General features: G+C 70.4%; 61 protein-coding genes and 1 pseudogene (1 of these 62 cut by a window edge). 49 read left to right on the top strand and 13 right to left on the bottom strand.

Features of this window, described 5'->3' with window-relative positions:
* The 3 genes in view from pstC to pstB are tightly spaced (at most 14 nt apart) and all read left to right on the top strand, a layout consistent with a single transcriptional unit that may run on beyond the window.
* Window positions 1-1,044, top strand: partial view of a phosphate ABC transporter permease subunit PstC gene (gene pstC, locus AB0E94_RS28140; protein WP_360331783.1) — the 3' portion only. Its footprint begins 27 nt before the window's first position; only the last 1,044 of its 1,071 coding nucleotides appear in the window; its start codon lies off the left edge, out of view; it ends in the stop codon at window positions 1,042-1,044.
* Window positions 1,041-2,126, top strand: coding sequence for a phosphate ABC transporter permease PstA (gene pstA, locus AB0E94_RS28135; RefSeq protein ID WP_360331780.1), 1,086 nt, complete (start codon window positions 1,041-1,043; stop codon window positions 2,124-2,126). The genes pstC and pstA overlap by 4 nt, the downstream gene beginning before the upstream one ends.
* A gap of 14 nt (window positions 2,127-2,140) precedes the next feature.
* Window positions 2,141-2,917: a phosphate ABC transporter ATP-binding protein PstB gene (gene pstB, locus AB0E94_RS28130; RefSeq protein ID WP_360331777.1), complete on the top strand. Its 777-nt coding sequence runs from the start codon at window positions 2,141-2,143 to the stop codon at window positions 2,915-2,917.
* Window positions 2,918-3,441: 524 nt separating this feature from the next.
* Here pstB and AB0E94_RS28125 read toward each other — a convergent pair.
* Window positions 3,442-4,212, bottom strand: a complete 771-nt coding sequence (locus AB0E94_RS28125; RefSeq protein ID WP_360331956.1) for an NUDIX domain-containing protein — start codon at window positions 4,210-4,212, stop codon at window positions 3,442-3,444.
* Between the two features lie 93 nt (window positions 4,213-4,305).
* Here AB0E94_RS28125 and AB0E94_RS28120 point away from each other — a divergent pair, with 93 nt between their 5' ends.
* The 19 genes from AB0E94_RS28120 to AB0E94_RS28030 all read left to right on the top strand — a co-directional run bounded on the left by AB0E94_RS28120 (window position 4,306) and on the right by AB0E94_RS28030 (window position 22,993).
* The gene (locus AB0E94_RS28120; protein ID WP_360331774.1) at window positions 4,306-5,283 is read left to right on the top strand and encodes a Gfo/Idh/MocA family oxidoreductase; all 978 of its coding nucleotides are present in this window, start codon (window positions 4,306-4,308) and stop codon (window positions 5,281-5,283) included.
* 384 nt (window positions 5,284-5,667) lie between these two features.
* Complete coding sequence (lxmK, locus tag AB0E94_RS28115) at window positions 5,668-6,774, top strand: class V lanthionine synthetase subunit LxmK (RefSeq protein WP_360331771.1); 1,107 nt, start codon at window positions 5,668-5,670, stop codon at window positions 6,772-6,774.
* Window positions 6,771-7,730, top strand: coding sequence for a T3SS effector HopA1 family protein (locus AB0E94_RS28110; protein WP_360331768.1), 960 nt, complete (start codon window positions 6,771-6,773; stop codon window positions 7,728-7,730). The genes lxmK and AB0E94_RS28110 overlap by 4 nt, the downstream gene beginning before the upstream one ends.
* A gap of 108 nt (window positions 7,731-7,838) precedes the next feature.
* Entirely contained in the window at window positions 7,839-8,021 is a 183-nt protein-coding gene (locus AB0E94_RS28105; RefSeq protein WP_360331765.1) for a hypothetical protein, read from the top strand.
* Between the two features lie 63 nt (window positions 8,022-8,084).
* Entirely contained in the window at window positions 8,085-8,270 is a 186-nt protein-coding gene (locus AB0E94_RS28100; RefSeq protein ID WP_360331762.1) for an LxmA leader domain family RiPP, read from the top strand.
* Window positions 8,271-8,353: 83 nt separating this feature from the next.
* Window positions 8,354-9,376 carry a methyltransferase gene (locus AB0E94_RS28095; protein WP_360331759.1) on the top strand — a complete coding sequence of 341 codons (1,023 nt, stop codon included), beginning with the start codon at window positions 8,354-8,356 and terminating at the stop codon, window positions 9,374-9,376.
* 1 nt (window position 9,377) lies between these two features.
* Entirely contained in the window at window positions 9,378-11,117 is a 1,740-nt protein-coding gene (locus tag AB0E94_RS28090; RefSeq protein ID WP_360331756.1) for an ABC transporter ATP-binding protein, read from the top strand.
* Complete coding sequence (locus AB0E94_RS28085) at window positions 11,114-12,079, top strand: LLM class flavin-dependent oxidoreductase (RefSeq protein WP_360331753.1); 966 nt, start codon at window positions 11,114-11,116, stop codon at window positions 12,077-12,079. Before AB0E94_RS28090 ends, AB0E94_RS28085 begins: the two co-directional genes overlap by 4 nt.
* Window positions 12,076-12,690 (top strand): flavoprotein, encoded by a 615-nt coding sequence (locus AB0E94_RS28080; RefSeq protein ID WP_360331750.1) that lies wholly within the window; start codon window positions 12,076-12,078, stop codon window positions 12,688-12,690. Before AB0E94_RS28085 ends, AB0E94_RS28080 begins: the two co-directional genes overlap by 4 nt.
* Window positions 12,687-13,544: a hypothetical protein gene (locus AB0E94_RS28075; protein ID WP_360331747.1), complete on the top strand. Its 858-nt coding sequence runs from the start codon at window positions 12,687-12,689 to the stop codon at window positions 13,542-13,544. Before AB0E94_RS28080 ends, AB0E94_RS28075 begins: the two co-directional genes overlap by 4 nt.
* Window positions 13,545-13,551: 7 nt before the next feature.
* Window positions 13,552-16,113, top strand: a complete 2,562-nt coding sequence (locus AB0E94_RS28070; protein ID WP_360331744.1) for an insulinase family protein — start codon at window positions 13,552-13,554, stop codon at window positions 16,111-16,113.
* Window positions 16,110-16,571: a hypothetical protein gene (locus AB0E94_RS28065; protein ID WP_360331741.1), complete on the top strand. Its 462-nt coding sequence runs from the start codon at window positions 16,110-16,112 to the stop codon at window positions 16,569-16,571. Before AB0E94_RS28070 ends, AB0E94_RS28065 begins: the two co-directional genes overlap by 4 nt.
* Before the next feature lie 89 nt (window positions 16,572-16,660).
* Window positions 16,661-16,852: a transcriptional regulator gene (locus AB0E94_RS28060; RefSeq protein ID WP_360331953.1), complete on the top strand. Its 192-nt coding sequence runs from the start codon at window positions 16,661-16,663 to the stop codon at window positions 16,850-16,852.
* 24 nt (window positions 16,853-16,876) lie between these two features.
* Complete coding sequence (locus AB0E94_RS28055) at window positions 16,877-17,983, top strand: nucleotide disphospho-sugar-binding domain-containing protein (protein ID WP_360331738.1); 1,107 nt, start codon at window positions 16,877-16,879, stop codon at window positions 17,981-17,983.
* Between the two features lie 80 nt (window positions 17,984-18,063).
* Entirely contained in the window at window positions 18,064-18,891 is an 828-nt protein-coding gene (locus AB0E94_RS28050) for an ABC transporter ATP-binding protein (protein ID WP_360331950.1), read from the top strand.
* Window positions 18,888-19,742 (top strand): ABC transporter permease, encoded by an 855-nt coding sequence (locus tag AB0E94_RS28045; RefSeq protein WP_360331735.1) that lies wholly within the window; start codon window positions 18,888-18,890, stop codon window positions 19,740-19,742. Before AB0E94_RS28050 ends, AB0E94_RS28045 begins: the two co-directional genes overlap by 4 nt.
* A 38-nt stretch (window positions 19,743-19,780) precedes the next feature.
* Window positions 19,781-20,410: a GPP34 family phosphoprotein gene (locus AB0E94_RS28040; protein ID WP_360331732.1), complete on the top strand. Its 630-nt coding sequence runs from the start codon at window positions 19,781-19,783 to the stop codon at window positions 20,408-20,410.
* Between the two features lie 5 nt (window positions 20,411-20,415).
* Window positions 20,416-21,579, top strand: a complete 1,164-nt coding sequence (locus tag AB0E94_RS28035) for a glycosyltransferase (RefSeq protein ID WP_360331729.1) — start codon at window positions 20,416-20,418, stop codon at window positions 21,577-21,579.
* A 151-nt stretch (window positions 21,580-21,730) separates the two neighbouring features.
* Window positions 21,731-22,993, top strand: a complete 1,263-nt coding sequence (locus AB0E94_RS28030) for a helix-turn-helix transcriptional regulator (RefSeq protein ID WP_360331726.1) — start codon at window positions 21,731-21,733, stop codon at window positions 22,991-22,993.
* A gap of 123 nt (window positions 22,994-23,116) precedes the next feature.
* Here the strand turns inward: AB0E94_RS28030 and AB0E94_RS28025 are convergent, their stop codons facing one another.
* Window positions 23,117-23,299 carry a hypothetical protein gene (locus AB0E94_RS28025; protein ID WP_360331723.1) on the bottom strand — a complete coding sequence of 61 codons (183 nt, stop codon included), beginning with the start codon at window positions 23,297-23,299 and terminating at the stop codon, window positions 23,117-23,119.
* 247 nt (window positions 23,300-23,546) lie between these two features.
* Here AB0E94_RS28025 and AB0E94_RS28020 point away from each other — a divergent pair, with 247 nt between their 5' ends.
* Both AB0E94_RS28020 and AB0E94_RS28015 read left to right on the top strand, forming a co-directional pair.
* Window positions 23,547-23,960, top strand: coding sequence for a hypothetical protein (locus AB0E94_RS28020; RefSeq protein WP_360331721.1), 414 nt, complete (start codon window positions 23,547-23,549; stop codon window positions 23,958-23,960).
* A gap of 246 nt (window positions 23,961-24,206) precedes the next feature.
* Window positions 24,207-24,476, top strand: a complete 270-nt coding sequence (locus AB0E94_RS28015; protein ID WP_360331718.1) for a LysR family transcriptional regulator — start codon at window positions 24,207-24,209, stop codon at window positions 24,474-24,476.
* Between the two features lie 48 nt (window positions 24,477-24,524).
* Here AB0E94_RS28015 and AB0E94_RS28010 read toward each other — a convergent pair whose 3' ends face one another.
* The 4 genes from AB0E94_RS28010 to AB0E94_RS27995 form a co-directional block, all read right to left on the bottom strand.
* On the bottom strand, window positions 24,525-25,658 hold the full coding sequence (locus AB0E94_RS28010) for a hypothetical protein (RefSeq protein WP_360331715.1): 1,134 nt from the start codon (window positions 25,656-25,658) through the stop codon (window positions 24,525-24,527).
* A gap of 35 nt (window positions 25,659-25,693) precedes the next feature.
* Window positions 25,694-26,704: an inorganic phosphate transporter gene (locus tag AB0E94_RS28005; protein ID WP_360331712.1), complete on the bottom strand. Its 1,011-nt coding sequence runs from the start codon at window positions 26,702-26,704 to the stop codon at window positions 25,694-25,696.
* Between the two features lie 3 nt (window positions 26,705-26,707).
* Window positions 26,708-27,334, bottom strand: a complete 627-nt coding sequence (locus AB0E94_RS28000) for a DUF47 family protein (RefSeq protein WP_093619689.1) — start codon at window positions 27,332-27,334, stop codon at window positions 26,708-26,710.
* Between the two features lie 86 nt (window positions 27,335-27,420).
* Window positions 27,421-28,365: a hypothetical protein gene (locus AB0E94_RS27995; protein WP_360331709.1), complete on the bottom strand. Its 945-nt coding sequence runs from the start codon at window positions 28,363-28,365 to the stop codon at window positions 27,421-27,423.
* Window positions 28,366-28,464: 99 nt separating this feature from the next.
* On the opposite strand from AB0E94_RS27995, the gene sigJ reads away from it, so the two are divergent.
* Complete coding sequence (gene sigJ, locus AB0E94_RS27990; protein ID WP_360331706.1) at window positions 28,465-29,352, top strand: RNA polymerase sigma factor SigJ; 888 nt, start codon at window positions 28,465-28,467, stop codon at window positions 29,350-29,352.
* On the opposite strand, the gene AB0E94_RS27985 is transcribed toward sigJ, so the two are convergent.
* On the bottom strand, window positions 29,329-29,838 hold the full coding sequence (locus tag AB0E94_RS27985) for a DUF402 domain-containing protein (protein ID WP_360331704.1): 510 nt from the start codon (window positions 29,836-29,838) through the stop codon (window positions 29,329-29,331). The genes sigJ and AB0E94_RS27985 overlap by 24 nt on opposite strands.
* 155 nt (window positions 29,839-29,993) lie before the next feature.
* Here AB0E94_RS27985 and AB0E94_RS27980 point away from each other — a divergent pair, with 155 nt between their 5' ends.
* The 5 genes from AB0E94_RS27980 (at window position 29,994) to AB0E94_RS27960 (ending at window position 34,938) form a co-directional block, all read left to right on the top strand.
* On the top strand, window positions 29,994-31,925 hold the full coding sequence (locus AB0E94_RS27980) for an ATP-dependent DNA helicase (RefSeq protein WP_360331947.1): 1,932 nt from the start codon (window positions 29,994-29,996) through the stop codon (window positions 31,923-31,925).
* Window positions 31,926-32,841: 916 nt separating this feature from the next.
* A complete protein-coding gene (locus tag AB0E94_RS27975) occupies window positions 32,842-33,306 on the top strand; it encodes an NUDIX domain-containing protein (RefSeq protein WP_360331701.1) in 465 nt (154 codons plus the stop codon).
* 97 nt (window positions 33,307-33,403) lie between these two features.
* Window positions 33,404-33,673, top strand: a complete 270-nt coding sequence (locus tag AB0E94_RS27970; RefSeq protein ID WP_360331698.1) for a hypothetical protein — start codon at window positions 33,404-33,406, stop codon at window positions 33,671-33,673.
* Window positions 33,670-33,972, top strand: a complete 303-nt coding sequence (locus tag AB0E94_RS27965) for a type II toxin-antitoxin system PemK/MazF family toxin (protein WP_360331695.1) — start codon at window positions 33,670-33,672, stop codon at window positions 33,970-33,972. The genes AB0E94_RS27970 and AB0E94_RS27965 overlap by 4 nt, the downstream gene beginning before the upstream one ends.
* 15 nt (window positions 33,973-33,987) lie before the next feature.
* Window positions 33,988-34,938, top strand: coding sequence for a hypothetical protein (locus tag AB0E94_RS27960; RefSeq protein WP_360331692.1), 951 nt, complete (start codon window positions 33,988-33,990; stop codon window positions 34,936-34,938).
* Window positions 34,939-34,945: 7 nt separating this feature from the next.
* Here the strand turns inward: AB0E94_RS27960 and AB0E94_RS27955 are convergent, their stop codons facing one another.
* Complete coding sequence (locus AB0E94_RS27955; protein WP_360331689.1) at window positions 34,946-35,320, bottom strand: DsrE family protein; 375 nt, start codon at window positions 35,318-35,320, stop codon at window positions 34,946-34,948.
* A 14-nt stretch (window positions 35,321-35,334) separates the two neighbouring features.
* Between AB0E94_RS27955 and mtfM the strand changes: the two genes are divergently transcribed.
* Both mtfM and AB0E94_RS27945 read left to right on the top strand, forming a co-directional pair.
* Window positions 35,335-35,439: a small membrane protein MtfM gene (mtfM, locus tag AB0E94_RS27950; RefSeq protein ID WP_043533180.1), complete on the top strand. Its 105-nt coding sequence runs from the start codon at window positions 35,335-35,337 to the stop codon at window positions 35,437-35,439.
* On the top strand, window positions 35,436-36,035 hold the full coding sequence (locus AB0E94_RS27945; protein ID WP_360331686.1) for an FABP family protein: 600 nt from the start codon (window positions 35,436-35,438) through the stop codon (window positions 36,033-36,035). The genes mtfM and AB0E94_RS27945 overlap by 4 nt, the downstream gene beginning before the upstream one ends.
* Window positions 36,036-36,113: 78 nt before the next feature.
* On the opposite strand, the gene AB0E94_RS27940 is transcribed toward AB0E94_RS27945, so the two are convergent.
* Window positions 36,114-36,884: an aminotransferase class IV gene (locus tag AB0E94_RS27940; protein WP_360331684.1), complete on the bottom strand. Its 771-nt coding sequence runs from the start codon at window positions 36,882-36,884 to the stop codon at window positions 36,114-36,116.
* 18 nt (window positions 36,885-36,902) lie between these two features.
* Between AB0E94_RS27940 and AB0E94_RS27935 the strand changes: the two genes are divergently transcribed.
* The 11 genes and pseudogenes from AB0E94_RS27935 to AB0E94_RS27885 all read left to right on the top strand — a co-directional run bounded on the left by AB0E94_RS27935 (window position 36,903) and on the right by AB0E94_RS27885 (window position 44,534).
* Window positions 36,903-37,325, top strand: coding sequence for a Fur family transcriptional regulator (locus AB0E94_RS27935; protein ID WP_360331681.1), 423 nt, complete (start codon window positions 36,903-36,905; stop codon window positions 37,323-37,325).
* 8 nt (window positions 37,326-37,333) lie between these two features.
* Window positions 37,334-38,362: a folate-binding protein gene (locus AB0E94_RS27930; RefSeq protein WP_360331945.1), complete on the top strand. Its 1,029-nt coding sequence runs from the start codon at window positions 37,334-37,336 to the stop codon at window positions 38,360-38,362.
* A gap of 19 nt (window positions 38,363-38,381) precedes the next feature.
* On the top strand, window positions 38,382-39,215 hold the full coding sequence (locus AB0E94_RS27925; protein ID WP_360331678.1) for a 3-keto-5-aminohexanoate cleavage protein: 834 nt from the start codon (window positions 38,382-38,384) through the stop codon (window positions 39,213-39,215).
* Window positions 39,212-40,120 (top strand): asparaginase, encoded by a 909-nt coding sequence (locus AB0E94_RS27920; RefSeq protein WP_360331675.1) that lies wholly within the window; start codon window positions 39,212-39,214, stop codon window positions 40,118-40,120. Before AB0E94_RS27925 ends, AB0E94_RS27920 begins: the two co-directional genes overlap by 4 nt.
* A 96-nt stretch (window positions 40,121-40,216) precedes the next feature.
* Window positions 40,217-40,561, top strand: a pseudogene (locus AB0E94_RS27915) (helix-turn-helix transcriptional regulator); the annotation flags it as partial.
* A 50-nt stretch (window positions 40,562-40,611) separates the two neighbouring features.
* Entirely contained in the window at window positions 40,612-41,121 is a 510-nt protein-coding gene (locus AB0E94_RS27910) for a hypothetical protein (protein ID WP_360331672.1), read from the top strand.
* A 69-nt stretch (window positions 41,122-41,190) separates the two neighbouring features.
* Window positions 41,191-41,499 carry a DUF2516 family protein gene (locus AB0E94_RS27905; RefSeq protein ID WP_360331669.1) on the top strand — a complete coding sequence of 103 codons (309 nt, stop codon included), beginning with the start codon at window positions 41,191-41,193 and terminating at the stop codon, window positions 41,497-41,499.
* Window positions 41,499-42,398, top strand: a complete 900-nt coding sequence (locus AB0E94_RS27900; protein WP_360331942.1) for an alpha/beta hydrolase — start codon at window positions 41,499-41,501, stop codon at window positions 42,396-42,398. Before AB0E94_RS27905 ends, AB0E94_RS27900 begins: the two co-directional genes overlap by 1 nt.
* 31 nt (window positions 42,399-42,429) lie before the next feature.
* Window positions 42,430-42,930 carry a hypothetical protein gene (locus AB0E94_RS27895; RefSeq protein WP_360331666.1) on the top strand — a complete coding sequence of 167 codons (501 nt, stop codon included), beginning with the start codon at window positions 42,430-42,432 and terminating at the stop codon, window positions 42,928-42,930.
* Between the two features lie 121 nt (window positions 42,931-43,051).
* The gene (locus AB0E94_RS27890; protein ID WP_360331663.1) at window positions 43,052-43,873 is read left to right on the top strand and encodes an EI24 domain-containing protein; all 822 of its coding nucleotides are present in this window, start codon (window positions 43,052-43,054) and stop codon (window positions 43,871-43,873) included.
* 148 nt (window positions 43,874-44,021) lie between these two features.
* Window positions 44,022-44,534 (top strand): O-acetyl-ADP-ribose deacetylase, encoded by a 513-nt coding sequence (locus AB0E94_RS27885; RefSeq protein ID WP_360331660.1) that lies wholly within the window; start codon window positions 44,022-44,024, stop codon window positions 44,532-44,534.
* A gap of 144 nt (window positions 44,535-44,678) precedes the next feature.
* On the opposite strand, the gene AB0E94_RS27880 is transcribed toward AB0E94_RS27885, so the two are convergent.
* The 3 genes from AB0E94_RS27880 to AB0E94_RS27870 form a co-directional block, all read right to left on the bottom strand.
* Window positions 44,679-45,692: a LacI family DNA-binding transcriptional regulator gene (locus AB0E94_RS27880; protein WP_360331657.1), complete on the bottom strand. Its 1,014-nt coding sequence runs from the start codon at window positions 45,690-45,692 to the stop codon at window positions 44,679-44,681.
* A 10-nt stretch (window positions 45,693-45,702) separates the two neighbouring features.
* Window positions 45,703-47,088, bottom strand: a complete 1,386-nt coding sequence (locus AB0E94_RS27875; RefSeq protein WP_360331655.1) for a GH1 family beta-glucosidase — start codon at window positions 47,086-47,088, stop codon at window positions 45,703-45,705.
* An 85-nt stretch (window positions 47,089-47,173) separates the two neighbouring features.
* Window positions 47,174-47,932, bottom strand: coding sequence for a maleylpyruvate isomerase family mycothiol-dependent enzyme (locus AB0E94_RS27870; protein WP_360331652.1), 759 nt, complete (start codon window positions 47,930-47,932; stop codon window positions 47,174-47,176).
* Window positions 47,933-48,000: 68 nt separating this feature from the next.
* Between AB0E94_RS27870 and AB0E94_RS27865 the strand changes: the two genes are divergently transcribed.
* Window positions 48,001-49,041, top strand: a complete 1,041-nt coding sequence (locus tag AB0E94_RS27865; RefSeq protein ID WP_360331649.1) for a UDP-N-acetylmuramate dehydrogenase — start codon at window positions 48,001-48,003, stop codon at window positions 49,039-49,041.
* 6 nt (window positions 49,042-49,047) lie between these two features.
* Here AB0E94_RS27865 and AB0E94_RS27860 read toward each other — a convergent pair whose 3' ends face one another.
* Window positions 49,048-49,593 carry a CAP domain-containing protein gene (locus AB0E94_RS27860; RefSeq protein ID WP_360331646.1) on the bottom strand — a complete coding sequence of 182 codons (546 nt, stop codon included), beginning with the start codon at window positions 49,591-49,593 and terminating at the stop codon, window positions 49,048-49,050.
* Between the two features lie 308 nt (window positions 49,594-49,901).
* Between AB0E94_RS27860 and AB0E94_RS27855 the strand changes: the two genes are divergently transcribed.
* From AB0E94_RS27855 to AB0E94_RS27835, 5 genes are all read left to right on the top strand, one after another.
* Complete coding sequence (locus AB0E94_RS27855; RefSeq protein WP_093619553.1) at window positions 49,902-50,600, top strand: response regulator transcription factor; 699 nt, start codon at window positions 49,902-49,904, stop codon at window positions 50,598-50,600.
* A gap of 114 nt (window positions 50,601-50,714) precedes the next feature.
* Complete coding sequence (locus AB0E94_RS27850; protein ID WP_360331643.1) at window positions 50,715-53,078, top strand: chemotaxis protein CheA; 2,364 nt, start codon at window positions 50,715-50,717, stop codon at window positions 53,076-53,078.
* Between the two features lies 1 nt (window position 53,079).
* Window positions 53,080-53,517 carry a chemotaxis protein CheW gene (locus AB0E94_RS27845; RefSeq protein WP_093619555.1) on the top strand — a complete coding sequence of 146 codons (438 nt, stop codon included), beginning with the start codon at window positions 53,080-53,082 and terminating at the stop codon, window positions 53,515-53,517.
* Window positions 53,517-54,389, top strand: a complete 873-nt coding sequence (locus AB0E94_RS27840) for a hypothetical protein (RefSeq protein ID WP_360331640.1) — start codon at window positions 53,517-53,519, stop codon at window positions 54,387-54,389. The genes AB0E94_RS27845 and AB0E94_RS27840 overlap by 1 nt, the downstream gene beginning before the upstream one ends.
* A 13-nt stretch (window positions 54,390-54,402) precedes the next feature.
* Window positions 54,403-54,826: response regulator (locus tag AB0E94_RS27835; RefSeq protein WP_360331637.1), on the top strand; the 424-nt coding region annotated here is incomplete at its 3' end.

The raw sequence follows: 54,826 nt of genomic DNA, 5'->3' as shown, positions 1-54,826 counted from the left end.
AACGCCACCGCCGGCGACCTGGGTGTGACTCCGCGTCACGCCCGGGGCGCCGGCTACGGTGCTTCTCCGAGCAACTTCAACGAGCCCCCGCTCGGTGGCGGTGGCTCACTGCCCAAGAAGGCCAGGTTCTCGATCGAGGCAGGCTTCCGCGGCCTGTCCACGGCCTCCGGTGCGATGGTGCTCGTCATCATCGTCGCCATCGCCGGCTTCCTGATCTCCGAGGCGATTCCCGCCCTCCAGGCCAACACCGGGAACTTCCTCACCCAGTTCGAGTGGGCGCCCAACGAGGCCCAGCCGTCCTTCGGTATCGCGGCCCTCGCCTTCGGCACCGTTCTCAGCTCGGTCATCGCGTTGATCGTCGCGGTGCCGATCGCGCTGAGCATCGCGCTGTTCCTGTCGCACTACGCGCCCAAGCGGCTGGCCACGCCGCTGGGCTTCGTGATCGACCTGCTCGCGGCCGTGCCGAGTGTCGTCTTCGGTCTCTGGGGCCGGGACGTCTTCCAGGAGCCGGTCCGCGACTTCTCGATCTGGCTCAACAAGTACTTCAGCTGGATCCCGCTCTTCGGTGGCGACGGCCCGTTCGGCCAGTCGGTGATGCTCGGTGGCCTGGTGCTGGCGATCATGGTGCTGCCGATCGTCACGTCGCTCTCCCGCGAGGTCTTCCAGCAGACCCCGGGGATGAACGAGGAGGCGGCTCTGGCACTCGGCGCCACCCGCTGGGAGATGATCCGGACCGCGGTGCTGCCGTACGGCAAGCCCGGCGTGATCGCCGCCGTGATGCTCGGCCTCGGCCGTGCCCTCGGTGAGACGATCGCTCTGGCGCTGACCCTCAGCGTCGCCTTCAACATCTCGTTCAACCTGATCGAGAACGGCGGCAACTCGGTCGCCGCCAACATCGCGAACTCCTTCGCGGAGGCCAACGACACCGGCCGCGGCGCCCTGATCGCCTCCGGTCTGGTCCTGTTCGCGATCACACTGGTGGTCAACATGACGGCGCGGGCGATCATCTACCGCCGTCGCGAGTTCCGGGACAGTGCAGCATGAGCCTTTTGGATCGTGAGGTTCCGGGCGTCGTGATGACGCCGGACAACATCCGGAGCAAGACCCTTCCGGTCGCCGTCAACCTCGGCATCGCCGTCGTCGCGTTCGTGGTTGCCGCCGCGATCGTGCTCGGCGCCGGCATCGGCAACTGGGTGCTGGTCGTGGTGGTCGGCGCGGCCTTCTACCTGGTCGGCCTGAACGTGGTGGCCGGCCGGATCGAGGGTAAGCGGGCCGCCCGCAACCGGGCCATGCAGTCGCTCATCTACGCCGCGTGCGTCCTGGCGATCCTGCCGCTCGCCTCGGTGGTGTGGACGCTGGTCTCCAAGGGTGTCGCCCGGCTGGACGCCAACTTCTTCAACACCTCGATGAACAACATCGGCGCCCGGGACCCGGAGGGTGGCGCGTACCACGCCATCATCGGCACCCTGGAGCAGGTCGGCATCGCCACGCTGATGGCCGTCCCGCTGGGTGTGCTCGGTGCGATCTACCTGGTCGAGTACGGCCGCGGCAAGTTCGCCGGCACGGTCCGCTTCTTCGTCGACGTGATGACCGGTATCCCGTCGATCGTCGCCGGCCTGTTCATCCTGTCGTTCTGGGTGCTGATCGTCAGCCCGTGGTTCAACGACGGGCAGCCCCGCTTCTCCGGCTTCGCCGCGGCGCTGGCCCTGGCGGTGCTGATGCTGCCGACGATCGTCCGATCCACCGAGGAGATGCTGCGCCTGGTGCCGGGCCCGCTGCGCGAGGGTTCGTACGCGCTCGGCGTCCCGCAGTGGAAGACGATCCTCAGCGTGGTCCTGCCGACCGCCCTGCCCGGCATCGTCACCGGCATCATGCTCGCCGTCGCCCGCGCGGCCGGCGAGACCGCGCCGGTCCTGCTGGTCGCCGGTGGCGCCGCGGCGATCAACTTCGACCCGTTCGGTGGCAACCAGCAGTCTCTCTCGCTGTTCGTCTACCAGCAGGCCGGAGATGCCTCCCGCTACGCCCCGGACCGGGCCTGGACCGCCGCGCTGACCCTGGTCGCGCTGGTTCTGATCCTGACCGTCGCCGCCAAGCTGCTCGCCCGCCGCAACAAACTGTCCCGGTAAAGAAGGTGTCATCAATGGCCAAGCGCATCGAGGCGAGCAACGTCTCCTCCTACTACGGCTCCTTCAAAGCCATCGACAGCGTCTCGATGACGGTCGAGCCGAAGACGATCACCGCTCTGATCGGCCCGTCCGGTTGCGGCAAGTCGACCTTCCTGCGGTCCATCAACCGCATGCACGAGGTTCTGCCGAACGCCCGCATCGAGGGCAGCCTCACCATCGACGACCAGAACATCTACGACCCGGACGTGGACGTCACCGCGGTCCGCCGGATGATCGGCATGGTCTTCCAGCGGCCCAACCCGTTCCCGACCATGTCGATCTACGAGAACGCGGTCGCCGGCCTGAAGCTGAACGGCGTCAAGAAGAAGGCGATCCTGGACGAGGCGGCCGAGAAGTCGCTGCGTTCGGCGAACCTGTGGGACGAGGTCAAGGACCGCCTGGACCGTCCGGGCGCCGGCCTGTCCGGTGGTCAGCAGCAGCGTCTGTGCATCGCCCGGACCATCGCGGTCGAGCCGCAGGTCGTGCTGATGGACGAGCCGTGTTCGGCGCTCGACCCGATCTCGACGCTGGCGATCGAGGACCTGATGTTCAAGCTGAAGGACCGCTTCACGATCATCATCGTCACGCACAACATGCAGCAGGCCGCGCGGGTCAGCGACAAGACCGGCTTCTTCTCGATCGACAAGACCGGCGACCCGGGCCGCCTGATCGAGTACGACGACACCCAGAAGATCTTCAGCAACCCCACGCAGAAGAAGACCGAGGACTACATCACCGGTCGTTTCGGCTGATCAAAACCCTGCGTCGCGAACGCCGGTCCCGCTTTCCGGGGGCCGGCGTTCCTCTTTGGTACGGCCACCCCGCCCGCCGAACCACGCCGTCCCGCCCTCGCACCGCGACGCAGGCGGCCCGTCCCGGCCGCAACGCGCCCGCCGGGCTGAGGCCGTCCGTCCCGCAAACCGCGAGCCGTCGCTGAGCGCGGTAATGCGCCTGCCGTTCCCGTCGTGAGCGACGGCTGGCGGCCGTCGAGACCGCGAGCCGTCGCTGAGCGCGGTAATGCACCTGCCATTCCCGTCGTGAGCGACGGCTGACGGTCTCTTTCGGTGTGGCGGCCTCCCGCGAACCGTCAGCCGTCGCTCAGCGCGCTTCTGCGCGCGTTAAAAGCGCGTTCAGCGACGGCTGACGGTTTTGGTGACCGGCGGATTCAGCCCGTGAGGCGCGCTGGGGCGTGCGTGGCCAGGGGCGTCGCGGCGTAGTCCGGGACGGGGTGGCGACGGGAGCCATGTGCGGCGGCGGGGCTGGGTGGCCGTACCGGCTAAGGGAGGTGGACCGTCACCTGACCGTCTGCGGCGACCGAAATGCGGGGGTTGAGCGGCTTCGCTGCGTCTCGGTGTGCCGAGGCGGCCACCACGTCCGGGATGGTCGGGCAGGCGGCGATCTCGTCGAGGGTTCGCCGGGTGGGCGGCAGCATCGGCAGGTCGGCGGCGGTCGGCGCGATCCACGCGGTGCCCTCGGCCTCGCCGGAGACGTCGCGGGCGGTCTGTGCGTCCGGCAGCAGTGCCACGAAGAACCACGTGTCGTAGCGGCGGGGTTCGAAGTCGGGGGTGACCCAGCGGGCCCAGGGGAGCAGCAGATCGTCGCGGAGGCGCAGGCCCCGGCGGGCCAGCAGGTCGGTCATGGTGAGTTCGCGGCGGGCGACGGCGGCCCGGTCGGCCTCCCAGTCGTCGGTGCCGGTGGCGGTGACGGTGCGGTCGGGTTCGGCGAGTGGCCCGGCCAGCAGGATGCCGGCTTCTTCGAAGAGCTCGCGGGCGGCGGCGCCGACGACGGCGCGGGCCTGCTCGTCGGGCACGCCGAGGCGTTCGGACCAGTCGGAACGGATCGTCGACGGGCTGTCGGAGGGGTCGACGACACCGCCGGGGAACGCGTAGACACCGCCGAAGACCATCGTGGAGGCGCGGCGCAGGACGTACACCTGGAAGCCGTCGCCATGCGGGTGCAGCAGCACCACGGTCGCGGCCGGGCGGGCCTCGGCCGGTGGGCCGGTGAACTCGCGGGCGCGCTGTGACATGGCGGGCGGAAGCTGCATCGAGTCGGTCACCGTTCGATCCTGGCACCGCGGAGCGGTCAGGTCACGGACGATCGTGCCTCCGGGCGCGGTCCGGGCGATACGGTATCGATCATGACGGGAGAGAAGGTGCGCTGGGGGATACTCGGCCCCGGCGGGATCGCCAGCACATTCGCCGCAGATCTACCGCTCGTGGCGGGCGCGGAGCTCGCCGCGGTCGGCTCACGGAACCTGGCGAGCGCGCAGGCGTTCGCGGAGCGGCACGGGTTCGCGCGGGCGTACGGCTCCTACGCGGAGCTGGCCGCCGATGAGGGCGTCGACGTGATCTACGTGGCCACGCCGCACGCGTTCCACCTGGAGGCGGCGATGCTCTGCGTCGAAGCCGGCAAGGCCGTCCTGGTGGAGAAGCCGGTCACGCTGGACCTGCCGTCGGCGGCGCTGCTGATCGAGGCGGCCCGTACCCGCGGCGTGTTCCTGATGGAGGCCATGTGGATGCGCTGCAACCCGGCCATCCGCCGGATCGCCCAGTTGGTCGCCGAGGGCGCGATCGGGGAGGTCAGCGCGATTCACGCCGACTTCGGGTTGCAGGGCCCGTTCGAGGCGTCACATCGGCTGCGTGACCCGGCCCTGGGTGGTGGCGCGCTGCTCGACCTGGGCGTCTATCCGATCCACCTGGTCCACACGATGCTGGGTGTGCCGGCGTCGGCGCAGGGCTGGGCGCACCTGACCCCGGAGCGGGTGGACGAGAACACGGGTGTGCTGCTCGGTTACGAGTCGGGGGCGGTGGCCGCGCTGACATGCAGCATCAACGGCCCCAGCCGGAACGCGGCATCGATCACCGGCACCACCGGGCGGATCGACCTGCCAGAGGGCTTCTTCGTGCCGCGTTCGTTCACGCTGAGCCGTACCGGTCAGGAGCCGGAGACGTTCGAGTTCCCGTTCGAGGGCAGCGGCTACCAGTTCGAGGCGGCCGAGGTGCAGCGTGCCCTGCTGGCCGGCGAGCTGGAGAGCCCGCTGGTCTCGCACAACACCACTCTCGAGGTGATGGCCCTGCTGGACGCCCTGCGCGAGCAGATCGGCGTGTCCTACTAGCCAACTTTTCCGCAACGCCCCTCCGGACCTTTCGGAGGGGCGTTTTCGCATGTCAGGGGCCTTTTCTGGCGCGCTGACGGTGACCTCGGTCCACTTGCGAATGTTCGAACGCACCCGGGAACCACGAACGCCGAGGTCAGCCGCCCGAAGGTGAGCGCACCGGCCGGAAGAACCGGACAAATAGGGGCCCGCTGACGGAAACGAATTCGATCTGGCGCTCCGGCGGCGCCTTGTGACTGATGCCCGCCCATGATTATCTCTAATCACACCGCACGGCGAACGGAACGAAAGAAGAACCGGGAAGCCAAGCGGAGGTAATCAATTTTCGGTAAGTGTGGCACGGGTTTTCTGTGCCCGCTAACGGTTGTCGAAAGGTGGGCGGCGGTGGTCACGAAAAAGGTGATACCGATCGACCTGGACTCGGTCCCCGAGATCGACCAGCTGCTGGTCAATCTTGGTGTGGGGACCATGGTCCGGGAGACCGTCTCGTCGCCGATCGGTCGTAACGACGCCTGGACCGGCGTTACCACCGCCGGCCGGAAGGTCTTTGTGAAACGACTGAAGGGGCAGCACGAGGAAACCGGACGGAGAATGCGCCGGATGCTCGATTTCGAGCGCTACGCGGCGGATTCAAAATTCGACGAGACCTGGTTGCCGCAATTGGTCGGCAGCGATGAGAGCAATCGCATCGTGGTGTTCGAGAGGATCGACGACGCGGTCAACGGCGCGACGCTGATGGTGGACGAGACGTTCAGCCTGGAGCACGCCCGCCAGGTCGGCGCCGCGATCGGCCGGCTGCACGCCACGAAGCCGTCGGCGGAACTCGAACTGGACGCCACGACGCCGGCGTTCCCGCCGGTGCACTTCCTGGAGGGGCTGCCGCTCTCGATTTTCCATGGCAGTAGTGCCGGCGAGATCGAGGCCTGGCGACTGCTTCAGAACGACCCCGAGTTGATCGCCGCGGTCAAGCGCCTGCGCGAGGCCGAGGAGACCGCGCCGCGGGTGCCGTCGCACTGCGACCTGCGGGTCGACCAGTTCCTGATCGGCGAGGACGGGCTCTTCATCACCGACTGGGAGGAGTTCCGGCTGGCCGACCCGGCCCGGGACGTCGGCGCCTTCGCCGGCGAGTGGATCTTCCGGTCGGTGCTCGACCTGGTGACCAACCGGGGTGACGAGGCCTTCGTGGACACCGAGTTCACCCACGAGCTGGTGCTGCAGCGCGGTGTCGAGAAGATGCGCCGGCTGCTGCCCCTGGTCGGAGCGTTCTGGGAGGCGTACCGCGAGGTGCGGCCGGACCTGGACGACGACCCCGGGCTCGCGGTACGGGCCACCGCCTTCGCCGGCTGGCACCTGCTGGACCGCCTGATCGCCGGGGCCCTGTCCTCGGCGCGGCTGTCCGCGATCCAGCGCGCCGCGGCCGGCGTCGGCCGGGCCGCCCTGGTCAACCCGGAGAAGTTCGCCATCACCCTCGGTTTCGGAGGTACCCGATGACACTGCAGGCAGAGCCTCGGGCGGAGGAGCTCGCCCCGGCTGTACGCGAGGCCATCAGTCAGATCCGGATCTCGGCGGACCGTTGCACAGCGGTGGTCGGCGGCCGTGAGGTCGCCGCGGACTTCCCGCGGGAGCTGCGCCGGTTGCTGGCCGAGTCGCTCTACAACGTCCTGCACTCCGGTCAGCCGGACGGGCAGGTGCCCACCCGACTGCGCGACGACGCCCTGGAGCAGCAGTTCATCGCCCAGGTACCGCACCAGCGGATCGAGGTTCCGGCCATCGCCCGCTCGGCGGTGCAGCAGGATCCGTCCGGCCGCAAGCGCCTCCTGGTCGAGCGCGAAGGACTGCGGGTCTGGGTGCCGCTCGACGTGGTCACCACGTCCGGGTTCGCACCGGGCGAGCAGGTACGACTGTCGCTGCCACCGTGGCGGGCCGGCCTCTCGCCGGGCTTCTTCCTGGTGGACGGCACCCGACGGCGGGACGCCTCGCGCGGGGTGCGGCGGATCTACCTGCACTTCGACAGCACCGACACCGCCGTTCCGGCCTGGGGACGAGTGCTCACCTTCCTGGAGGAGCAGCAGGCGGCGTACCGGGCGAAGGTCCTGTCGTCCCGTGAGCTCTACCCGAGGCGCGACGCGATCGTCGTCTACCTCACCGGCGGCCGTGACGACCTCGTCCACGATCTCGCCGAACTGGTCCAGGGCCTGCCCGGCCTGGGCGACGACACCTCGGTGCTCGTCGACCGCATCGCATCCGGTGTCGGCGCCGCCGCCGAGCCCGCCGACCCGAAGCCGGGCCGGCAGGGACTCAGCTTCGGTCAGCACCGCGCCACCGTCCTGGCCGCCGCGCTCGTCGAGGCCGGCGAGGACCTGGACCGGCGGATCCCGCTGGTGGTGAGCCGATTCCGGGAGGCCGGCATCGACCCACTCAACCCGGCCCGCAACCTGCCCGCCTGACCGCACCATCCCGAAGACCTGAGCTCACTCGCTGGGGAGGTCGAACCGGCGTCTCCAGTCTGGAGCTCAGTGCTTCACACCACATCAAACCCTAGAAGGAGAACCGCAATGAGCAACGACGTCACCCAGAACGACAACATCGTCGAACTCGTCTCGGCCTACGAGACCTACCTCGACGACTCCGAGTCGCTGGACGTGTCGGCCGTCGCGGACGCCCCCGCCACCACCTGGTACTGCGTCGGCGCCAGCATCAGCTTCATCACCGCGGCCACCTACGAGGCCACCTGCTGATCAGCCCCCTGAGTTCCCGGACCGACCGGGTTTTCCGCACCAAACGATCATCGAAGGAGCGAAATGTCTGACAAGAACAACATCGAGGAACTGCTCGCCGGCTACGAGACCTACAGCACCGCTGAGGACATCGACGTCTCGGCCGTCGCGGACGCTCCGGCCACCACGCCGGGCTGCGTCATCGTCTCCGCCAGCGTCAGCTGGATGAGCGGCCAGGTCGTCTCGAAGACCATCGACGACGGCTGCTGAGCCGGTAACACCCACGCCATTCAGCGGTGGGCCGGTGCCCCCTCCGGCCCACCGCTGGCCTGATTTGCAGAGGTAGCCCCGATATGACAGATCTTGCGCCGTTCCAGCAGCTGATGACCATGACCGACCTTCTGACTCCGGCCGCGGTGCGCGCGGCTGCGACTCTCGGCATCGCGGATCACGTCGCGGCCGGGGCCACCACCGCCGGCGAGATCGCCCGGCGGGCCGGAACGAAGTATGACGTCACCGACTCGCTGCTGCGGTATCTCGCCGAGATCGGCCTGTTCCTGCGGGACGAGGCCGGCACGTACGCCCTGACCCCACTCGCCGAGCCGTTGCTCTCCGACAATCCGCGCAGCGTGCGAGCTCTGCTGCGCAACGACAACATGACCGGCAGCAGCACCCTCGCGTTGCTGCGCCTGGACCACACCGTGCGGACCGGCGAGCCCGGCTACGCCGCCGCGTTCGGCCGCCCGTTCTGGGAGACGGTCAACAACGACACCGAGTTCGTCGCCGAGTGGCAGGAGCACGCCGCTCTCGCCGACCGGGAGCACGTCGCCGGCGGTCGGCTCGGCTGGGACGCCGGCGCCATCGTGACCGAGTACGACTGGTCCGGTGCCCGCAGCTTCGTCGACGTGGGCGGTCACCTGGGCGTCCTCACCCTGGCCCTGGTCCGCGCCCACGCCCACCTGCACGGCACCCTGCTCGACCTGCACAATGCCGCCGCCGAGGCGGGTCGCCGCTTCGCCCGCTCCGAAGTGGCCGACCGGCTGCAGGCGGTCGAGGGCAGCTTCTTCGAGCCGCTGCCGGAGGGCCGGGACGTGTACGTGCTCTCCGCCATCCTGGCCGACTGGACCGACGACGACGCGATCCTGATCCTCAAGCGCTGCCGGGAGGCGGCCGCCGATCACGGCCGGGTGCTCGTCGCCGACATCGCCATGCCGATCAACGGTCCGGGTGCCGAGTTGCAGATGCGCTCGATGATGCCCGCCCCGGCCCGCTCGGCCGAGCAGATCGAGCAGCTCGCGGCGGCGGCCGGACTCCGGCTGACCTGGCGCGGACCGGGCACGGCGGTCCGGACCCTCCTCGAATTCACGGCGGCCTGACATGACCGACACCGCGCCCACCCGGCACCGCCTGCTGCGGGAACTCGCCGCCGGCCACCCACTGACCGTCGTGACGATCGCCGTCCTCGCCCTGCTCTCCACAGTCGGCACGCTGGCCCTGCCGTGGGCCGTCGGCCGTCTGATCGCCGACCTCGGCCAGGCCGGCAGTGGCCGATGGACCGTCGTGCTGATCGTTCTCGGTATCGGTTCGGCGGCCGCGAACGCGGTCGCCACGTTCCTGCTGTCGCGCCTCGGCCAGCGGATGATCTACCGGCTGCGGGTCCGGACCATGGGCCACGTGCTGCGACTGCCGGTCTCCGACGTCCGTCGTGAGGGCAGTGGCAGCCTGGTCAGCCGGATCACCGCCGACACCGGCCGGCTGAAGAAACTGATCGACGTCGGCCCGATCCAGCTGCCCATCGCCGGCCTCACGGCCGTCGGCACGCTGGTGATCATGGGCTTTCTCGACTGGCTGCTGCTGGTCGTCACGGTCGGCGCGTTCCTTGTCGCGATCGCCCTGATCTTCCTGGTCGTCAAGAAGCTGCGGAGCAGCTACTCGGCCGTCCAGGAGTCCACCGGCCTGCTGGCCCAGCGCTTCTCGGCCGCGGTCGACGCGGTCAAGGTGATCAAGGCGTACCGGGCCGAGGCGAACGTGACGTCCGACCTCGCCGGAACCGCCCAGCAGCTCGCCGACCGGGAGATCGGCGCGGCCAAGATGGAGGCCCTGATGACCCCCGTGGTCACCCTGGGCCAGCAGATCGCGCTGGTCGCGGTGGTGACCGGAGGTGGCGCCCGGCTTGTCGCCGGTGACCTCGGTCTGGCCGACTTCGTCGCGTTCCTGCTCTACCTGCTTCAGCTGACCGGCCCGTTCATGATGATCGCGTCCGGCATCACCGCGCTGAAGATGGGCGTGGTGGCCCGGGACCGATTCACCGGCCTCTTCGACATGCCACAGGAGCAGAGCCCGCGGGAGACCACGGCCACCGCCGTGACGCCGGGCCCGGCCGTGAGCTTCGACCGGGTGCGTTTCGCCTACGGATCGGAACCGATCCTGCGGGACGTCTCCTTCGAGGTGCCGCAGCGTGGCCTCACCGCCGTCGTCGGCCTCTCCGGCGCCGGCAAGACCACCGCGATGGAGCTGATCGAGCGGTTCGCCGACGTCGACGGCGGCAGCATCCGGTTCCTCGGCCGCGACGTGCGGGAGTGGCCGCTCAGCGAGTTGCGCAGCCGGGTGGCCTATGTGGACCAGGCCTCCAGCTCGGTGCAGGACTCGGTGCGCCGCAACCTCACCCTCGGCCGCGGCGAGTCCGCGTTCTCCGACGGCGAGCTGATGTCGGTGCTGCAGCGGGTCGGCCTGGCCGACGAGATCCGCCGGACGCCGGACGGGCTGGACACGGTCCTGGCCGGCGACGTCGACCTCTCCGGTGGTCAGCGGCAGCGCCTGGCGATCGCCCGGGCCATGCTCACCGACGCGCCGCTGGTGCTCCTCGACGAGCCGTCGTCGCACCTGGACAGCATCAACGAGCAGAAGCTCCGCGACCTGGTCGACGAGCTGGCCGCGGATCGGGCGGTGCTCGTCGTCGCGCACCGCATCTCCACCATCCGGCACGCCGCGCACGTCGTGGTGATGGAGGCCGGCCTGGTGGTCGGCCAGGGTTCGCACGACGACCTGATGAACGACTGCCCCAACTACGCCGATCTGGTTCACGGGCAGATGCTCGGGACGGGAGCACTGCGATGACCGACTACTCGATCATGATGCCGTTCGCCCCGCGGCGACCGGAGCAACTGGTGCCGTACGCGGCCCTGACCCAATGGACGTCCGCCTCACGGCTGTGGCAGGGACAGGGCAACGTCGGTGACACCCACATCGCCTTCGCGCACGCGGCGGCCAGCGGGTTCCGGGTCCCGATGGGCACCTCGGTCAACCTCATGCCGTTCCTGCACCCGTACGACGCCGCGCTGCGCGCCCAGACGATGGCCGTGGCCAGCGGGCACCGGTTCGTGGCGGGATTCGGTCCGGGCGGGAAGTCGCTGCAGCAGACTCTGCTCGGCGCGGCGTACCGCAGCCAGCTCGACGCGATCCGTGAGTACGTGACGGTGGTGCGCGCCCTCTTGGAGGACGGCAAGGTCGACTTCCAGGGCGAGTACTTCCAGGCCCGGATGTCGGTGACCCGTTTCCCCCGGCCGCCGGTCGACATCGGGCTCGGGGTGCTGCGCCCGCGGATGGCCGAGCTGGCCGGTGAGGTCGCCGACGTGGCGATCACGTGGCTGACCTCGGCGTCGTACCTGCGGGACACGGTCGTCCCGGCACTGCGCCGCGGCGCCGAACGGGCCGGACGGCCGATGCCGAGACTGGTGGCGATAGTGCCGATGGCACTGCGCGCGCCGGATCGCGACCCGGTCGAGCTGGCTCTGATCAGCAACAGCGGCCACATGAGCCTGCCGCACTACATCGACATGCTCCAGCGGTCGGGCATCGACGTGGACATGACCGCCGACCCCCGCGCCAGCGGGCAGGCCCTGATCGACGGCGGCGCCTTCCTGTACGGAGACCGCGACGAGCTGGCTGTGGCGATCAAGGAGTTCGCCGCGGCCGGCGCCGACGAGGTCGCCCTCAACATGGCCGGCGTCTGCATGCGGCACGGCGGGAGCACCGTCATCAAGGACCTCACGACCGTTTTGGAGGAGGTGGCGACATGAGCGAGGGGCCTCCCTTGGAGTTCCTCGACACACCCGTTCTCGGTCTGCACCGGCTGCTTCTCGTGGTCACCGGCTCGGCCGCCGCGAGCAACGTGCCGACCTGGCTGAACTGGATCGCGGAGACGTACCCCGATCTCGACGTACGGCTCGTCGCCACTCGCAGCGCCGAGCGGTTCGTCACCCGGTACGCGCTCGACCTGCGTACCGGGGGCGAGTTCGCCATCGATGCGTGGGACGAGGTCAAAGGGGCCAAACACGTCGAGTGGGCCGAGTGGGCCGAAGGGGTTCTGGTCTATCCGGCCACCTTCCACTTCGTCACCCGCTTCGCCCTCGGCCTCGCCGACTCCCCGGTGCTGCTGGCCCTGCAGTGCACCCGGGCCGTGGTCGGCATCGCGCCGGCGCTGCCACCGGGCGGTCTGGAGAGCCCGGCCTTCCAGCAGCACTGGGCGACGCTCGCCGGCCGGGAAACGGTCGCCCTGGTGCCGCCGATGCCCGGGCGCAGTCTCACCACCGGACGCGACGACGGCTGGGTGTGCCCGCCGATGCCGGAGGCGCTGCGGCGTCTGGAAGAGCGCCGGCGGCGGCTGCAACCGGTGGGGATCCTCCGGTGACCGCCACCCTGGCCGAGCCGGTACGGGACTTCGGCACCGGACTGCTGCACACGACCGTACGGCCGCTGCCTGATGGTGGTCATCGGTGGCGACGGGGTCCGGGGCCGCTGGCCCCGGCGCCGTTCGTCCCGACCGGGACGTTCCCCGAGGGGGAGACCGGGGGCGTGCGGTGGGTCGTCGGGACCGCCGACGGCGACGACCGGATCTACGACGTCCGCAACCGGGAGGCGGTGGCCGGGCGGTTGCTGCGGGAGGGCCCGGACGAGGCGTTCGCCCCGGTGCTGCACGGGCTCGGCGCCGCTCTGCGGGCCCTGCACGAGCAGCCGGCGCCGGTTGATCTGGCGCCGCCCCGCGGGCTGACCCGGTTCGCGACCTGGCTGGACGGGCGGGCACCGGATCCGCGCGTCGCATACGCGGAATCGCTGCTCCGGCCCCGTCTCGGCATCCCCGCCTGGAACCGGGTCCGTGAACTGACCGACCGTATCCCGGCCGAGGAGGCGGTCCTGTCGCACGGCGCACCCGGTCTCGGCTCGCTGGTGATCGCCGAGTCCGGTGACGCCGCGGACGCGCTGGCCGGCGAGGACGTCTGCCGGGCCCCCTGGTGGTTCGACCTGGGCTGGGTGCTCGGCGAACTCGTCGAACTGCAGTGGTACCTGGGCGGTGACAAGGCGGCGTGGCAACGGCTGATCAAGGCACTGCTCGATGGGTACGACCGTGAGCTGCCCGAACACTGGCGAGCCTTCGTCGCGTTACGGGTCCTGTTGCACGCCCACGACTACACCGCCTACGTCGGCTGGGAGCCGAAGGTCTTCGACAAGTACACCGGGTTCGCCCGGTACCTGCTGTCCGTGTGAGGAAGTCATGACCACCCTGCACCGGCGCACCCTGCCGAACGGGTTGCGCGTACTCATCCAGCCGAACTGGCCGACCCCGCGTGCGGCGGTCAGTGTCCACTACGGAGCCGGTTTCCGGTCCGAGCCACCCGGCAGTGAGGGTCTCGCCCACCTGGTCGAGCATCTGATGTTCCGGGGCAGCCAGAGTCTGCCGGGCGGACGGTTCTACGACGACCTGCACCCGCTCGGCGGCACCGCCAACGGCACCACGCACCCCGACTACACCGACTACTTCCAGGTGGTGCCGGCGGAGGCGCTGGAGCAGGCGCTGTTCCGGGAGGCGGACCGGATGCGCGCGCCGCTGTTCACCGAAGCGGAGCTGGCGTCCCAGCTGTTCCAGGTGGGCCGGGAGATCGCGACCATGCGGGACGGCCGTCGGTACGGCCGGCTGCCCTGGCCGGCCCTGCCCGCGGTGATGTTCCGGTCGCTGGTCAACGCGCACGACGGGTACGGCGAGATCGCCAAGCTGCGGGACGTGACGGTGGACGACTGCGCGGCCTTCTTCGACGCCACCTACGTACCGTCCGGTGCGGTTCTGACGATCGTCACCCCGCACTCGGCGGACGAGGTGTGGACGCTTGTCGAACGCCACTTCGGTGACGTGCCGGGCCGGGCCGGTGATCCGCCTCCGGACCGGGCCGAGCCGCCCGCCGACGAGCACCGCCGGGCCGGGCTGGTGGTGCCGGGTGTGACCCGGCTGGCCCTGGCGCTCGGCTACCGGCTGCCCGACCCGGGCGACCGGCTGCACGACTACGTCTCCTACATGGTGCTGGCCCGGCTGGCCGCACGGTGGCGGCATCCGGGCTCGGCCCGGACCCACGCCGGCTGCGGGTTCTTCGGGCCACTCGATGCGCTGGCCCCGGACGCTTTCGTGGTCACCTCGGTGCTGCCGGACGGTGTGACGCCGGACGGCTTCGCCACCGAACTGGTCGCCGAGTGGCACCGGCTGAGCGGCCCCACGGCCGTCCGTGACGACGCGCCCCGGGCCGCCCGGGAACTGGCCGCCCAGCATCTGCGACGGCACGCCGACATCGAGGAGCGGTGCCGCGCACTGGGCCGTTTCGAGGTGCTCTTCGAGCGGGCCGAACTCGTCGACGACCTGGTCGACCTGCTCGCCGGGACCACCGCGGATCAGGTCGCGCAGGCCGCCGGCACACTGGCCGAGTCGTCCCGGACGTTGCTGATCGCCGGCCCGCCCGGTCGTCTCGACGAGCATCTGCCGCCCGCGGAGCCGCCGGAGGCCGGACCGCAGAAATCGCCGGCGCCACCCCGCAACCGCCGTACGGCCGCCGAACTCGGTGCCGCGCCGGGCGGGCCACGGGTGATGCCGCCGCTGGGTGAGCCGGTTGCGCCGGACCTGGCCGGATCGCGGGAGAGCCGGCTGCCGAACGGGCTGCGGGTGGTCGCCGTGCCTCATCACCGGGCGCCGGTGGTGGAGTTGCGGCTGCGGGTGCCGCTGGGGCCGGACGGGTGGCGCGATCCGGAGCGGGTCGCCGACCTGCTGCGGGTGCTCGGAGCGCGTACCGATGCCGCCCGAAGGGTCTCCGCCGTCGGCGGAGAACTGCACCTGTCCCAGGACGGCCAGTGGGCGGACGTCACCGGCTGGGCCCCGCCCACCGGGCTGACCACTCTGCTCACCGTGGTGGCCGACCTGGTCCAGCCGGGTGAGCTGCCCGAACACCGTCCACTGCCGCCGCAACCGGCTGCGCCCCCGGCACCGAATCAGCGGATGGACGACGCGCTGCGCCGGCTGTGGGCCGGTGAACCGGTGGACGGCCCGGCCGGCGACCTGACCACCCTGCACCGGCGGATCTTCCGGCCGGTCGACGCGACCCTCGTCCTGGTCGGCCCGCTGTCCGCCGGTGGTCTGCGGAACGAGGCCGGTGCCGCTCTCGCGGGCTGGCTCACCGCCGGTCCCGCGCCGCGGCCGCGGCCTGCCGAGGGCGGCGGGCTGCTCGTGGTGCCCGACCCGGCCGGTCCCGTGGTGCACCTGACCCTCAACGGACGCGAGCCCGACGACGGGTCGTCCGAGTCGGCCCGTTATCTGACGACCGCCCTGCTCGGCGGCACCAGCGAGGCACGGCTGGCCGCCCTGTGCCGCCGTCTGGGAAACGCCGAACTGGTGATGCTGGCCCGCCGGGACGTGCTGGCCGGGTATCGGCGGGCCTCGATCCGGCTGACGATGCCCCGCGACCAGGTCGACGCCGTCGTGGACGGCGTCCGCGCCGAGGTGCGCGCGCTGATCGCCGAGCCACCGCCGGTCGACGAGGTGACGGCGGCCGGCCGCTACTGCACCACGCAGATGCTCGCGGCCTTCGACTCACCGGCCCGGCTCGCCGACGCGCTGCGCCACACCACGGCGGCGGGCCGTGGCCTGGAGTGGGTGATCCGGCGGCCGGCGCTGCTCGGCACACCCGGCCCGGCCGAGCTCAGCGCGGCCGCCCATGACCTGTTCGGAGCGATGGACCACCTGGTGATGCTCGGTGACGACCCGGGCCCGGGCCTGATAGTGAAGGAGATCGGACCATGACGAAGCGTGTCGACCCGTTCGCGGCGTACCGGGCGGTCGAGGCGGCCACCGAGAGCGGCGAGGAGCTGGCCCGCCGGTCGGCCACTCCCGGCTGGTACCACCCGGCGCTGGGGGTCTCGCTGTTCCTGCCGTTCGGCGCGGTGTCCCTCGGCTGGCACTGGATCCCGTACGGCGTGATCCTCGGCCTGCTGGTCGTGCCGATCGTGGTGAACATGATCGCCGGCCACGTCACCGGCATCCGCCTCGACCGCTGGTCGGCGACCCGCGGCACCCGCCGGATCGCGGTGAAGCTCGCCGCGGTCAGCACCGTGCTGATCGTGGTGGGGCTCTGCCTGGAGTGGGGCCTCGACGTCCGCGGTGGTGCCGCGCTGGCCGGTGTGGCGGTGCTGGTGGGCACGGTGATCGGTGGGCGTCACGTCGACGTCGCCCTGACCCGCGATCTGGCCCGGCCGGCATGACGGCCGGCCTCGACGAGGTGCTCGTCCCGCGTCAGCGGCTGCAGATCTGCTCGATGCTCAGCCGGGTCTCGGCGCTGTCCTGCGAGACCCTGCGCGACAGCCTGCGACTGAGCAACTCGGCCGTGAACATGCAGCTCAGGATCTTGCACGCGGCAGGTTACGTCCGCCTGCGCAAGGAGCCATTCAATTCTCGAATCCACGCTTGGGCCGAGCTCACACCTCTCGGTAGAACTGTCCTAATCGCTCATCTCGCACGGCTCCGGGCACTCGCCGGCGCCTGATCGATCCCGAAAGGAGGCGCACCGATGCGATCGCACATCGCGCTCATGTCCGTTCCGCTGCACGGCCACGTCAACCCGATGCTGGGAGTGGCCGCCGAGCTCGTCGACCGTGGCCACCGGGTGACTTTCGCCTCCGGTGCGGCCTTCGCCCCGCTGATCGCCGAGACCGGTGCGACACCGGTCACGTACCTGTCGACCTTTCCGGCCGGTGGTGCACCCGGCGACGGCTGGCTGGCCGCCAGTGACGACGGCCGGCAGGCGGCCCGGATGTTCGGCCGGGAGCGCGACGCCGCGCTGCCGCAGATCGCCGCGGCCTACGGCGACGACCGGCCCGACCTGGTCGTCCACGACTCGGTCACGGCGTACGCTCCGTTGCTCGCCGCCCGCTGGGGTGTGCCGCAGGTGCAGTTCTCGCCGACCCACGTGTTCTTCCACGGTGCCGAGGAGAAGATCGGCGCCCCGGTCCGGGTGGTTCCCGAGGTCCGCCCGTGCGTGGTCGCCATGCCGCGATCACTACAGGTCAACGCGGATCAGGTGGGACCGGAGCACCTCTTCGTCGGACCGGTGCCGTGGCGCCGGAGCACCGACGGGGACTGGACCGCACCGGCCGGTGCGCGGGTGGCGCTGGTGTCTCTCGGCACCACCTACAACAGCCGGACCGACGTGTTGATCCGCTGTGCCGAAGGGCTGGCCGCCGGTGGCTGGCACGTCGTGATCGCCACCGGTGACGCCGGAACCGCCCGGGAACTGGGTGACCTGCCCGGCAACGTCGAGGTCCACCGCTGGGTGCCGCAGGTCCGGGTGCTCGAGCAGGCGGAGGTCTTCGTGACCGCGGGCGGTGCCGGGAGCGCGCTGGAGGGGCTGACGCAGGGCGTGCCGCTGGTGGTGGTGCCACAGGGCGTCGAGCAGTTCCTGACCGCGGCGCGGGTGCAGGCCCTCGGGGTGGGCCGGGCGATCACCCCGGAGCGATTCTCCGCCGAGGCGGTCCGGGCCGCGGCCGAGGAACTCACCACGAACCCGGGCACCCGTGCCGCTCTGGAGGCGATGCGGGCCGAGATCGGCCGGTCCGGCGGCGCGCCGGTGGCGGCCGACTTCATCGAGACGCATCTACTGGAGGGAAGCGCGGTATGACGATCACGACGACGGCGCCGGACACGAGCGCCACCAGCGAGAACGCCACGGAGACGGTCGTGGGGGTCCGCGATCTGCGGATGTCCTACGGCGCCCATGAGGTGCTGCGCGGCATCGACTTCGACATCGGTCGCGGTGAGATCGTGGCGCTGCTCGGCCCGAACGGCGCCGGCAAGAGCACCACGATCGAGATCCTGGAGGGCTTCCGGCTGCGGTCGGCAGGAGCGGTCACGGTGCTCGGCACCGACCCGGCCCACGGCGACGAGGCCTGGCGCGCCCGGCTCGGGATCGTCCTGCAGTCCTGGCGTGACCACGGCAAATGGCGGGTCCGGCAGCTGCTCCACCACTTCGCCGGCTTCTACCTGCCGTACGTGTCGGATCCCTGGGACGTCGACGAGCTGCTCGCCAAGGTGGGTCTCACCGAGCACGCGGATCGTACGATCGCCACGCTCTCCGGCGGACAGCGGCGGCGCCTGGACATCGCAGTCGGCATCGTCGGCCGCCCCGAGCTGCTCTTCCTCGACGAGCCCACGGTCGGCTTCGACCCGCAGGCCCGCAGCGAGTTCCACGAGATGGTCCGCGCCCTGGCCGACGACCGGATGACGATCCTGCTGACCACCCACGACCTGCACGAGGCGGAGAAGCTGGCGGACCGGGTGCTGATTCTGGCGCAGGGCCGGATCGCCGCCCACGGCACTCTCGACGAGCTGGCCCGCGACCTGGACACCAGCGCCGAGGTGACCTGGACGAGCGGTGGCCGCTCGCACCGGGAGCGCACCACCGACGTGTCCGCCTTCATGCGCGATCTCCTGGACCGGGACAGCGACGCGGAGGACCTGCGGGTGCACCGCCCGAACCTCGAGGACATCTACCTGACCCTGGTACGCGAGACGGAGACGAACCGATGAATCCGACCCGGCATGCGGTGGCGCAGGGCGCCCGCCGCGGCGCGATCGAGTTGCGCCAGGTGCTCACCAACGGACAGGACCTGACCACCAATCTGGTCTGGCTGTTCGGCCTGCTGGGCCCGCTCTACTTCCTGCGCGACGACAAGCTGCCCGGCGCCGACCTGTCGGTGGCCACCTTCGTCCTGCCCAGCCTGCTCGCCATGTGTGTCGGCTTCAACGGTCTGCTGATGCTGGCCCAGCAGTTGGTGGTCGACCGGGAGGACGGCACCCTGCTGCGGCTCAAGGCGCTGCCCCAGGGCATCGCCGCCTACCTGTCGGGCAAGGTGATATTCATCTCGGGCATGGTGGCCTTCGCGTGGGTCATGGTGATCGCGGTCGGCGCCGTCCTGGTCGACGACCTCACCCTGACCGAGGCCGGCCGCTGGCTGACCCTGGCCTGGCTGCTTCCCCTGGGCCTGCTGGCCCTGCTGCCGCTGGGCGCCGTCATCGGCTCCCTTGTGGAGAGTCCACGTAGCATCGGTCTGATCATGCTGCCGGTCTTCGCCCTCGCCGCCGTCTCCGGCATCTTCTACCCGGTCGGCGGGTTCCCCTACTGGGCGCAGCTGGTGGCCCAGGCCTCCCCGCTGTACTGGCTCGGTCTGGGCGCCCGTTCCGCCTTCCTGCCGGACAGCGCGCTGACCGCCGAGATTGGCGACTCGTGGCGGCACTGGGAGACGTTCACCGCACTGGGGATCTGGGCAGTCATCGGTCTGATCGCCGCCCCGATCGTGCTGCGCCTGGCCGCCCGCCGGGAGAGCGGTTCGACCATGACCGTCCGCCGTGACCGCGCCCTGAGCCGTCAGACCGCCTGACCGACACCGCCCGTTCCCAACAACCGAGGAGATCCGAAATGTCCCGTCTGGCCGAGAACCTCGCCCTGCTCCTGCTCGACGACGAGACCGGCAAGAGCACCGTCGACCTGGGCCGGCGCCACCGCGCGGTGGGCAGCGCCGTGCTGCTCGACCTGGTCCGGGCCGGCCGCCTGACCATCCCGGCGACCTCTGACTCCGAGCCCCGGGTTCAGATCGTCGGCTCCGGCTCCACCGGCGATGCCGCTCTGGACGCCGCCCTCGCCAAGCTCTCCGACTCACCGAAGGTGGGCTGGGCGGCTGAGAACGCCGGCCACGAGGCGTGGAAGCCGCTGCTGGAGCTGCTCGCCGAGGACGGGGCGATCCGTCTCGAGGAGCAGCGTGTGCTCGGTGTCATCAAGGTCAAGACCTGGCCGGCCGCCGACCCCACCCGTGAGCGGGCCGTCCGCGACGCCATCGCGGCCGCGCTGCAGGGTGGCCGGCCCGACGAGGAGACCGCCGTCCTGATCACGATCCTGCACGGCATCGGCCAGGTGCCGGGTGCTGGTGACCCGGCCGTCAAGGCCCGGGCCGAGGAGATCGCCAAGACCGCGGCGGCTTCCGGCCCGCTGAAGGACGCCTTCCACGGCCTGGACACGCTGCCCGCCTTCATCCTCTTCGCCGCGAGCTGATCGACGTGCCCGCCCCCGCAGCCCGGCCCGTCCTGATCGTCGAGCACCAGGCGCCCAGCCCGGACCGGGATTCCGGGTCGCTGCGCCTGTACCGCATCATCGACGAGTTGCAGGCGTTCGGCCACCAGGTGGTGTTCTTCCCGATGCGGGACACCGCGGACCCGGTCTACGCGGACCGGTTGCGGGGGCGCGGCGTCGCTGTTCTGACCGGCCGGGCGCGGCAGTCACGGTTCCTTTCCGATCAAGGGCACCTTTTCGGTACGGCCATCCTGTGCCGCCCCGAGCCGGCCCTGGAGATGCTGGCGTCGATCCGCGACGTCAACCCGGAATGCGTGATCGCGTACGACACGGTCGACCTGCACCACCACCGGTTGAGCCGGCAGGCCGACCTGGCCTTCGCCGACGGCACACCGGACCGGTACACCCTGCGAGCCCGCGCCGAGTCCACCCGTGCCCTGGAACTGATGCTGGTCCGGGAGTGCGACGTGACACTCGTCGTCTCCGAGGACGAGCGGCGGCTGCTGCTGGACGAGGTGCCGGGCGCCGACGTCGACGTCCTGTCGAACATCCACCGGCCGCCGGGCGCGACGCGGCAGCCGGTGACCGGCGCCCGCATCCTGTTCGTCGGCAACTACCTGCACCAGCCGAACGTCGACGCGGCCCGACGGCTGTGCACCGAGATCCTGCCCGCGGTGCGCCGCGAAATACCGGGCGCGGTCGTCGACCTGGTCGGTGACGCCGCCCCGCCCGAGCTGACCGCCCTGGCGAGCGACGGCGTCACGGTCCACGGATGGGTACCGGATCTGGGCCCGCTCTACGCGGCGGCCCGGGTCGTGGCGGCGCCGCTGCGCTACGGGGCCGGGGTCAAGGGCAAGGTCGGCGAGGCCGTCGAGTACGGCGTGCCGGTGGTGGGCACACCCGTGGCGGTCGAGGGCATGGGCCTGGTGCCGGAACGGGACGTGCTGGTCGGCGGCACCTCCGGGGAACTGGCCGCGCAGCTCGTCCGGGTGCTGCGCGACGACTCGCTCGGTCCACGGCTGGCCGCCTCGGCAGGGCCGGCGCTGGCGGCTCGATGCGGTCCCGGAGTGGCGCGTGCCGCTCTGGCCCGGCTGGTGGCCCGCCGACGTATCACGCCGCCCGCCATGACGCTCCAGTCATCAGCGGTGTGATCCCTGATCTCCCGCCCGGACGGTCACCTTCCCCCGGGGTCGTCCGTCCGGGCGGGGGCTTCCTCCCCACGGAGGAACGGGCGGCCCCCGCTACAGCCGGCCGAGAGTATCGTGCAGAATCGGCCGACACCATTCCCGTCAGCGACATGAAATGCAGGTAAGCCGTATGACCACGCAAATTGTGCAGCCCGAGTTCGGGCGCCGTTTGCGGCGTCTGCGCATAGAGCGCGGAATGTCGCAGCGCGATCTTGCCGTGGGCGTGGTCAATCAGTCCTACATCTCGTTGCTGGAGAAAGGCTCCCGCGTTCCGACGCCGGAGGTGGTCGCCCATCTGTCCGAGGTGCTGGGCGTCCCGGTGGCCGAGCTGACCGGTGCCGACGCCGAGCCGGCGGCGCCGCCCGCGGTGGCCGGTGCCGAGCTGGCCCGCGAGCTGATCGTCAGCAGCGCCGTCGACCAGGGTGACCTGCCCCGGGCCGAGCAGGTGCTGACCGGCGCCTTCGAGGAGGCGAAACGGGGTGGCCAGGCGGCCGCGATGCTCAGCCACGGCCTGGCCCTGGAGCGGATCCTGGAGCAGCGCAACGATCGTGGCGCGAGGTATGCCCTGCTTGCCGATCTGGTCACGGTCGCCGAGCAGGCCGGGGTGCCCGAGGCGCTGGTCCGGACCAGGATCGCCCTCGCCTCGGCGGCCCGTGACGTGGGCCGGCTGACCGAGGCGTTCACCCACATCGAGCAGGCACAGTCCGAGATCGCCGACACCGCGTTCGTCGGCGGCAGTGAGCACGTCCGCCTGCACGCCGTCCACATCTCGGTGCTCAGCGACGCGGGCGGTGGCGCCGAGATCACCCGGATCGTCGACCGGATGGTGGCGATGGCGGCCGACGTGAAGAGCCTGACCATCTCCGGCCGGGCCCACTGGGTGGCGAGTATCGCGATGGCCCGGATCGGCGAGGTCGACCGGTCGCTGGAGCACCTGCGGTCGGCCCGCGAGATGCTGGCCAGCCCGACCACGTCCCTCCGGGACTGGGCGCGCTTCTCGGTCGCCGCGGTCTCCGCGCTGATGGACGCGGACGCCGACCTGAACGAGATCACCACCCGGATGGAGGCGGCCCGCGCCGCGATGGCCGCCGCCGAGACCGCGGCGACGCCGTCGGCCGCGGCGAGTCTCGAGGTGCGGTATGCGGTGGCGGTGGGTGAGCCGGAACGGGCTCTGGAGATCGCCGCGACCGTCGACGAGGCCGACCTTTCCGGCATCGAGCGGGTGCGGTTCGTGCTCGCGGTCGGGCGTGCCCAGCGGCGTTGCGGCCGGTCCGAGGAGGCGGTCGGGTCGTTGCGGCGCGCCGCGCAGCTGGCCGAGGCCGCGGCGGCGTACCGGCGGGCCAGCCAGATCTGGCGCGAAGTGACGGACATAGCCTGACGGACACAGCCTGACGGACATGGGCTGACATGCGGAAAGGCTCCCGCGCGGACGCGAGAGCCTTTCGGTGGGAGGACGTACGCGGCTCCCTCGATGCCGCGGCCGACCAGAGGTGATCGATGGTCACCAGGGCCAGTCTTGGGTGATCGGCGGCTTGGGGTCGATCGGGACGACCACCGGCATCTCCCCATCGGCCACCGACACCGTCGGGACCGGCTGCGGGCCGGTGAAGTCGGTGGCGGTGAAGGCGATGGCGGCTGCGGCGAGAAGGGTCGGCATCACGAGGTGGCGCGGTGTCTTCGTCATGGCTCAATGTCTACCGGTCCCGAGCCGGCCTTGTGGACCCTGTATCGAAAACTTTGTGGATGACCGGGAGTCGCCGGGATCGCCCCCGATGGTCAAAGTGTTTCGAAGCTTTCAATACGGCGTTGAGGTCCGGTAACCGCGTTGTTGCAATTGTCGCGGCGGTGACCCCGGCATCGAGCACAGTCGAACGCCGAATTCTTCCGGGCGTCCGCTGCCGCAATTGCCGGATCACTGTCGGAGGTTAGTCATGCCCCTTTCCCGCCATTTCCGCCGAGTCCTGACCGCCGCTGTGGTGATGACTGCGACAGCGGTCAGCACGGCCGCGCCGGCCTTCGGAGCGGCGGCGTTCCCGGTGTCGTGGTCCGCGTCCTACGCGGGTGCCCAGGTCGCCGGCACCACCACTCACGTGCAGCACCCGCTCGGTGTCAGCCGTACCACGACCGTGAAGGGCGCCATCAAGGCCGGTACCGGAACCGGCTGCTTCCAGGCCGTGATCGAGACCGGGAGCGTCTCCTGGACGTCCCCGGCGACATGTGTCGGATCGGCCTCGGAGTCGTTCGTCACCACGTACCAGACCTTCACGATCGGCCCGGCGAGCACGGTGCGCCTGTGCTCGGCGGGTAGCACGACCGCCTGCGGCACCCCGGCACCGCTCTGGTGACCTCGACCTGAACCGTCCTCCGGCGAGCCGCCCAGTCATGACTTATGACTGGGCGGCTCGCTGTATTACTCCCGGGTAGCTCGCCGCCGGGTAGCTGTGAAAGCGCTGAGAGTGGCCTCTTGCAGGGCTTTCGCGGGAACTCAAGTTGATGACAGTGATTGACGATACCTGTTACAGATATTACGCTCATGACTGCGCAGCGATGACAGAAGTCAACTGATCGAGTTCGAACGTACGGGGGTCGTAATGAACGAGCGTGAACTCCAAGCCTTCGTGGCGGTCGCCGAGCACGGCCGGATGGATCTCGCCGCCAAGGCGCTGGGCTACTCGCAGCCCGCGGTCAGCTACCAGATCAAATGCCTGGAGATGACCCTCGGCGCGAAGCTCTTCGTCCGGACATCGTCGGGCGCGTCCATCACCCGCACCGGCGCGCTCATGCTGCCGTCGGCGCAGGCGGTGCTGACCCTGATGCGCGGCATCAAGGCCACCACCGGAGACCTCGCGCTCGTCGCCTGACCGGACGTCGAAAAGCCCCCGGGAATCCCCGGGGGCTTTCTCATGTGCTCAGCGGGCGCCGCGCGGGATCCAGGACGGCGCGCCGCCGTCCAGGTTGTGCTCCTTCTCGATGAACGCCAGGTTGTGATAGAAGTGCAGGCCACCGATATGGGCGTCGGCCGGCGCCGCGGTCCGGCCCACGATCTCCTCGTGGTGCAGCCCGTCGACGAGCGTCTTCAGAAAGCCCAGGCTGGTCGCCGGGTCGTCGTAGGTGTGGGCCAGCCCGCCGAAGGTCGGCCAGTACGAGGTCTGGAGATCCTCCATCACGTACAGCCCGCCGTCGCGCAACGCCGGGAAGAGATGTGCGAACGAGGCGAGCAGGTGGGCGCTGACATGACTCCCGTCGTCGATCACGATGTCCGGGGTGCCGGTCACCTCCAGCACCCGGGCCAGATCGGCGGGCGAGGACTGGTCGGCCTGCAGGACCGTCACCCGCTGGTCGCTCATGTGTGACTTGTCGACGATGTCCAGGCCGTAGACCAGGGCACGCGGGAAGTAGCGCCGCCACACGTCGAGCGACGCGCCACCGCGCTGCTGGTCGCCGAACCCGCCGACTCCGATCTCCAGAACCGTCAGCGGCTGGTCGCGCAGCCGGTCGAAGTGCTGTTCGTAGCGTCGCGGGTAGGTGTGATGACCCCACTTGTCCGAGCCGTAACGCACACAGAGTTCGGCGAGTCCGATCGCGTACGGACGGTCCAGCGCGTCCGCGAGCCGACGCACCACGTCGTAGACCGGCAGCGGCCGGTCGAAGGCGCCCGGGTTCTCCAGGTGCCCCCAGCGTGTCACCCGGGTCGCGTTGCTCTGGGCGCCACGCGGCCCGAACAGGCCGCGGACCACCTCGGTGAGGTCCTGGACCACTGCCGCGTCGGCCTTCACCTCCGTGTCGCCGAGCGCTTGGCTCCGCACATCGGTCGGCGTGACGCGTACCTCGTACCGGAAAATGTCGTCGCCGTGCCGCAACCCGATCTCGACCGTGACGTCCGGGCCTGCCGGGACGTCCGCGTGATAGAGAAGCTCGGCGACCGTCGCCGCAGCGACGGCGTCCGCTCCGAGCTCGCTGATCACCGTGGCGATCCCGTCGACGGTGCCCCCGGCCGCGGAGATGAGTAACCCTAGTCCCGCACGATCCACCGTAATATTCACAAACTTCACAATATACGGATAACGATGTGCGGGACTCAAGCGGCGAACAGCGGCCGCACCACGAAGTAGAACACGCACGCGAAGAACGCGGCGGCCGGGAACGTGGTGATCCAGGCGATCACGATGTTGCCCGCCACGTTCCAGCGGACCGCACTGAGCCGCTTCGTCGCGCCGACGCCCATGATCGCCGAGGTGATCGTGTGCGTCGTCGAGATCGGCGCGTGCAGGACCAGGGCGTTGAAGTAGAGCACTGAGCTGGCCACGGTCTCGGCCGCGAACCCCTCGGACGGCCCCAGGTCGATGATCTTGCGGCCGAGGGTGCGGATGATCCGCCACCCGCCCGCGTAGGTGCCGGCCGCGAGCACACCCGCCGACGTCCAGTACACCCACTCCGGGATGTGCGTCGAGTCCGACTGGAACCCGCCGGTGTAGAGCGCCAGCACCACGATGCCCATGGTCTTCGCCGCGTCCTGCATGCCGTGACCGATCGACATGCCCGCCGCCGAGACGGTCTGTGCCCAGCGGAAACCCCGGTTGAGCCGCCCCGGGTGCCCGCGCCGGAAGGTCCACATGATCGCGACCATGAAGATGAAACCGAGGATCAGGCCGACCACCGGCGACACCACCATCGGGATCAGCACCTTGTTGATGATGTTGTCCCACTGGACCTCGCCCACGGTGGCGAAGAGGGTGGCCCCGACCAGACCGCCGAAGAGCGCGTGCGACGAACTGGACGGCAACCCGAAGTACCAGGTGATCAGGTTCCAGGTGATGGCGCCGAGCACGCCGGCGAAGACGATGCCCAGGCTGGGGATGCCGATCGGCAGGTCGACCAGCCCGTCGCCGACCGTCTTGGCGACCTCGGTGCCCAGGTGCGCGCCGATGAAGTTGCCGACCGCGGCCATGGCCAGGGCCACCCGTGGGGTGAGAGCGCGGGTGCTGACGCTGGTGGCGATCGCGTTGGCGGCGTCGTGGAAGCCGTTCGTGTAGTCGAACGCCATCGCCGCGAGGATCACCGCCACGACGGCGATGAGTTCGGGATCCACGCTCTAGGACTCCTTGACCGCGATGGTCTCGATGGTGTTCGCCACGTGCTCGAAGGCGTCGCAGGCGGCCTCCAGCTCGTCGACGACCTCCTTCATCTTGAGCACGGTCAGCGCGTCATATTCCCCGGAGAAGAGACGGACCAGCAGCATCCGGTACGCGCGGTCGCCGTCGTTCTCCAGGCGGTTGATCTCGATCCAGTACTCCTCCATACCCTTCAGCGAGCGCAGTTTCGGCATCGCCTCGGCGGTCACCTTGGCCTGCTGGTCCAGCACGGTGACCAGCTCGTGCATCTCCCGCGGCAGCGAGGGCAGATCGGTCAGGCCGTAGAGGTAGAGCAGGTTGCCGGCCGCCTCCAGGTGGTCCATCACATCGTCCAGCTGGGAGCCGAGCGAGTAGATGTCCTCCCGGTCGAACGGGGTGATGAAGGTGGAGTTGATCTTCTTGTAGAGCTCATGGGTGATCGAGTCGCTGTCGTGCTCCACATCGCTCAGCCGATCGGCGACCGATTGGACGTCCACTCCGGGCAGCGCCAGCTCGTTCAGCAGCTCGGTGCCTTTGACCAGGTTGTAGGCCGCCCTGGTGAACAGTTCGTAGAAGGCCCCCTCGACGGGGCGGAATGAGAACTTCACGGCGCGGACCTCGATCAACAGGCTTTATGAATGGATCTCCGAAGGCATGCTATCGGTCCACGCGGGTTCACCCTTCGCGACGGCCCTCAAACCGCCTCGTGACGATTCGCTGAACGTGGCGCGTTCGGTCGCGGCGCGGAACGGCGAACCGCCCTGGTCGGAACGTGTGGCAGCGGCGTGCCGACGACCGGGTTCCGGCGCAGGTGACGGGCCAGTCCGGTCAGGTCGGTGTCGGCGATCACGTCCACGCCCGCGGCGCCCAGCTCGGTCCAGACCGCGGCGCGCGTCCGGCGGGAGCCGTCCGGCAATCCAGAGAATCGGACGGTACGCCCGTCCGCATGCGCCGCCCGCACCAGCGCGTGCAGCTGGTGCCGTTCCTCGGCGGTGATCGGCTCCCGGCCGTCCCAGCCGAACCGCCGCGACCACGGCTCGCTGACCATCGGGGTCAGTTCCGGCGGGGCCGAGCGGGAACCCAGGTCGTCGAAGGTGCCGTCGGCGAACGCGTACCGCTCGGTCTGTGCGGTGAGCAACTCGCGGACGTCGATCACGCCGGTCACCGTGACGGTCACCGCGCCCGGGGCGAGCACCCCGTCCCGGCACCGGCTGAGCAGGCCGGCGTGGTCGCGCAGCTGCCGGTCCAGCATCCGGTAGGCGCGCAGCAGCGCCTCCGGGTCGCGGCTCGCCCCGCCGAACTCGATCACCAGCCGGAACGGCGCCCGCTGGTCCGGCCAGAGCCGGCCGCCGGTGGTCCGGGCGCGGGCGAAGAGCGGCGCCAGAACCAGGCGGCGCAGCGTGCGGCCGGGCTGCGGCCCGCCCGGCCCGAGGTACAGCTCGCCGTGCGGGCCGGGCACCACGCGGACGGTCATCCCGGCCAGCCCGAGCCGGAGCACGGCGGGCAGCGGGTCGGTCGCGTCCGGGCTGGTCAGAGCATGTCCGGCCGGGAGGAACGGGCGGACGCGACGCAGATACGCGACCGAGACCGCGCCGCCGGCCCCGGCCAGGCCGGCCAGTCCGCCCGCGATTGTCGCCATGTCCTGCACCGAGCACCGTCCGATTCGTACTTTTTGGGTAATTCATACTGTGGCACAGCTGATACCCGTAAACCGGGAATGTCGCGCAGAATTCGTGTCATGCCGTCACCGTCCGCGGTCGAGTTCGAGGAACAGCGCTCGTACCTCATGGCCGTCGCCTACCGCATGCTCGGCAACCGCGCCGAGGCCGAGGACGCGGTCCAGGAGGCCTGGCTGCGCTACGCGCAGCAGACCGAGGAGATCAGAGATCCGCGGGGGTGGCTCACCACGGTCACCGCACGGATCTGCCTGGACCAGCTCAACTCCGCTCGGGTACGCCGTACCGCGTACCCCGGCGAATGGCTGCCCGCGTTCGTGATCGAGCCGGACGCCGACCCCGCCGACCGGGCCGAACTGTCCGACCAGGTCAGCGTCGCCCTGCTGGTGGTGCTGGAACGGCTCACCCCCGAGCAGCGGGTGGCGTTCGTGCTGCACGACGCGTTCGCGGTGCCGTTCGACGAGGTCGCGGCGGTGCTCGACAGCACACCGGCGGCCGCCCGGCAGCACGCCTCCCGGGCTCGCAAGGCAGTCGCCGACGGAAACATCAGGCACACCGCCGGGCTCGCCGAACAACGGCGGGTGCTGGACGCGTTCCTCGCCGCGGCACAGAGCGGCGACATGCGTACCCTCGCCGCCGTGCTCGCACCCGATGTCGTCGCCATCGGCGACGGGGGCGGAATGGTCCGCACCGCCCTGCGTCCCGTTCTCGGCGCCGACAAGGTCGCCCGTTTCTTCGTCGGGCTGCTCACCTACAAGATGGCCGAGCTCACCGACCTCAAGGCCGAACCGGTCGTGGTCAACGGCTCCGCCGCGATGATGCTCCAGGGCACCCGCCCGGACGGCAGCCGGCTCGTCGTGGTGAGCGCGGTGGCGGTCGACGACGGCCGCATCACCGGCATCTTCAACCAGCAGAATCCGGAGAAACTAGTCCTGGGTCACTTCGAGTAGGTGCTTGCGGTAGTGCGAGGCGAACGGCTCGGTGCCGTCGCCGAGCGCCGTGATCAGGTGCCGGGACGCCGCGAACGCGTGCTCCACCAGATCGTCCGGGTAGCCGAAGGCGACCCGGTGCTCGGCGAACTCGTCCTCGTCGCGGAGCTCCACCAGGCCCGTCTCGCGGCGCCGCACCGCGTCCAGGTCCAGGTCGATGATGTGAACCGTGTCACCCTCCCAGCGGGCCGGGGTGGTGATGTCGCAATACACCTCGCTGGTCCGCGGGGGTGGGTTGAACATCCCCGTCCACCAGGCGTGATGCGGGATGAGCAGGACGAACGGGATCTGCTCGACGGACGGGCGGCCGTGGTAGACCGACGCGGTGCCCCGGGTCACGCCGACCCAGACACCGAGGTCGTCCTCGGCCAGACGGCGGGCCGGGTAGTCACGATGCGCCGAACCGTCGTACTTCGTGTAGATGACCCGGACCATCTCGCTCGGCATGGGTTGCACCCTAGCGGTGACCCGGATATGTCGGTGGTGGCGGGTACGGTTCCTCCGTGCCCGCAGCCAGTAAGAAGAAGGCAACCGCCGAGCAGATTCTCGCCGCCGCCGTGGGGGCGGTCCCCGGAGGCTCCGCCCGTCCAGGCCAGCAGGCCATGGTCGAGGCGATCGACAAAGCCGTGAAAGACAAGGAGCACCTGCTCGTCCAAGCGGGCACCGGCACCGGCAAGAGCCTCGGCTACCTGACACCGGCCCTGCTCGTCGACGGCCCGGTGGTCGTCTCCACCGCCACCCTCGCGCTGCAGAACCAGCTGGTCGAGCACGACCTGCCCCGGCTCGCCGAGGCGGTGCAGCCGGTGCTCGGGCGCAAACCCACGTTCGCCGTGCTCAAGGGCCGGCACCACTACCTCTGCGCGGCCAAACTCGAGCACGCCGACGAGGAGGGCCCCACCGACACCCTCTTCGACGCCGAGCCCGCCGCCCCCAAGGCCGGCCAGTGGCTCGGCGAGGGTGCCCGGCTCGGCAAGCAGATCCTGCGGATCCGGAAGTGGTCGGAGAAGACCCAGACCGGTGACCGCGACGAGCTCGACCCCGGCGTCGAGGACCTCGCCTGGCGCCAGGTCTCCATGCCGGCGCGCGACTGCGTCGGGGCCGGCCGTTGTCCGTATGGCGCGGAGTGCTTCGCCGAGGCGTCCCGGGCCCGGGCCCGCGAGGCCGACATCGTCGTCACCAACCACAGCCTGCTCGCCGTCGACATGATCGCCGGCCGGCAGATCGTCCCGCCGCACAAGCTGCTCATCGTCGACGAGGCACACGAGCTGGCCGACCGGGTCTCCTCGGCGGCCCAGGCCGAGATCACCCCCGAGGGGGTCGAGCGGGCCGGCCGCCGCTCCCGCACCCTGATCACCCCGGCTGCCGCCGAGTCCCTGGCCGAGGCGGCCGACGCGCTCACCGTCAGCCTCGCCGACCTCCCCGCCGGGCGGCTCACCGACGGCCTCCCCGAGCGCCTCCGCCTGGCCGTCTCGATGATCGAGTCGGCCACCCGGGCCGGTCTCACCGCGATCGGCGAGATCAAGTCGGATGATCCCGACCCGGTCGGCAAACAGCAGGCCAAGGCCGTGCTCGACGAGCTGTCCACGACCTCGCAGCGGCTCCTGGAGGAAAACTCCTACGACGTCGCCTGGGTGGAGAAATCCGACATGGGCAGCGGGCGGCGGGCGCTCGTGGTCGCGCCGCTCTCGGTCGCCGGCACCCTCTCGGAAAAGCTGTATGCCGACCGGACCGTGGTGGTCACCTCGGCGACGCTGACCCTGGGCGGCCGGTTCGACACGGTGGCACGGTCGCTCGGCCTGCCGGTCTCCCCGCCCGGCCCGCCGTCCGCCGCCTCTGCCGGCTCCTCCTCCGCATCCTCCGGCGACGGCTGGACGTCGCTCGACGTGGGTTCCCCGTTCGACTACCCCAAACAGGGCATTCTGTACGTTGCGGCGCACCTGCCCCGGCCGGCCGCCTCCGGTCTGCCCGACGCGGCCGGGGCTGAGCTGCTCCGGCTGGTGGAGGCGCTCGGGGGGCGTACTCTCGGGCTCTTCTCGTCCCGGAAAGCCGCCACCCAGGCCGCCGAGCTGTTACGTGCGAAAACCGACCTGCCGATTCTGTTGCAGGGCGAGGAGACGTTGCCGATCCTGGTCCGCAAGTTCAAGGAGGAGCAGGCCAGCTGCCTGTTCGGCGTGATGTCCCTGTGGCAGGGCGTCGACGTCCCCGGCGATTCGTGCCAGCTGGTGGTCATCGACCGCCTGCCGTTCCCGCGCCCCGACGAGCCGTTGGCCGCCGCCCGAGCTGCGGCGGTCGACGCTTCCGGTGGTTCCGGTTTCTCCGCCGTCAGCGTCCCGATCGCCGCGGTCCGCCTGGCCCAGGGCGTCGGCCGCCTGATCCGTTCCACCGGCGACAAGGGGGTGGTCGCGGTCCTGGACTCCCGCTTGGAGACGGCCCGGGGTTACGGCGCCTTCCTCCGGAAGTCCCTGCCCCCGTTCTGGTACACCACTCGTCCCGACGTCGCCGAGGGAGCCCTGCGCCGCCTGGCCAACACCTGACCCGCCCGCACTCACCACACTGCGTGACCGTCCGCGACCTGGGTGGAATCACGTCGCGACAGAGCCTTCCGTGCAGCCGTCTCACCTCGAGAAGAACAGCCCGCACGCGGATGACATCTCCTCGGCCGCAACGCGTCCTCCGGCAACGCGTCCTCCGGCAACGCGTCCTCCGGCAACGCGTCCTCCGGCAACGCCTCCTCCGGCAACGCCTCCCCACGGCTTGTCGGCCGCCGGTTGTCGGCCTCGGCTTGCCGGTGGTCGGTGGTCGGTGGTCGGTCGCCGGTCGCCGGTCGCCGGTCGCCGGTTGTCGGCCACGGCTCGTTGCTCGGGGCTCGTTGCTCGTCGTTGTCGATCTGGGTTCGTCGTTCGTTGCTCGCCGCCGCGGATCTTGCACGACTTTTCACCCTCGCGCCGATCTTGCAGCTCTTTCCGTGTCCCAACGGGAAGAAAGCTGCAAGGTCTCTCCGGCACAGTGGATCTTGCACGACAAGCCACGTCCAGACGTGAAAAACCTTGCAAGATTGCTGTGAACATGGAGAACCGTGCAAGATCCACAGGGTCGGTCGGGGGTGAAACCACGTGAAAACGACATTCTCGTCCTGGGCCGGCACCTCTGGCGCATGCGTAACAGGTGCGACAGTCCGAAAGCCGGGCGGGAAACATCGCACGGCAGACCGCGCGCAGGGCGAAAGCTTCGAAGAAGCCTCGACATCTCCGCGGCTCCCTCGGCTCCGAGCTGGACCACCGCCACCTCGCAGATTCCACAAGATCGGCGTGCCGAAGACCGTCAGCCGTCGCTCAGCGCGGTATTGCGGGTGCGTTTGGCGCGGTGAACGACGGCTGACGGTGGCCGGGTGTGAGTTTGTGGCGCTCGGCGAGGATGGCGGGAGTCGACGGCTCTACGGCTGGATGGGTGATGGGTTTGCTGCTGATCGCGTGCACGTTCCTGGTCGACCGGACGGGGGCGTTGCTTCTGCAACTGCGGGACGACAAGGCGGCCTACTGCCCGAACGTGTGGGGGCTGCCGGGCGGCGCGGTCGAGGAGGGGGAGACGGCGGAGGAGGCTGCCGTTCGCGAGTTGTGGGAGGAGACCCGGTTGCGACCGGACGGCCGGTTGCGGCTCTTCGCGGAGCAGGAGCTACCCGCCCAGGGCACTCATCAGGGTCGATTGAAGAGCTATTTCTTCGGTACGACCTCCGCAGTCCAGGACGACGTGATCCTCGGCGAGGGTGCGGCGATGCTGTTCATCCCGGCCGCCGAGGTGCTGGACCGCCCCTTCACCCCGGGCAGCGCCGAGATCATCGCCCGTTTCCTGGCCTCGCCCGAATACGCCGCCATCATCGATTCTCATGTCGACATCGCGGATCGTGATGATCGCTGACTAGTCATCAGACTCTGGTCCCTTGTAAAGTTCTCCCATGACGAGTTTCTCGCGTTCGGTCGGTGCTTCTTCTGTCGCCGCGGCATACCGTGGGCGCATGTCCAGCGTTGAGAGCGAGGCGTCGCGCCACGCCAGGGAAACCGAGCCGGTGACCGTGGATCTGGAGCGAAAGGCGCTGTTCGCCGCTCGGGTGGCGGCCCAGGCGAAAGGCCTTTCGCTGTCCGAGTGGCTGTCCCGGGTCGCCTGGGAGCAGGCTGTCGCCGAGGCCGCGGAGACGAGTGCCGAGCAGTATCGCCTGCATCCCGACGAGCCACCAGGCTGGGCGGATTCGGCTCTCGACCGCGTCTTCGGCCAGGACGCGGCGTGAAACGCGGTGATGTCTGGACGGCGGTTCGTCTCGGCCACGAGCGCCGCGTCGTCATCGTCGGTAACGACGCGATCAACGATCGTCACGATGGCGTTCTCGTCGTTCCGCTCTCTGACATCCACGAGCCCGGCCTGGCACTGCCATCGGTCCGCGACATCGAGGGAAAGCCGTTGGGGACGTTTCTCACTCATCACGTCGGTCAGGTGAACAAGGGCTATCTCACCTCGCGGGCCGCGGTCCTCGATGAGGCCAGTCGGGAGAGCGTCGATGTCGCTCTGCGGGCGGCGCTCGATCTCTGAGCGCAGCGTGTCACCATGGCTGCCGTGACGGGGCCGGGGTATGGGTATCCGCCGCCGGGAGGCTCGGGGCCGCGGCGGCGATGGCTTCCGGTTGTGGTCGGGGTCTGGGGTGTGGTGCTGCTCGCCGCGGTCTTCTGGTCGGTGCGTAACGATCCGCCGACCGTGCCCGAGCAGCGGACTGCCGGGCAGGCGGTGGCTGTGCTGCGGGCCGCCTCCGGGGCTGTCGTCGAGGCCGCCCAGGATGAGCGGTGGGTGCTGAGCCTCGGCGTGCTGCGGGTCGAGGAGTGTTCGATCACCCCGGTGTGGGACGGGCAGGAAGCCAGCCGTGAGGTGACCCTCTACGTGCCGGACGGTGATGCGCGGACGGCGCTCGACACGGTCGCTGACCGGTTGCCGGCCGGCTATCGGGCCGGAGTGATCGGCGCACGTGGGGGCACACGGCTGTCGTTCTTCGCCGACGCCGGTGAGAACGTCGGGGTCGAGTCCGAGGCGAACTCCGCCGATCAGGTGCTCAGCCTGCGGATCTTCACCGGTTGCCGTCCCGCTTCGGCGGATCTCGACCGGGGCGACCCGGCTGCCGGAACCGCTCCGCCCACGCTCGATGCCGTGGTGGCTGAGATCACCGCGACCGGCACCGGAAGCCCGTCCGCGACCCCTGGTCTGAACGGAAGCCCGTCCGCGACGCCTGCACCGGGCGGGAATCCCTCCGCGGCGCCGGCTCCGGGTGGGAGTTCGGTGGAGACGCTGGCCGTCGCGTGTCCGGGTGGCGGGACGGCGTCCACCTTCGTGCGGGACGCCGGGCCGGCCGGGGTGGATGACGGGCCGCGTGGGGTGCCGGAGGGGACGGTGCCGGTTTGGGCTGACGCGGGCGGGTGGGCGTACCGCATGGGGTCTGAATCGGTTGTGGTGACCGTGGAGCAGCAGCGTTATCGGGTGCGGGTGACCACCGCCTGCCGGGCCGGCTGAAAGCCGGTCAATAGACGAGGGCCTGGGCGCCGTCCGACATGATCTCCTCCACGAAGACCGCCGCGCCGGCGATGCGGATGCCGGGGATCACGTCGGCGGGGGTGATCTCGCGGCGGGCCGCGCATTGGGTGCAGGCGGTGACGCGGCCGGCTTCCAGGAGGAGTTCGAGCAGGTCGGGCAGCGGGGCGGCGTGGGCCAGTTCGAAGGTCGCGGCCCGGCCGGGCAGGGCGAACCAGGTGGACTCGCCGGTCAGCCACAACGACACGTCGATTCCGGCGGTCGCGGCGGTGCTCGCGACGTTGAATGCCTGGTTGCAGCGCTCCGGCGCGTCGGCTCCGGCGGTGGCCTTGACGACCAGCAAACGTGCCATACCGGCCAGCATAAGATGGGCCGGTCATGGTTACGGAGATCGGGTTCGTGAGTCTGCTGGTGGCCGCCCTCGGTGGGCTGGCCGGCGGCTTCGGCTATCTGGCAATGCGCATTTCGAGGGGACGCTGGTGAGCAACGAGACGGAAAACCCACTGGGCCCGCCGCCGTGGCTCAACGCTCCGCCGGTCGAGGGCTACCCCTATGAGGACACCCATGACCTGCGGTCCGGGCCGGATCTGCATCCGTCGCTGCTCGGGCTGCTGCCGTTCGTCGGGTTGTGGCGTGGGCGTGGGCAGGGCGGGTTCCCGCAGGAGGACGATTACAACTTCGCCCAGGAGATCCGGCTCAGTCACGACGGCCGGTCGTTCCTGCGGTATGAGTCGCGGGCCTGGCTGCTCGACGACGAGTCGAAGCCGATCGGGCAGGCGCTGGTCGAGTCCGGGTTCTGGCGTCCGGTGCTGGTCGACGGCCGGCCCGGCGACGAGATGGAGGCCACGATGATCCGGCCGGACGGGGTGGCCGAGCTCTACCTGGGCAAGGCGGCCACCACCCGGCTGGAGATGGTGGCCGACGCGGTGGCGTACACGCCGTCCGGGCTGCACGTCACCGGCGGGCAGCGGCTGTTCGGCGTGGTGGAGGGGGCGCTGCTCTACGCGCACGAGATCGCCGTCGACAACAGCGGTTTGAAGCCGCACATGTCGGCGCGCCTTCTACGCATCGGCGGCTGACCGAAAGCGCCTGCCAGGCATCGGCGGCTGATCCGAAAAGCGCCTGCCAGGCATCGGCGGCTGAGCCAAAAGCGCCTGCTAGGCATCGGCGGCTGACCGAAAAGGCGCATCGGCGAAACCAAGCAGGTCCAAGAGGCGGGACGTCCACGGCGAGCGAGGCCGGGGCGTCCCGTCCAGTGCGGTCACCTCGGCCAGACCACGTAGCGACGACGCCAGCCAGATCGCGTCGGCGGCGGCGAGTGCGGGCCGGGTGATCATCCGCTCGGCGGCGTGCAGGCCCAGCGACGGCGCCAGCGACAGCAGGTGAGCCGCGGTGATGCCGGGCAGGATGCCGGCTTCCTCGGGCGGGACCGTGCACAGCGTGTCACCGGTCAGCCAGACCACTGACGAGGTGGGCGCTTCCAGCACGTACCCCTCGGTGGAGAGCCAGATCAGATCGTCCACGCCCTGCCGTGCCGCCCACCGGCGGGCGGCGAAGTTCTCTCCGTAGGAGAGCGATTTCGCGCCGGCGATCGACCACGGTGGCCGCCGCCGCACCGAGATGCCCAGGTCAGCGCTTCGGACCCGCACTCCGTCGCGGCGTTCGCGGAGCACCGCCGACGGAAACGGCGAGACCGAGATGTCGAGGAGACTGCGGGTGTAGATGATCCGCAGGGCGCCTGTCGACTCGAAGACTCGTTCCCGGACCGGGGTGAGGTCGGGCTCGGGCAGACCGATGATCGCCGCCGAACGGGACAGCCGGGCCAGATGTTCGTCGAGCAGCCATGGCCCGGACCGGCGCAGGTGCACGGTTTCGAAAACGCCGTCGCCGAGCAGGTCGGTGGGCGCGACAAGGATCCGCTCGTTCACCCGAACTATGCTCGTCTGGTGTCCGCCACATCGCTAGCCGCCATGCTCCGCGAGCGGGGCCTGCGACTCACCCCACAGCGCCAGCTGATCCTTGAAGCGGTGCACGAGCTCGGTCATGCGACCCCCGAGTCGGTGCACAATGCGGTCCGTGAGCGGGCCGCCGGGGTCAACATCACCACGGTCTACCGGACCTTGGAACTGCTCGAAGAGCTCGGGTTGGTCAACCACACCCATCTGTCGCACGGTTCGCCGACCTATCACGCGGCCGGCGAGGATCAGCACGTCCATCTGGTGTGCCGGGCGTGCGGTTCGATCGCCGAGGTCGATCCGGCGGTGATGGCGCCGGTGACCGATCGCCTGCTGCACGAGCGCGCCTTCCGGGTCGATGTGGGGCACGTCTCGCTGTTCGGAGTCTGCGGTGACTGCAAGGAGGCCGAGTGACCACCGTCATGGTCGAGGACCTGGAGCCGGGTTCGGCGGATGCCGGGGTGCCGGCGCACTTCGGTGACCCGATGCGTGAGCAACGGCTGCTGGAGACGGGTGTCGGCCTGGTCGACAGGTCGAACCGTGAGGTGATCGCGGTGCCCGGCGAGGAGCGGGCGAGCTGGCTGCACACGCTGACCACCCAGCACCTGTCGACGCTGGGTGCCGACCAGGGCAGCGAGCTGCTGGTCCTCTCGCCGAACGGGCATGTGGAGCAGCACGCGTACGTCACCGAGGACGGCACGACGGCGTGGCTGGACACCGAGCCGGGCGCCGGTGCGGGCCTGCTCAAATACCTGGAGATGATGCGGTTCTTCACCCGCGTCGAGCCCCGCGACGCCACCGCTGAGCTGGCGGTCCTCTCCCTTGTCGGCCCGGGCGCGGCAGACCTCTTCCCGGACCTCGCGGCCCCTCAGGTGGGCGCGGTGCCGGGTCCCAGGTTCGCCGCCGGGTCGGTCCCGGCCAGGGCGACGAGCCTTTATTCGGTACGGGCGTACGAGGGCGGCCTGGCACGCCGGGTGCCGCTCGGCGTCGACCTGCTGGTGCCGAGGTCGAGCAGGGACGCGGTGATCGAGCGGCTCGGTGTGCAGCGGGCCGGCCTCTGGGCCTACGAGGCGGTCCGGGTCGCGCACCGCGTGCCGAGGCTGGGCTGGGAGACCGATCACCGGACCATCCCGGCCGAGATCGAGCTGATGGCGCCGGGCGTCCATCTGGACAAGGGTTGTTACCGGGGTCAGGAGACGGTCGCCCGGGTGCACAACCTGGGCCGCCCGCCCCGCCGCCAGGTTCTGCTCCACCTGGACGGGGTGGCCACCGATCACCCGCCGGCTCGTGGTTCGGCGGTCGAGCTGGATGGCCGGGCGGTCGGTTTCGTCGGCACCGCGGTTCGTCATCACGAGCTGGGCATGGTCGCTCTGGCGGTCCTGAAGCGCAATGTGCCGGATGATGCCCGTCTGACCGTGGGGGAGTCGGCGGCCGCCATCGACCCGGAATGAGTCATGGCAGGATGCGGGCATGACCGGGACTGTGATCACCGTCGCCCCGACCGGCGCGGAGAGCAAGAAGGTGGATGCGCCGGCCCTGCCAGTGACCCTGGCCGAGCTGACCACCACCGCCAAGGAGTGCGAGGCGCTGGGCGCTTCGATCGTTCATGTCCACATCCGGGACGATGAGGCCCGCCCGACCCTCGATCAGGGCCGGCTGCGTGCCACGGTCGCCGGGTTGCGGGAGTCGACCGGCCTGATCGTGCAGCTGTCCTCGGGCGGCTCGGTGCACGATCCGGAGGCGGACCGGCTGGCTGTTCTGGACGCGGCGCCGGAGATGGCGTCCTGCACGATGGGCACCGTCAACTTCGGTGACGACGTGTTCCTGAACCGCTGGGAGTTCATCGTCGAGCTGCACACCCGCATGCAGGAGCGCGGGATCGTGCCGGAGTACGAGATCTTCGACCTGGGCCAGCTCACCAGTCTGCAGCGCCTGCTCGGGAAGTACGGCCTGCCGTTCGGTGGCCACGTGCACGTCGACCTGGTGATGGGTGTGCCGGGCGGGATGCCCGGCACTGCGGCCGCGCTGGTCGCCTGCGAGCAGGTGATCCGTGACCTGCCGGCGGGCACCACGTTCTCGGCGACGGGCATCGGCCGCAGCACCCTGCCGGTGATGCTGGCGTCGCTGTCGGCCGGCGGGCACCTGCGGGTCGGCATGGAGGACACCCTGACGTACGCCAAGGGCCGTGCCGTCGAGTCGAACATGCAGCTGGTGGCCCGTGCCGTCGGGTTCGCCCAGCTCGCCCAGCGCCCGCCGCTGACCCCGGCCCAGGCCCGTGAGCTGCTCGGAGTGCCGGCCCGATGATCGTCGCCGAAGTGGTCCGGTCGGGTTTCGTGGAGAGCGTCCACCACGGTGTCGTCGCCATCCACGGTCAGCCCGGCTTCGGCGCCGTGGACACGCCGTTCTTCCCCCGCTCGTCCAACAAGCCGCTGCAGACCGTGGGCCTGCTGACCGCCGGGCTGGTCCCGCGCGAGGAGGCCGACCTCGCCCTGATCAGCGCCAGTCACGACGGCGAACCGTTCCACGTGGAACGTGTGCACGCCATCCTGGCCGCGGCCGGGCTCGGACCGGAGGCGCTGCGCTGCCCGGCCGACCTGCCGCTGGGCGAGACGGCGCGGCGCGACTGGCTCCGCGGTGGCGGCGAGCCCGAGCGCATCCTGATGAACTGCTCCGGCAAACATGCCGGCTTCCTCGCCACCTGCGTGGTCAACGGCTGGCCGCTGGAGTCGTACCTGGAGGTCGACCACCCGTTGCAGAAGACGCTCGCCGACGCGGTGAGCCGCCTGTCCGGTGAGCCGATCGCCGCGCTCGGGGTGGACGGGTGCGGCGCGCCGATCTTCGCGATCTCCCCGAACGGGCTGGCCCGCGCGTTCCTGCGCCTGGTCGAGGCCGAGCCGGGCACCCCGGAACGCCGGGTGGCCGACGCGATGCGGGCGCACCCGGAGCTGGTGGCGGGCACCGGGTCGGAGGACACCGTGCTGATGGGCGCGGTGCCCGGCCTGATCGTCAAGCGGGGCGCCGACGGCGTGCACGCGGCCGCTGTGGCCGGGGCGGGAGCGGTCGCGCTGAAGATCTCGGACGGGTCGGCGCGGGCGCGCGTACCCGTGCTGCTTGCTGCCCTGCGCCGTCTCGGCCTGGACGTTCCGGACCTGCCGGAGGTCGTTCTCGGTGGTGGCCGCCCGGTGGGCGAGGTTCGCGCGGCCTTCTGAGCCCCTAAGGGGGCGACTTCAGGGGTGACTCGGTTCACGCTAGCTTTTGCAAGCATTCTGCTTGCAGGAGCTAGCACCCCGGGCTAACGTCGAAGCATGGCCACGCCAAAGGACCTGCCCGAGGACATCGGAACCTTCATTCGAGACCTCCGGCAGACCGCGAAGATCTCGCTCCGGCAGCTCGCCGACAAGGCCGGGGTGAGCAACCCCTACCTGAGCCAGATCGAGCGTGGCCTGCGAAAGCCGAGCGCCGAGGTGCTACAGCAGATTGCCAGTGCCTTGCGAGTGTCGACGCCCGCGATGTATCTGCGGGCCGGGCTGCTCGATGGTGAGGGCCAGCAGGGCGTGCTGGCCGCCATCGCGGTCGACCCGGAGCTCACGATCGCGCAGAAGCAGTCCCTGACGCAGATCTACGAGACGTTCCGCAACGAGAACGCACGAACCGAGCACGCGCGAACAACGCAGCCCGCCGAAGACGCTGAGGAGCAGAAATGACCGAGCAGACCAAGACCAAGATTCCCGCCCCCCTCTACGCCGCCGCCGGCGCCGGTGACGCCGCCTACGAGCAGCTCCGCAAGCTGCCGGCCGTGCTCAACGAGCTGAGCGACCGTGCCGCCGCCTCCCTGAAGGCGTACAACGAGCAGGCCGGCACCAAGGCCGCCGAGTTCGGCACCAAGGCCCAGGAGCTGCGCGGCAAGGCCCAGGAGACCGACTTCGTGGCCCTGCGCGACAGCGCGGCCACCGCCGCGGTCAACTTCGCCCAGGTCGCCCAGGAGCGCGCCATCGCCGTCTACAACGAGCTGGTCGCCCGCGGCGAGCGCGTGGTCGGCACCGGTGTGGTCGAGGCCGCCGACGTGGTCAACTCCGACATCGAGGCGACCGAGCAGCCGAAGGCCGTCGAGGAGGCGAAGGCTGTCGAGGCCGCCGTCGAGGAGGCGAAGGCTGTCGAGGCCGCGCCGAAGCCGCGCAAGCGCGCCAAGCCGGCCGCGTCCGCTGAGTGATCCGACACTGATCCGTTCATGACCGCGGGCCCCGGCGTTTGCCGGGGCCCGCGGCATAGACTCTTCCTCATGGTCTCGACCGTGCCGCCCTACCTGTATGTCGTCCTATGGATCAACGTCGCCTTCATGCTCCTGTCCATGGGAGTCCAGGCGGTCGCGCTGATCCACTGCCTGACCCAGCGCGGCCCGGCGTTCCAGGCCCTCGGCACACTTCCGAAAGGCGCGTGGGCCGGCATCCTGGCCGTCCTCCTGGTGCTCAGCGGCTTCCTCTACAACACGCTGCTGATCAGCATGATCGGCATCGCCGCCGCGCTGATCTACCTGCTCGACGTCCGTCCCGGCCTCAAGGACATCTCGGACGGCAAGGGCTTCTGGTGATGCGGTTCGGCCCGCCTCCTCCGGATGGCGGGCCGCGCCTTCAGCGCGTCGATCGGACCGGGCCCCGGACCGGTCGCCCGACGCTGCCGGGCCCGGCCACCGAGTTGATCACCCTTCCTTCGGGTGTGCGGGTGGAGCAGCTCACCACCGGCACCGGCGACCCGGTCACGGTGTTCGCCCACGGGCTGGCCGGTGACATCGCCGGCACCCGGCCACTGGGCAGCGCGGTCATCGGCCGCCGGGTGTTCTTCCACTTCCGTGGGCACGGCCGGTCCGACGTGCCACCCGGCCCGTGGTCCTTCGGTGATCTGGCCGCCGACCTGGGTGCCGTCGCCGATGCGGCGGGCGCCACCCGGGCGCTGGGCGTCAGCATGGGTGCGGCCGCGCTCTGCCGCCTGCTCGCCACCGATCCCGGCCGCTTCGAGCGGGTCGTCCTCTATCTTCCGGCGCCGCTCGACGGGGTTCGCTCGGCCGCGTCCGTGCAGCGCCTGGAGCGTCTGCTGGCCTCCGTCGAGTCCGGTGAGGCCGCGATGATCGCCGACGCCGTCGAGCGGGAGATCCCGCCGTCGGTCCGCAACACCCCGGCCGGCTGGAGTTTTCTGCGGCAGCGAGTCGACCAGTTGCAGCGCGACGGGCTGGCGCCGGAGATCGAGTCGGTGTGGTCCGCCCCGGCGCTCGCCGAGGAGCGGCAGCTCAAGGATTTCCGGGGGCAGGCGCTCGTGATCGGCTGCGTCGGGGACGAGACGCATCCGGTGGCCTGGGCGGAGCGGATCGCCGGGCTGCTTCCCGGCACTGAGCTGGAAGTGTTCGACAGACCGGCGATTCTGTGGAGCAATCGGGCCGCCCTACGGGACCGGATCTCGGAGTTTCTGAACCGCCCTTATGTCCGAAAGCCGTAACTTTTCTGGCCCTCGACCCGGTGAAGCGTACGTGCGTTTGTCCCCTAAGACCGTCTTTCTCGCTTTGCTGGTTGTCGGACTCCCGTTCGCGGTAGTGGCCGGCTGGGCGCTGGGCGCTCCGGCCGCACGGAAGGCGAACATCGGCGCCTCCGCGCTCGGCAGCCCCCTCGGCGGCGACGGCGCCTTCGGTTCGGCCCCCGGACACCGCCCGGGCGGCGCGGCTGCCGCCCCGGCCCGGCCGCGGACCACCGCAGACCCGGCCAGTTCCCCGGTGCCGGCGGCCGGACCCAGCACGGTCACCGCCACGGTCACGGTCGTCCGTACCGCCGACCCGACCCGCCCGGTCGAATCCACCGACCCGCCGCTGTTCACCGACCCGCCGGTGCCGACGCCGACGCAGGTCTCCGGCTCGCCCGACGATCCGTTCGAGTTCCCGCTGGACCCGAGCGCCACGCCGGAGTTCCCGTTCCCGCCGGCGATGCCGTCCGACCAGATCGTGGGCTTCGAACGCTTCCGCTACTGGCGCCGCTGACCCGGCCCACCTTTCCGGCTGGCTCTCACCGCTGTCGCGCGCTTCGGGAGACAGCGGTGAGAGCCAGCCGGGCGGGCCTGGCGCTGTCCGTACTGGAACTCGGGCTCTAAGCTCCCGGAACGTGAGCGGTGATCTGAGTGAGACCCGGCCGGTGACGGCCTTTCGTGAGTTCGCCACCGGGGCAGGCCTGCTCGGGCGCGGGCTCGGCCTGGTCCTGCGCAGCCCCCGGCTGCTCCTTCTCGGACTGTTGCCGGCCCTGCTGTCCGGCGTCCTCTACATCGTCGGGCTGGTCTTCCTGGTCCGCTACCTGCCTGAGCTCTCGGCACAGGCCACCTGGTTCGCCGACGACTGGTTCGCCGACGACTGGGCCGCCTGGCTGCGTGGCACCATCCGGGTGATCGGCGGGATCGCGGTGCTCGGGTTCGGGCTGCTGCTGTCGGTGCTCACGTTCACCGCGGTGACCCTGCTGATCGGCGACCCGTTCTACGAGAAGATCTCCGAACTCGTCGAGGACCGGTTCGGCGGCGTGCCCGACGCGGTCGACGTCGGCCTTCTGCGGAGCCTGCGCCGCAGCCTCGTCGACTCCCTCAAACTGGTCGGCATCTCGATTCTGGTCGCCATCCCGCTCTTCCTGCTCGGGCTGATCCCGGTGGTCGGCCAGACGGTGGTTCCGGTGCTGGCCGGGGCGGCCGGTGGCTGGCTGCTCGCCCTCGAGTTGACCGGAGTCCCGTTCCAGCGTCGTGGCCAGCGTCTGCGTCACCGCCGGGTGGCTCTGGCCGGCAACAAGCCGTTGACGCTCGGGTTCGGGGCGGCGGTCTTCGCCACGTTCCTGGTCCCGCTCGGCGCGGTCTTCCTGATGCCGGCCGCCATCGCGGGTGCGACCCTGCTGGCCCGGCGCTCCCTGAACAAGCCGATCACCATCACCACCACCGCCTCCCTGTAGCTCGCCCGGGCCGAGGGGGATAGCAGGCCGGGCCGAGGGCTGGGGGAGCGGTCGGGCCGCGGTTCCGACGCGTCCCGGTAGCCGCGGCAGTCGGGACGGCCGGGATGCGGTCGGCCGGGCCGGGGAGCGTTCGGGCTACGGTTTCCGGGTGGAGATCGAACTGGTTGAGGGTGACATCACGGTTCAGCGGGTCGACGCGATCGTCAACGCGGCGAACTCGTCGCTGCTCGGCGGGGGCGGGGTGGACGGCGCGATCCACCGCAAAGGCGGGCCGGACATCCTTGCCGAGACCCGGATGTTGCGGGCTTCGAAGTATGGGCGCGGGCTGCCGACCGGGCAGGCGGTCGCGACCACCGCCGGACGGCTTCCGGCCCGGTGGGTGGTGCACACGGTCGGGCCGGTCTTCAGCGCCGACGAGGACCGGTCGGAGTTGCTGCGGTCCTGCTACGCCAACTCGCTGCGGGTCGCCGACGAGCTCGGTGCGGAGTCGATCGCGTTTCCGCTGATCTCGGCCGGGATCTACCGGTGGCCGGTCGACGACGCGGTTCGTCAGGCGCTCACGGTGCTCCGGGCGGCCGAGCCGGCGCATCTCCGGACGGCGACTCTCGTGCTGTTCGGCGCCGACACGGCCGCGACTGCGCGCCGGGTCGCCGCTGCCTGAATGCGGGACGGCCGCGACTGCCCGCCGGGTCGCCGCCGCCTGAATCCGGAACGGCCGCGGATCCAGGACCGGGCGCCCCGGCAGAGCCAGGCTCCGGACGCGGCGCCCGACCGTGCCAAGCCCGGGTGAGGGTGTCCCGATCGATCAGGCGGAGGTGCGGATGATCAGTTCGGTCGGGAGGATTATCGCCGGGTCGATCTCGGGGTCGCCGGCGATCAGGCGCAGCATCTGGCGGGCCATCACCCGGCCGGCCTCGGCGATCGGCTGGCGGACCGTGGTGAGCGGCGGATCGCTGTAGCGGCTGATCTCGAAGTCGTCGAAGCCGATCACCGCGACGTCATCCGGCACCCGCCGGCCGGCGTTGCGCAGGGCCTGAAGGGCGCCGTGCGCCATCAGGTCGGAGGCGGCGAACACGGCGTCGAGATCCGGGTCCTGGTCGAGGAGGGCGCGCATCGCGGTGACGCCTGATTCGCGGGTGAAGTCGCCGGCCGCGACCAGGGACGGCAGCCCGGCGGCCTGGAGGGTCTCGCGGTAACCGGTGAGGCGTTCGAGGCCGGCCACCATGTCCTGTGGTCCGGCTATCGTCGCGATCCGCCGGCGGCCGGAAGTGATCAGGTGTTGGAGGGCGGCTGCGACACCGCCGGCGTGATCGACGTCCACGTAGGGCACCGGTGGGTCGGCGAGCATCGGGCGGCCGGAGCAGATGACCGGGATGCCGCGGCGGGCCAGCAGGCCGGGCAGCGGGTCGGCGCCGTGGATGGAGGCGAACATGACGCCGTCGACGTGGCCGGCCACGGCGTACCGCTCGACCCGGTGGTATCCGGCGGCCGAGCCGGCCATCATCAGCACCAGTTGCTTGTCGGCGGCTTCCAGCTCGGAGCCGACGCCGCGGATGATGGCCGGGAAGAACAGGTCGTCGGAGAAGACCCGGTTCGCGGTTTCCGGGAGGATCAGCGCGATCGAGTCGGTCTGCCTGGTCACGAGGCTGCGGGCGGCCTGGTTCGGCACGTAGCCGAGCTCGTCGACGGCCCGGTTGACCGCCTCGCGGATGGCGACGGCGACCGTGGTGGAGCCGTTGACGACGCGGGACACCGTCGCCCGGGACACCCCGGCTCGACGGGCAACCGCTTCCAGGGTGGGCCGTTCCCGCGTCGTCACTAAAGGGCTCCTATTCCAGGCCGTTACGCCGGATCACCTCGCGGTACCACTTCGCGCTGTCCTTGAGCACACGCTGTTGCGTCGTGTAGTCGACGTGCACGATACCGAAGCGTTTCGCGTACCCCTCGGCCCATTCGAAGTTGTCCATCAATGACCACGCGAAGTAGCCCCGGAGGTCGACGCCGGCGGCGAGGGCGTCGTGGCAGGCGCGCAGGTGGGCGTCGACGTACTCGATGCGCAGCGGGTCGTGGACGCCTTCCGGGTAGGCCGCGCCGTTCTCGGTGATCATCAGCGGGGTGCCCGGGTAGTCACGGTGGATGCGGGTGAGGAGCCGGGTCAGCGACGCCGGCTCGATCTGCCAGCCCATGTCGGTGACCGGGCCGACCGGCTTGCGGAAGGCGATGCCCTCGCTGCCCGGGTAGTCGAGGGCGGCCGGCTGGCCGGGTTTCGCCGACACGTACGACGGGGTGTAGAAGTTGATCCCCAGCACGTCGATCGGGGCGTTGATGATCGCCTCGTCGCCGTCTTTGATGAACGACAGGTCGGTGATCCGGGAGATGTGCTCCAGCACGTCGGCCGGGTAGTGGCCGCGCAGCAGCGGGTCGAAGAAGATCCGGTTGGCGACGCCGTCGATGATCCGGGCGGCGTCGACGTCGGCCGGGTTCGCCGGGTCGAGCGGGGAGACCTCGCACGGGTTGAGCGTGATGCTGATGCTCCGCGCGCCGGCCGAGCGCAGTGCCCGGGCGGCGAGGCCGTGGGCGAGATTGAGGTGGTGCACGGCGGCCAGCGAGCCGGCCGGGTCCTGCCGGCCGGGGGCGTGGATGCCGTTGCCGTAGCCGAGGTAGGCCGAGCACCACGGCTCGTTCAGCGTGGTCCAGGTGCCGACGCGGTCGCCGAGGCGGCCGTAGACGACCTGCGCGTACTCGGCGAAGGCCTCGGCGGTCTCCCGCACCGTCCAGCCGCCGCGGTCCTCGAGCGTCTGCGGGAGGTCCCAGTGGTAGAGGGTGACGACCGGGTCGATGCCCTTGCCGAGCAGCTCGTCGGTGAGCCGGTCGTAGAAGTCGAGGCCACGGGTGTTGACCGGGCCGGTGCCGTCCGGGCGGACACGCGGCCAGGCGACCGAGAAACGGTACGCGCCGAGGTTGAGGTCGGCCATCAGGGCGACGTCCTCGGCATACCGGTGGTAGTGGTCGCACGCGACGTCGCCGGTGTGGCCTGCGTGGACCTTCCCCGGTGTACGGCTGAACGTGTCCCAGATGGACGGGCCGCGGCCGTCCTCCCTCGCGGCGCCCTCGATCTGGTAGGAGGCCGTGGCCGTCCCCCAGACGAAGCCTTCGGGGAAGGTGATCCCCGTCGAGGCCGGCTGCGCCGACGTGGACGTGACGGTTGCCGTCATGTCATCTGCTCCTGATGATCCGCCGAACTTAACCGGTTCATCTTACGGCCTGAGAGCGCTCCAACAAGGGTAAGGCCCTGGAACTTCAGCCGGTACGCAGCGCCTGGAAGAGACGAGGATCACCACTGAGCGCCAATTGGTCGGCTCGTTTGCGGCCCATCAGTGCCAGTTGGAGGTCGCTCACACTGCCCGTCGCCTTCGCCCGGGCGTGGTGATCGTCGCTGTCCAGGATCGTGCCGGTGTCGAGCAGGGCGATCCCCGCGCCGCGCAACCTGACGAACCACTCCTGCCCGGCATCCGTCCCGACCAGGTGCACGACACCGTGCAGATCGGTCGGGCCCTGGCGCTTGCCGGCCGGCAGCCATGTGTCCAGGATCTCGCTGACCCCGTCGGTCGCGAGTTTCGTCTCGATCGGGGTGGCCCGGCCCGCGGCCGACTCGGCGTCCCACCTGTGCACCGAGACCTCGTGCGCCATCCGGCGGTCCCAGAACCCGGCCCGTTTCGGCTGGGGCGCCCAGTTCCACGCCGGGAAGTCCGGATCGAGCGCCTCCAGCGTCTCGATCGTGCCGGTCAGCTCACGGCGCAGCACGTCGAGCGTCTCCGGCCAGTCGGTCGCCGGTAGCGCCGGCGCGAACTCCGGAAGCGAGGTGACCCCACGGGTCACCGTGTTGCGCACCCAGTGCAGCACCTCGGTGACGTGGTGGGCGAGGTCGGCCACGGTCCAGTCCGGGCAGCCGGGGATGGCCGGCTCGGGGCCGGTCTCGGCGACGGCGTCCCAGAGCGCCGGCCCGTCGGCGCGCAGCGCTGCGAGCCAGAAATCCTTCGTCGCGTGCAACCTGTTCATCGCAGTCGTCTCCCCGCTCGCCGGACCGCCGGTGAACCTTCCCCCGGGTGGACCTTAGGGTTGGCGTCGTGACTGATACCCCTTCGGCCCCGGAGAGATTCCTGTCGGCGTACACGACGCTACGCCTCGGCGGGCCCGCAGGCACAGTGACCACCGCGGTCCATACGGACGAGGCGGTCGGCGCGGTGCGTTCGGCGTCGGCAGCCGGGCGGCCGCTGCTCGTGCTCGCCGGCGGCAGCAACGTGGTGATCGGCGACGACGGCTTCGACGGCGAGGTGCTGCTGCTGCGCACCCGGGGCGTCGAGGTCACCGATGAGGACGCCTCCGGCGTCCTGGTGCGGGTCGCGGCCGGCGAGCCCTGGGACGATTTCGTGTCGTACGCGGTGGGCGCCGGCCTGTCCGGTGTCGAGTGCCTCTCCGGCATCCCCGGTGCGGCCGGCTCCACCCCGATCCAGAACGTCGGGGCGTACGGCCAGGAGGTCGCGCACACCATCGAGGCGGTGCACGCCTACGACCGCCGGGCCGACGCGATCCGGGTGATGACCCCGCAGGAGTGCGGCTTCGGCTACCGGACCAGCGTCTTCAAGCACGACGACCGTTACCTGGTCACCGCGGTCGACTTCCGGCTGCCCCGGTCGGTGGAGTCGGCCCCGATTCGCTACGCCGAACTGGCCCGTTCGCTGGGCGCCGAGGCGGGCGACCGGGTCCCGCTGCGCCAGGCCCGGGACACCGTGCTCAAGTTGCGCGCCGGCAAGGGCATGGTGCTCGACCCGGAGGACCGTGACACCTGGTCGGTCGGCTCGTTCTTCACCAACCCGGTGGTGCCCGCCGCCGTGCTGGCGAGCATCGGCGAGGCGCCGCACTGGCCGGCCGAGGACGGTCTGGTGAAGCTTCCGGCGGCCTGGCTGATCGAGCACGCCGGTTTCCCGAAGGGTTTCGCCGGGGACGGTGTGGCCATCTCCGGCAAGCACACGCTCGCGCTCACCAACCGGGGTGCCGGCACCACGGCTGCGCTGCTCGACCTGGCCCGGACCATCCGGGACGGGGTCCGGGCGAGGTTCGGTGTCGAGCTGCACCCGGAGCCGGTGCTGATCAACTGCGCGGTCTGACGGGGCTCACTGCCACCCGAAGACCTGCGTGTAATAAGGAGTGCCGTCGACGGCGAAGGCCACCCCGGCGCCGAACGACTTGGCCTTGCAGTTGAGGATGTTGCGCCGGTGCCCGGGGCTGGCCATCCACGCCTCCATCACCTCGGGGGCGCTCCGGTAGCCCCAGGCTATGTTCTCCCCGGCCGGCTGCTGGTAACCGGAATCCTCGCTGCGGTCGACGAAGGTCGAGCCGTCCCGCCAGACGTGGCTGAACAACCGGGTCCGGGCCATGTAGTTGCTCTGCCGCAGGGAAGCGGTGACCAGGTGCCCGTCGACGGTGAGCGCGGGACAGCCGGCCTCCTTACGTTCCTCGTTGGTCAGCCGGACCACCTGCACCATTACGGTGCGGGCCCGGATCTGGACCGGGGTCAGTGAAGGCGTGGTCGTCGGGGTGGCCGTGACGGTCGGTGGCGGGGTCTCCTGAGGTCCGTTAGCCAGAGCCGGTGCGGAGAGCGCGAACAGCGCGGGCGCCGCCGCGAGCGCGGCGACACGTCGTACCACCAGGTCGAACACAGGTGCCTCCCGGATACGCATTGACCGGGCGCCTATCGCCCGTCACGGTTATCGCACCCCGTTGCTCGCGGCGTGTCACATCTTTCGCGGAACGGACGATAAGCCGTACGAGAAATGTCAGGCTGTAGGGATGTCCCGGTCGGGCCTGCGGGTTATCCGGGGTTTGAACGGTCACAGCGGATCCTTGCGGACCGGCTCGGACCCCGTCACCCGGCGCTAGACTGTCACTGTCCGTAAATAGGCGGTGACATCACGCTATATGGTGGTTTTGCGCCGCCAGCGCGGGTTAGGGACAGGGTGAGCCAACGATGAGTCGCCTACTCGTGGTCGAGGACGACCCGGACATCGCACTCGCTCTCCGGTTGCTGTTCAGCCGGGCCGGATATGAGGTGGCGCACGCCGCCGACGGCCGCTCCGGGCTGAAAGAGGCCTACGCCGAACACCCCGACCTGGTGGTGCTCGACGTCGGCCTGCCGGAGATGGACGGCTGGCAGGTGCTGGAGCGGCTGCGCGACGTCTCGGATGTGCCGGTGCTGGTCCTCACCGCTCACGGCCAGGAGGCGGAGAAGGTGCGCGGCCTGCGGGGCGGCGCCGACGACTACCTGACCAAGCCGTTCGCCAACAACGAACTGCTGGCCCGGGTGGAGGCGCTGCTGCGGCGCTCGTCCTCCGGGCAGAACAGCTGGGCCAGTCAGGTCTACGACGACGGCCTGGTGCACCTCGACCCGACCAAGCGCCGGGTGTATGTCAAGGGTGAGGAGAAGCGCCTCACTCCGACCGAGTTCCGCCTGCTCAACGCGCTGGTACGACATGCCGGCGCGGTCCTCTCGCCGAACCAGCTGCTGACCCAGGCCTGGGACGACCCGACCGGCATCGGCCAGGAACGGGTCAAGTTCGCGGTGCTGCGGCTACGGCGCAAGCTCGGCTGGTCCGACCCCGACGAGTCACCGATCGAATCGGTCCGCGGGTTCGGCTATCGCTACCGCCGCCCGGGCGGGGAGTCCTGAGCCGCCCCGTTCCAGGCGGGGAGTCCTGAACATTCCGGCGTACCGGGCGATCTTCTCAGTTGGTGCCCCGAGGGGTCGATGAGGGCAGTGAAGCCGAGCAGGAGGTAGCAAGTCGTGGAAGACCTTGGCGAGATCGTTGGCGAATTCCTCATGGAGAGCCACGAGAACCTGGACCAGATCGACCGGGACCTCGTCAGCCTTGAACAGGAACCGGGCTCGCGTGACCTGATCTCCCGTATCTTCCGGGCGATCCACACGATCAAGGGCACCAGTGGGTTCCTGGCCTTCTCCCGCCTGGAGAAACTGGCGCACGCCGGTGAGTCCCTGCTGTCCCGGCTCCGTGACGGCGTCCAGCCGGTCACCCCGGAGACCATCACCGTCCTGCTGCTCTGCATCGACGGCGTCCGGTCCATCCTGTCCTCGATCGAGGAGAACGGGTCCGAGGCCGAGGTCGACATCGAGAGCATGATCGTCCGGATCAAGGCGCAGATGGACGCGCCGACGGACGGCGCCGCTGCTCCGGCCGCTGCCGCGCCCGCCGCCGAGGCCGCCCCGGCCGCCGAGGCGGAGGCCCCGGCGAGTGTCGAGCAGGACGCTGCGGCCGCCCGTCCGGCCCCCGAGCCGGTCACCGACCAGCGCCAGCCGCTGGGCCAGATGCTCGTCGACGCCGGCGCGGCACAGGCCGCCGACGTCGCCTCGGCGCTCCAGCAGCAGATCGAGGGCGACGAGCGCAAGCTCGGCACGATCCTGCTCGAGGAGGGCAAGGCGGCGCCCACCGCGGTCAGCGAGGCGCTCCAGTCGCAGGCCCCGAAGCGGAGCATCGCCGACAGCGCGATCCGGGTCGACGTCGACCTGCTCGACACCCTGATGAACATGGTCGGTGAGCTGGTGCTGGCCCGGAACCAGCTGGTCCGTGGCGTGATGGAGATCGGCGACTCCGGTCTGGTCCGCAGCGCCCAGCGGCTCGGCATGATCACCAGTGAGCTGCAAGAGGGCATCATGAAGACCCGCATGCAGCCCATCGAGCACATCTGGTCCAAGCTTCCCCGAGTCGTCCGGGACCTGAGCAACTCGCTCGGCAAGCAGGTCGCGCTCGTGATGGAGGGCAAGGAGACCGAACTCGACCGGAGCCTGCTGGAGGCGGTCAAGGACCCGCTGACCCACCTGGTGCGTAACGCGGTCGACCACGGCATCGAGGAGCCGGAGCGGCGGATCGCGTCCGGCAAGGACCCGGAGGGCACCCTCACCCTCCGCGCGTACCACGAGGGTGGGCACGTCGCGGTCGAGGTCGCCGACAACGGCGCCGGCCTGAACGTCGAGCGGATCGCGCAGAAGGCCGTGGAGAACGGGCTGCTCCGGCCGGAGCAGATCCCGAACATGGACAAGCGCGACATCATGGCGATGGTCTTCCAGCCCGGCTTCTCCACCGCCGCGAAGGTCACCAACGTCTCCGGCCGCGGCGTCGGCATGGACGTGGTCAAGACCAACATCGAGAACATCGGCGGCGCGGTCAGCGTCGACTCGACACCCGGCGAGGGCACCGTCTGGCGCCTCACCATCCCGCTGACGCTGGCGATCATCCAGGCCCTGACCGTCGACTGCGCCGACCAGCGTTACGTCGTCCCGCAGGTCGCGGTGCTGGAGCTGGTCTTCATCGACGGCAACACCACCAAGGTCGAGTACGCCTCCGGCGCCCCGGTCTACCGGCTGCGCGGCAAGCTGCTCCCACTGGTCCGCCTGGACCGGGCCCTCGGCCTGGAAGTCGGCGGCGACCAGGGCGTCTACATCATGGTGCTACAGGCCGACGGCCGCCGGTTCGGCCTGGTCGTCGACCGGGTGCTGAACACCGAAGAGGTCGTCGTCAAAGCCCTCAACACCAGATTCAAGGACATCGGGTTGTACGCCGGAGCCACCATCCTGGGCGATGGCAAGGTGGGTCTGATCCTGGACGTGTCCTCGCTGGCCCGCCGCTCGCACCTGGCTGTCGACTCGGAACGCGAGACGGTCGCCGACAAGCGCGGTCAGCAGGGTGGCGGCACCGAGCGCCTGCTGGTCACCGCGGTCGGCGAGCGCCGGGTGGCGATCCCGCTGGACACGGTGACGCGGCTGGAGGAGTTCCCGCGCGACCGGATCGAGCACGCCGGCTCCCGCGAGGTGGTCCAGTACCGCGGCCAGATCCTGCCCCTGGTGCGCCTGTCGCACCTGCTCGGGGCGTACGGCGAGGAGCTGGAGGGCGACACCGTGTCGGTGGTCGTCTACAGCGAGGGCGGCAAGAGCGTGGCCCTGGTCGTGGACCGGATCGTGGACATCGCCGAGAACTCGACCACCGCACGCCGCGACGCGGAGGAGGACGGCCTGGTCGGCACCGCCGTGATCCAGCAGCGGGTGACCGAGCTGCTCGACGTGCGCCGGGCCATCCTCGCCGCCGACCCGAACTTCTACAGCGATTCGATGGACGACATGCTGGTGGAGGCCTGACATGGCGAGTCGTCAGTTCGCCACCTTCGAGGTGGATGGCCAGCTCTTCGGGGTCGAGGTGCATACCGTGCAGGAGGTTCTCTCCTACAACGAGTACACCCCGGTTCCGCTGGCGCCACCCGCGGTCGGCGGCCTGTTCAACCTGCGTGGTCAGGTGATCGCCGCGGTGGACCTGCGAGTGCAGCTGGGCCTGGCCCGGCAGGCGCTCCAGGGTCCGGTCATGAACGTCATCCTGCGCGGGGACGGGGAGCCGGTGTCACTGCTGGTGGACAAGATCGGCGAGGTGGTCGATCTCGACGACGAGACCTTCGAGCCCCCACCGGACACGCTCAGCGGTCCCACGAGGGAGCTCGTGGTGGGCACGTTCAAGCTGGACGGGCGGTTGATGCTGGCTCTCGACGTCAACCAGGCCGTCGATACCTACCGCGCTACGAACTGATGTACAGCCTGGTCAGCGCCCCCGTGCTGGGCTTCGACCTGACTCGCCTGGAGGGCGGGTCGGCCGCGGCCGAGGTGATGCTGCGCGCCCTGCGCCTCCAGAGCGGAGACCTGCCGGTACTCGCCGAGCGCCTGCCCGACGAGAACGTCCGCGGCCCGCTCTGGGTCGAGGTGGAGTCCGCCGCGCGGCGGATGCCCACCCTCAAGGGCATGTCGAAGGACGACCCGGCCGGAAACCTCGCATTGGTCGAACGCGCGCCGATCGGGTCGGTCGACGCGCTGCTGACCTGTCTGCGCTACGACGTGATGTCGTGGACCTGGGAGGGCACCGGCCGGGACGCGCGGCAGAGCGAGGACGCGGCCGCGGCCACCGCCCTGCTCTGTGACGCCGCGGTCGCCAGCTACCTGCGTGAGGTGCTCGACGAGGAGACCCGCCGCCGGCTCGGCGCCGGGTGGGTCTCGGCGGTGCGCAAGCTGCCGGCCGGGCCACCCATCGACATGGGGCCGCACCACTACACGGTGTCGGCCCTGCTCGACCGGCTACGCACGCTGCGGCCGGAGGACCGGCTCCGGGTCTCCTCCGCAGCCGACGACGCCCGGCGCAACACCGCCGGCTGGTCGCCCGCCGTGCATTCGGCGTCCTGGGCGGCGTATCTCTCCGATCGGGTCCGTACCGCGGCCGCAGCGCAGATGCTGTTGGTGCAGGCCGTGGACACGGCCGGGATTCCGCTGGCAGATCGTGCCGGCGGGGTCTGGAACATGCTCAGCGGTGCCGTTCAGGCGCTGGTGGTGCGCGATTTGCTGGACACCGCCACGGCCCACCGGCTGCTCGCTCCGGTGGTCGCGGCGCTCGGCCCGGCCTGGCTCGGTTGAAGGGAGTGGTCGAATGATCTCGGTTCTCGTCGTCGACGATTCCGTGGTGGTACGTCGGCTGATCGTCGATGCTCTCGGCGAAGCGCCGGGCATCCAGGTCGTCGGCACCGCCGCGAACGGTCTGCTCGCACAGGCGAAGATCGATCAACTCAAACCCGACGTGATCACGATGGACATCGAGATGCCACAGATGGACGGCATCGAGGCAGTCCGCGAGCTGCGCAAGCGGCACAACACCCCGGTGATCATGTTCAGCACGCTCTCGGCGGCGGGCGCGACGGCCACGCTCGAAGCGCTGTCCGCGGGCGCCACCGACTACGTGACCAAACCGAGCAACGTCGGCAAGCAGACCTGGATCGACGCGCTGACCCGGATGCACGGCACCGACGCCTGGAAGGCCGAGCTCACCAAGCACGGCTGGACCGACGCGTTCGTCA

The organism is Actinoplanes sp. NPDC026670 (assembly GCF_040638175.1).
GTDB lineage: Bacteria > Actinomycetota > Actinomycetes > Mycobacteriales > Micromonosporaceae > Actinoplanes.
The sequence above is the reverse complement of the archived record's forward strand: the minus strand, read 5'-3'. Positions and strand labels throughout refer to the sequence as shown.

Excerpts from the sequence above, each read along its gene's own strand:
- AB0E94_RS27900 (WP_360331942.1), top strand. The coding sequence starts at position 41,499 with ATGCGGTTCGGCCCGCCTCCTCCGGATGGCGGGCCGCGCCTTCAGCGC.
- AB0E94_RS28045 (WP_360331735.1), top strand. The coding sequence starts at position 18,888 with ATGAATCCGACCCGGCATGCGGTGGCGCAGGGCGCCCGCCGCGGCGCG.
- AB0E94_RS28050 (WP_360331950.1), top strand. The coding sequence starts at position 18,064 with ATGTCCTACGGCGCCCATGAGGTGCTGCGCGGCATCGACTTCGACATC.
- AB0E94_RS27920 (WP_360331675.1), top strand. The coding sequence starts at position 39,212 with ATGATCGTCGCCGAAGTGGTCCGGTCGGGTTTCGTGGAGAGCGTCCAC.
- AB0E94_RS27845 (WP_093619555.1), top strand. The coding sequence starts at position 53,080 with ATGGCGAGTCGTCAGTTCGCCACCTTCGAGGTGGATGGCCAGCTCTTC.
- AB0E94_RS28105 (WP_360331765.1), top strand. The coding sequence starts at position 7,839 with ATGAGCAACGACGTCACCCAGAACGACAACATCGTCGAACTCGTCTCG.
- AB0E94_RS28030 (WP_360331726.1), top strand. The coding sequence starts at position 21,731 with ATGCAGGTAAGCCGTATGACCACGCAAATTGTGCAGCCCGAGTTCGGG.
- pstB (WP_360331777.1), top strand. The coding sequence starts at position 2,141 with ATGGCCAAGCGCATCGAGGCGAGCAACGTCTCCTCCTACTACGGCTCC.
- AB0E94_RS27905 (WP_360331669.1), top strand. The coding sequence starts at position 41,191 with ATGGTCTCGACCGTGCCGCCCTACCTGTATGTCGTCCTATGGATCAAC.
- AB0E94_RS28095 (WP_360331759.1), top strand. The coding sequence starts at position 8,354 with ATGACAGATCTTGCGCCGTTCCAGCAGCTGATGACCATGACCGACCTT.
- AB0E94_RS27875 (WP_360331655.1), bottom strand. The coding sequence starts at position 47,088 with ATGACGGCAACCGTCACGTCCACGTCGGCGCAGCCGGCCTCGACGGGG.
- AB0E94_RS28125 (WP_360331956.1), bottom strand. The coding sequence starts at position 4,212 with ATGCAGCTTCCGCCCGCCATGTCACAGCGCGCCCGCGAGTTCACCGGC.
- AB0E94_RS27855 (WP_093619553.1), top strand. The coding sequence starts at position 49,902 with ATGAGTCGCCTACTCGTGGTCGAGGACGACCCGGACATCGCACTCGCT.
- AB0E94_RS28080 (WP_360331750.1), top strand. The coding sequence starts at position 12,076 with ATGAGCGAGGGGCCTCCCTTGGAGTTCCTCGACACACCCGTTCTCGGT.
- mtfM (WP_043533180.1), top strand. The coding sequence starts at position 35,335 with ATGGTTACGGAGATCGGGTTCGTGAGTCTGCTGGTGGCCGCCCTCGGT.
- AB0E94_RS28085 (WP_360331753.1), top strand. The coding sequence starts at position 11,114 with ATGACCGACTACTCGATCATGATGCCGTTCGCCCCGCGGCGACCGGAG.
- AB0E94_RS28120 (WP_360331774.1), top strand. The coding sequence starts at position 4,306 with ATGACGGGAGAGAAGGTGCGCTGGGGGATACTCGGCCCCGGCGGGATC.
- AB0E94_RS27930 (WP_360331945.1), top strand. The coding sequence starts at position 37,334 with ATGGTCGAGGACCTGGAGCCGGGTTCGGCGGATGCCGGGGTGCCGGCG.
- AB0E94_RS27995 (WP_360331709.1), bottom strand. The coding sequence starts at position 28,365 with ATGGCGACAATCGCGGGCGGACTGGCCGGCCTGGCCGGGGCCGGCGGC.
- AB0E94_RS27985 (WP_360331704.1), bottom strand. The coding sequence starts at position 29,838 with ATGCCGAGCGAGATGGTCCGGGTCATCTACACGAAGTACGACGGTTCG.
- AB0E94_RS28100 (WP_360331762.1), top strand. The coding sequence starts at position 8,085 with ATGTCTGACAAGAACAACATCGAGGAACTGCTCGCCGGCTACGAGACC.
- AB0E94_RS27870 (WP_360331652.1), bottom strand. The coding sequence starts at position 47,932 with ATGAACAGGTTGCACGCGACGAAGGATTTCTGGCTCGCAGCGCTGCGC.
- AB0E94_RS28110 (WP_360331768.1), top strand. The coding sequence starts at position 6,771 with ATGACACTGCAGGCAGAGCCTCGGGCGGAGGAGCTCGCCCCGGCTGTA.
- AB0E94_RS28070 (WP_360331744.1), top strand. The coding sequence starts at position 13,552 with ATGACCACCCTGCACCGGCGCACCCTGCCGAACGGGTTGCGCGTACTC.
- AB0E94_RS27925 (WP_360331678.1), top strand. The coding sequence starts at position 38,382 with ATGACCGGGACTGTGATCACCGTCGCCCCGACCGGCGCGGAGAGCAAG.
- AB0E94_RS28090 (WP_360331756.1), top strand. The coding sequence starts at position 9,378 with ATGACCGACACCGCGCCCACCCGGCACCGCCTGCTGCGGGAACTCGCC.
- AB0E94_RS27955 (WP_360331689.1), bottom strand. The coding sequence starts at position 35,320 with ATGCTGGCCGGTATGGCACGTTTGCTGGTCGTCAAGGCCACCGCCGGA.
- AB0E94_RS27960 (WP_360331692.1), top strand. The coding sequence starts at position 33,988 with ATGGCTGCCGTGACGGGGCCGGGGTATGGGTATCCGCCGCCGGGAGGC.
- AB0E94_RS28025 (WP_360331723.1), bottom strand. The coding sequence starts at position 23,299 with ATGACGAAGACACCGCGCCACCTCGTGATGCCGACCCTTCTCGCCGCA.
- sigJ (WP_360331706.1), top strand. The coding sequence starts at position 28,465 with ATGCCGTCACCGTCCGCGGTCGAGTTCGAGGAACAGCGCTCGTACCTC.
- AB0E94_RS27980 (WP_360331947.1), top strand. The coding sequence starts at position 29,994 with ATGGTCGAGGCGATCGACAAAGCCGTGAAAGACAAGGAGCACCTGCTC.
- AB0E94_RS27840 (WP_360331640.1), top strand. The coding sequence starts at position 53,517 with ATGTACAGCCTGGTCAGCGCCCCCGTGCTGGGCTTCGACCTGACTCGC.
- AB0E94_RS27910 (WP_360331672.1), top strand. The coding sequence starts at position 40,612 with ATGACCGAGCAGACCAAGACCAAGATTCCCGCCCCCCTCTACGCCGCC.
- AB0E94_RS28040 (WP_360331732.1), top strand. The coding sequence starts at position 19,781 with ATGTCCCGTCTGGCCGAGAACCTCGCCCTGCTCCTGCTCGACGACGAG.
- AB0E94_RS28065 (WP_360331741.1), top strand. The coding sequence starts at position 16,110 with ATGACGAAGCGTGTCGACCCGTTCGCGGCGTACCGGGCGGTCGAGGCG.
- AB0E94_RS28015 (WP_360331718.1), top strand. The coding sequence starts at position 24,207 with ATGAACGAGCGTGAACTCCAAGCCTTCGTGGCGGTCGCCGAGCACGGC.
- pstA (WP_360331780.1), top strand. The coding sequence starts at position 1,041 with ATGAGCCTTTTGGATCGTGAGGTTCCGGGCGTCGTGATGACGCCGGAC.
- AB0E94_RS27975 (WP_360331701.1), top strand. The coding sequence starts at position 32,842 with ATGGGTTTGCTGCTGATCGCGTGCACGTTCCTGGTCGACCGGACGGGG.
- AB0E94_RS28055 (WP_360331738.1), top strand. The coding sequence starts at position 16,877 with ATGCGATCGCACATCGCGCTCATGTCCGTTCCGCTGCACGGCCACGTC.
- AB0E94_RS27970 (WP_360331698.1), top strand. The coding sequence starts at position 33,404 with ATGTCCAGCGTTGAGAGCGAGGCGTCGCGCCACGCCAGGGAAACCGAG.
- AB0E94_RS28020 (WP_360331721.1), top strand. The coding sequence starts at position 23,547 with ATGCCCCTTTCCCGCCATTTCCGCCGAGTCCTGACCGCCGCTGTGGTG.